This window comes from uncultured Alteromonas sp. (assembly GCF_963976965.1).
GTDB classification, from domain to species: domain Bacteria; phylum Pseudomonadota; class Gammaproteobacteria; order Enterobacterales; family Alteromonadaceae; genus Alteromonas; species Alteromonas naphthalenivorans.
This window is the reverse complement of sequence record NZ_CAXBMP010000001.1, coordinates 346,029-397,740: the sequence shown is the minus strand read 5'-3', so window position 1 is coordinate 397,740 and position 51,712 is coordinate 346,029. Positions and strand designations below refer to the sequence as shown.

General features: G+C 43.1%; 40 protein-coding genes and 1 pseudogene (1 of these 41 running past the window's edge). 11 read left to right on the top strand and 30 right to left on the bottom strand.

What is annotated here, in order from left to right; all coding sequences use genetic code 11:
* The 3 genes from AAC006_RS01720 to AAC006_RS01710 all read left to right on the top strand — a co-directional run.
* Positions 1-708: IS66 family transposase (locus AAC006_RS01720; protein WP_339890580.1), on the top strand; the 708-nt coding region annotated here is incomplete at its 5' end.
* Between the two features lie 242 nt (positions 709-950).
* The gene (locus tag AAC006_RS01715; protein ID WP_071978925.1) at positions 951-1,628 is read left to right on the top strand and encodes a heavy metal response regulator transcription factor; all 678 of its coding nucleotides are present in this window, start codon (positions 951-953) and stop codon (positions 1,626-1,628) included.
* Entirely contained in the window at positions 1,618-3,030 is a 1,413-nt protein-coding gene (locus tag AAC006_RS01710) for a heavy metal sensor histidine kinase (protein WP_126872260.1), read from the top strand. Before AAC006_RS01715 ends, AAC006_RS01710 begins: the two co-directional genes overlap by 11 nt.
* Positions 3,031-3,073: 43 nt before the next feature.
* On the opposite strand, the gene AAC006_RS01705 is transcribed toward AAC006_RS01710, so the two are convergent.
* On the bottom strand, positions 3,074-5,467 hold the full coding sequence (locus AAC006_RS01705) for a TonB-dependent receptor (RefSeq protein WP_260563458.1): 2,394 nt from the start codon (positions 5,465-5,467) through the stop codon (positions 3,074-3,076).
* A 26-nt stretch (positions 5,468-5,493) separates the two neighbouring features.
* Complete coding sequence (locus tag AAC006_RS01700; RefSeq protein WP_232363357.1) at positions 5,494-5,667, bottom strand: hypothetical protein; 174 nt, start codon at positions 5,665-5,667, stop codon at positions 5,494-5,496.
* A gap of 211 nt (positions 5,668-5,878) precedes the next feature.
* On the opposite strand from AAC006_RS01700, the gene AAC006_RS01695 reads away from it, so the two are divergent.
* On the top strand, positions 5,879-6,007 hold the full coding sequence (locus AAC006_RS01695; RefSeq protein ID WP_260563439.1) for a hypothetical protein: 129 nt from the start codon (positions 5,879-5,881) through the stop codon (positions 6,005-6,007).
* Between the two features lie 112 nt (positions 6,008-6,119).
* Here AAC006_RS01695 and AAC006_RS01690 read toward each other — a convergent pair whose 3' ends face one another.
* Positions 6,120-7,163, bottom strand: coding sequence for a DNA-binding protein (locus AAC006_RS01690; RefSeq protein WP_126872261.1), 1,044 nt, complete (start codon positions 7,161-7,163; stop codon positions 6,120-6,122).
* Between the two features lie 188 nt (positions 7,164-7,351).
* Here AAC006_RS01690 and AAC006_RS01685 point away from each other — a divergent pair, with 188 nt between their 5' ends.
* Positions 7,352-8,287 (top strand): site-specific integrase, encoded by a 936-nt coding sequence (locus AAC006_RS01685; protein WP_126872262.1) that lies wholly within the window; start codon positions 7,352-7,354, stop codon positions 8,285-8,287.
* 10 nt (positions 8,288-8,297) lie between these two features.
* Here the strand turns inward: AAC006_RS01685 and AAC006_RS01680 are convergent, their stop codons facing one another.
* The gene (locus tag AAC006_RS01680; RefSeq protein ID WP_049588578.1) at positions 8,298-8,525 is read right to left on the bottom strand and encodes a helix-turn-helix transcriptional regulator; all 228 of its coding nucleotides are present in this window, start codon (positions 8,523-8,525) and stop codon (positions 8,298-8,300) included.
* A gap of 104 nt (positions 8,526-8,629) precedes the next feature.
* Here AAC006_RS01680 and AAC006_RS01675 point away from each other — a divergent pair, with 104 nt between their 5' ends.
* Positions 8,630-9,139, top strand: coding sequence for a hypothetical protein (locus tag AAC006_RS01675; RefSeq protein ID WP_049588577.1), 510 nt, complete (start codon positions 8,630-8,632; stop codon positions 9,137-9,139).
* The gene (locus tag AAC006_RS01670; RefSeq protein WP_049588576.1) at positions 9,136-10,524 is read left to right on the top strand and encodes a DEAD/DEAH box helicase family protein; all 1,389 of its coding nucleotides are present in this window, start codon (positions 9,136-9,138) and stop codon (positions 10,522-10,524) included. The genes AAC006_RS01675 and AAC006_RS01670 overlap by 4 nt, the downstream gene beginning before the upstream one ends.
* Before the next feature lie 83 nt (positions 10,525-10,607).
* Here the strand turns inward: AAC006_RS01670 and AAC006_RS01665 are convergent, their stop codons facing one another.
* Complete coding sequence (locus AAC006_RS01665; RefSeq protein ID WP_260563440.1) at positions 10,608-11,021, bottom strand: hypothetical protein; 414 nt, start codon at positions 11,019-11,021, stop codon at positions 10,608-10,610.
* Between the two features lie 635 nt (positions 11,022-11,656).
* Here AAC006_RS01665 and AAC006_RS01660 point away from each other — a divergent pair.
* The gene (locus AAC006_RS01660) at positions 11,657-14,656 is read left to right on the top strand and encodes a Tn3 family transposase (RefSeq protein WP_339890583.1); all 3,000 of its coding nucleotides are present in this window, start codon (positions 11,657-11,659) and stop codon (positions 14,654-14,656) included.
* A 311-nt stretch (positions 14,657-14,967) separates the two neighbouring features.
* Here AAC006_RS01660 and AAC006_RS01655 read toward each other — a convergent pair whose 3' ends face one another.
* Together AAC006_RS01655 and AAC006_RS01650 are read right to left on the bottom strand one after the other, a co-directional pair.
* Entirely contained in the window at positions 14,968-15,396 is a 429-nt protein-coding gene (locus tag AAC006_RS01655) for a hypothetical protein (protein WP_013784100.1), read from the bottom strand.
* Positions 15,393-16,427, bottom strand: a pseudogene (locus AAC006_RS01650) (phage/plasmid replication protein, II/X family). The gene AAC006_RS01655 and the pseudogene AAC006_RS01650 overlap by 4 nt, the downstream one beginning before the upstream one ends.
* A 411-nt stretch (positions 16,428-16,838) precedes the next feature.
* Here AAC006_RS01650 and AAC006_RS01645 point away from each other — a divergent pair.
* Complete coding sequence (locus AAC006_RS01645; protein ID WP_013784097.1) at positions 16,839-17,012, top strand: hypothetical protein; 174 nt, start codon at positions 16,839-16,841, stop codon at positions 17,010-17,012.
* A gap of 629 nt (positions 17,013-17,641) precedes the next feature.
* On the opposite strand, the gene AAC006_RS01640 is transcribed toward AAC006_RS01645, so the two are convergent.
* The 7 genes from AAC006_RS01640 to AAC006_RS01610 form a co-directional block, all read right to left on the bottom strand.
* Positions 17,642-17,980, bottom strand: coding sequence for a helix-turn-helix domain-containing protein (locus tag AAC006_RS01640; protein WP_013784096.1), 339 nt, complete (start codon positions 17,978-17,980; stop codon positions 17,642-17,644).
* 326 nt (positions 17,981-18,306) lie between these two features.
* Positions 18,307-19,221 (bottom strand): hypothetical protein, encoded by a 915-nt coding sequence (locus AAC006_RS01635; RefSeq protein WP_013784095.1) that lies wholly within the window; start codon positions 19,219-19,221, stop codon positions 18,307-18,309.
* Positions 19,222-19,393: 172 nt separating this feature from the next.
* Complete coding sequence (locus tag AAC006_RS01630) at positions 19,394-19,744, bottom strand: hypothetical protein (protein WP_013784094.1); 351 nt, start codon at positions 19,742-19,744, stop codon at positions 19,394-19,396.
* Positions 19,745-19,851: 107 nt separating this feature from the next.
* Positions 19,852-21,177 (bottom strand): DUF2254 domain-containing protein, encoded by a 1,326-nt coding sequence (locus AAC006_RS01625; protein WP_013784093.1) that lies wholly within the window; start codon positions 21,175-21,177, stop codon positions 19,852-19,854.
* 43 nt (positions 21,178-21,220) lie between these two features.
* Positions 21,221-21,358: a DUF2256 domain-containing protein gene (locus AAC006_RS01620; RefSeq protein ID WP_013784092.1), complete on the bottom strand. Its 138-nt coding sequence runs from the start codon at positions 21,356-21,358 to the stop codon at positions 21,221-21,223.
* Positions 21,345-22,883 (bottom strand): cryptochrome/photolyase family protein, encoded by a 1,539-nt coding sequence (locus AAC006_RS01615; protein ID WP_013784091.1) that lies wholly within the window; start codon positions 22,881-22,883, stop codon positions 21,345-21,347. Before AAC006_RS01615 ends, AAC006_RS01620 begins: the two co-directional genes overlap by 14 nt.
* Positions 22,884-22,890: 7 nt before the next feature.
* Positions 22,891-24,336, bottom strand: coding sequence for a deoxyribodipyrimidine photo-lyase (locus tag AAC006_RS01610; protein WP_339890572.1), 1,446 nt, complete (start codon positions 24,334-24,336; stop codon positions 22,891-22,893).
* A gap of 111 nt (positions 24,337-24,447) precedes the next feature.
* Here AAC006_RS01610 and AAC006_RS01605 point away from each other — a divergent pair, with 111 nt between their 5' ends.
* On the top strand, positions 24,448-25,761 hold the full coding sequence (locus tag AAC006_RS01605) for a DASH family cryptochrome (RefSeq protein WP_126872266.1): 1,314 nt from the start codon (positions 24,448-24,450) through the stop codon (positions 25,759-25,761).
* Between the two features lie 124 nt (positions 25,762-25,885).
* Here the strand turns inward: AAC006_RS01605 and AAC006_RS01600 are convergent, their stop codons facing one another.
* On the bottom strand, positions 25,886-26,161 hold the full coding sequence (locus AAC006_RS01600; RefSeq protein WP_013784088.1) for a hypothetical protein: 276 nt from the start codon (positions 26,159-26,161) through the stop codon (positions 25,886-25,888).
* A gap of 131 nt (positions 26,162-26,292) precedes the next feature.
* Between AAC006_RS01600 and fabA the strand changes: the two genes are divergently transcribed.
* On the top strand, positions 26,293-26,811 hold the full coding sequence (gene fabA / locus AAC006_RS01595) for a bifunctional 3-hydroxydecanoyl-ACP dehydratase/trans-2-decenoyl-ACP isomerase (RefSeq protein WP_057791803.1): 519 nt from the start codon (positions 26,293-26,295) through the stop codon (positions 26,809-26,811).
* Positions 26,812-26,890: 79 nt separating this feature from the next.
* Here the strand turns inward: fabA and rmf are convergent, their stop codons facing one another.
* The 15 genes from rmf to AAC006_RS01520 all read right to left on the bottom strand — a co-directional run.
* A complete protein-coding gene (rmf, locus tag AAC006_RS01590; protein ID WP_013784086.1) occupies positions 26,891-27,067 on the bottom strand; it encodes a ribosome modulation factor in 177 nt (58 codons plus the stop codon).
* Between the two features lie 303 nt (positions 27,068-27,370).
* Complete coding sequence (locus AAC006_RS01585) at positions 27,371-29,137, bottom strand: DUF3466 family protein (protein WP_126872267.1); 1,767 nt, start codon at positions 29,135-29,137, stop codon at positions 27,371-27,373.
* Between the two features lie 12 nt (positions 29,138-29,149).
* On the bottom strand, positions 29,150-31,090 hold the full coding sequence (locus AAC006_RS01580; RefSeq protein WP_126872268.1) for an ABC transporter ATP-binding protein: 1,941 nt from the start codon (positions 31,088-31,090) through the stop codon (positions 29,150-29,152).
* Positions 31,087-31,320, bottom strand: coding sequence for a glutaredoxin family protein (locus AAC006_RS01575; protein ID WP_013784083.1), 234 nt, complete (start codon positions 31,318-31,320; stop codon positions 31,087-31,089). The genes AAC006_RS01580 and AAC006_RS01575 overlap by 4 nt, the downstream gene beginning before the upstream one ends.
* A complete protein-coding gene (gene rlmKL / locus AAC006_RS01570) occupies positions 31,317-33,458 on the bottom strand; it encodes a bifunctional 23S rRNA (guanine(2069)-N(7))-methyltransferase RlmK/23S rRNA (guanine(2445)-N(2))-methyltransferase RlmL (protein WP_126872269.1) in 2,142 nt (713 codons plus the stop codon). Before rlmKL ends, AAC006_RS01575 begins: the two co-directional genes overlap by 4 nt.
* Before the next feature lie 75 nt (positions 33,459-33,533).
* Positions 33,534-34,541, bottom strand: coding sequence for a quinone-dependent dihydroorotate dehydrogenase (gene pyrD / locus AAC006_RS01565; protein ID WP_041452863.1), 1,008 nt, complete (start codon positions 34,539-34,541; stop codon positions 33,534-33,536).
* Positions 34,542-34,618: 77 nt separating this feature from the next.
* Positions 34,619-39,457, bottom strand: coding sequence for an NAD-glutamate dehydrogenase (locus tag AAC006_RS01560; protein ID WP_339890566.1), 4,839 nt, complete (start codon positions 39,455-39,457; stop codon positions 34,619-34,621).
* A gap of 172 nt (positions 39,458-39,629) precedes the next feature.
* A complete protein-coding gene (locus tag AAC006_RS01555; RefSeq protein ID WP_129738441.1) occupies positions 39,630-41,948 on the bottom strand; it encodes an MMPL family transporter in 2,319 nt (772 codons plus the stop codon).
* Between the two features lie 15 nt (positions 41,949-41,963).
* Positions 41,964-43,010 (bottom strand): YCF48-related protein, encoded by a 1,047-nt coding sequence (locus AAC006_RS01550; protein WP_339349197.1) that lies wholly within the window; start codon positions 43,008-43,010, stop codon positions 41,964-41,966.
* A 78-nt stretch (positions 43,011-43,088) separates the two neighbouring features.
* A complete protein-coding gene (locus AAC006_RS01545; protein ID WP_126872272.1) occupies positions 43,089-44,456 on the bottom strand; it encodes a DUF1329 domain-containing protein in 1,368 nt (455 codons plus the stop codon).
* A gap of 12 nt (positions 44,457-44,468) precedes the next feature.
* On the bottom strand, positions 44,469-46,532 hold the full coding sequence (locus AAC006_RS01540; RefSeq protein ID WP_013784076.1) for a DUF1302 domain-containing protein: 2,064 nt from the start codon (positions 46,530-46,532) through the stop codon (positions 44,469-44,471).
* A 256-nt stretch (positions 46,533-46,788) separates the two neighbouring features.
* Positions 46,789-47,031 (bottom strand): DUF2835 family protein, encoded by a 243-nt coding sequence (locus AAC006_RS01535; RefSeq protein ID WP_013784075.1) that lies wholly within the window; start codon positions 47,029-47,031, stop codon positions 46,789-46,791.
* Positions 47,009-49,669, bottom strand: coding sequence for an aminopeptidase N (pepN, locus tag AAC006_RS01530; RefSeq protein ID WP_126872273.1), 2,661 nt, complete (start codon positions 49,667-49,669; stop codon positions 47,009-47,011). Before pepN ends, AAC006_RS01535 begins: the two co-directional genes overlap by 23 nt.
* Positions 49,670-49,702: 33 nt before the next feature.
* Positions 49,703-51,184: a Na+/H+ antiporter NhaC gene (nhaC, locus tag AAC006_RS01525; RefSeq protein WP_126872274.1), complete on the bottom strand. Its 1,482-nt coding sequence runs from the start codon at positions 51,182-51,184 to the stop codon at positions 49,703-49,705.
* Between the two features lie 23 nt (positions 51,185-51,207).
* A protein-coding gene (locus AAC006_RS01520; RefSeq protein ID WP_126872275.1) for a sodium-dependent transporter crosses the window boundary here: on the bottom strand, positions 51,208-51,712 show its 3' portion. 830 nt of this gene lie beyond the right edge of the window; the window shows 505 of its 1,335 coding nt (coding positions 831-1,335); the start codon falls outside the window, past its right edge; the stop codon is at positions 51,208-51,210.

Here is a 51,712-nt window from a genome sequence, read left to right as displayed (position 1 = left end):
GAAAACCGCTGGATGTGGCAGGTATGCACAGCAGAATTATCATGCTTTATGACGCACTTCTCACGTGGCGCCTGGGCGGCAAAGAAACTACTCGGCGATAATCCGGAAAACATTGTTGTTACTGACCAGTATGCCGGTTATCACTACATCGATTCAGACCACCGTCAATTGTGCTGGGCGCATATCTTAAGAAACATGAATGCGCTGGCGGAAAGCTGGGGAACGAACAAGACTTATGGAACGACGTTAGTCAGGCTCATTCGCATACTGTTCCAGCTGCAACACCGGTATGAGAGTAACGAACTAAGTGAAAAGCGATACCGGGACCGAATGGAAAAACTGCGTATCGCCTGGCGAGAACAACTTGAACTGGCATCAAGGCGTTGTGTTACTCCCCGCTATCAGAACCGGTGTAAGCTGCTGCTAAAACACGATGATATGTGCTGGGTGTTCCTCAGTCACGATGGCGTCCTCCTCATTAACAATGAAGCAGAGCGTTCATTGCGAAGCTATGTGCTGTGGCGAAAAGGCAGCTATGGCGTGTGTTCTCACCGAGGGGAACTGTTCAGACAACGTATACTCACCATTGTAGAAACCTGCCGGAAACAAAAGCTGAATCCACTTAATTGGCTCCGCGCCATTCTCGAAGCGACGTTAAACAAAACGTCCTATCCTCTACTCGGCGACTTCAAAGCAGCCTGTCAATAGGGCCCTGCTGAACGGTTACAACAATTAGACCGATTATAATGGATTAAAAGCAAGGATTTCGTTGCATAATCAGCTACCTAAGGACTAACATATTTAGTGCACTCAACATTAAAGTATCTGGACGTCGGCGAAATTACGAAGCGATCTATATAGTATGATAGTATGAGTTTCGTTTCACGGTTTCGTTACGTACATTAATATTGTAAGCGGGCTTATCATAAGTAAAACGGGCGGAACATCGCATGAAAATATTAGTCGTTGAAGACGAAACAAAAACTGGAGACTACATCAAACAAGGCCTTGCCGAATCGGGCTTTGTTGTTGAGTTAGTTCGGACCGGCCTCGATGGCCATCACAAAGCCATGCTCGGTGAATATGAGTTGATCATCTTAGACGTCATGCTGCCTGATATCGATGGTTGGAAAATATTGTCATCGTTACGAGAGTCTAACAATCATACACCGGTTCTTTTTCTTACTGCTCGTGATCATGTGAATGACCGTGTTAAAGGTTTAGAGCTCGGCGCAGATGATTACTTAGTGAAGCCGTTTGCATTTGCTGAGCTGCTAGCGCGTGTGCGCACGTTGATCCGCCGCGGCACGTCCGTGCCCAATAATATTTTACACATAGCCGATTTGGAGCTCGACATTCCTTCGCGTATTGCCACGCGAAGTGGGCGCACAATAAACCTGACAACTAAAGAGTTCACCTTATTAGAATTAATGGTGAGACGCCAAGGCGAGGTATTGCCGCGTTCTCTTATTGCTTCGCAAGTATGGGATATGAATTTTGATAGCGATACCAATGTGATTGATGTCGCCATTCGCCGTCTTCGAGCAAAAATCGATGATGACTTTTCACCAAAGCTCATTCAGACTGTGCGAGGGATGGGATATAAAATGTGCAGTAATGAATCTTAAGGATCTATCAAAGCGACCAAGCTCTCTCGCCTTTCGGGTCACTATACTTGTTGGGCTCACTATCTTTGTGTGCCTAACGTTTATAAGTCTTATTGTGCAGCAATCGATTGCTCAGCATTTTGAAGAGCAGGATGCAGATGAGCTGAATGAGGTGTTTCTAGCCGTGAAACGCAAGCTTAATACAGCGTATAGTGAAGGGGTTGCACCGTCTAGCATATTATTCCAAGCTGTCTCTGGGCATCACGGTGTCTATTATTTAGTTAAAAATAAAGACAACGAAGTTATTTTTAGCAGTGAGAGTGCGGTGCTAGAAAAATACCCTGGGGATACGTATGAAATAGAACAAATAACGCCATCCATGTTAAGCCTCTTTTTCGACGGCGAACATATGTTACGGGCAACGGAAATAACCGTGCGTATTGAAGACGGCAACATCCAAACACATTATCAAGTCATCGTTGCCTCGAACATGGAATTTCATATGAACTATATGGAAGACTTCGAGACAACATTGTGGGGGATCATTGTATTGTCTGGGGCTATTACGATCTTAGCCGCGCGGTTTGCTGTTTATCGTGGTCACTCCCCCTTACGACGTCTCAGTCGCAAAATCGGTTCCATCACCGCGGATAAATTGGATATCAGGTTGGAACCCACCGAAGTCCCAGTGGAGCTTGCTAATCTGGTGGAGTCCTTTAATGCGATGATTGAGAGACTTGAAAGCGGGTTTGAGCAGCTGTCCCATTTTTCCGCTGACATAGCTCATGAACTAAGAACGCCTATCACCAACCTGACTACACAGACCCAAGTCATACTCAATCAACCACGCTCGACGAATGAATACACTGACATCTTATATTCTAACTTAGAAGAGTACGAGCGAATGTCGAAAATGGTCAGTGACATGTTGTTACTAGCACAAACGGAGCATGGCTTGATCAAACCCAACGCTGAGCGGATAGACTGTCAGAAAGAAATCGGTGAATTAATCGAATACTTTGAGCTCTTGGCCGAAGAGAAGCACATCAGCATTCAACTTATTGGTCACAAAATAACGTTAATGTGCGACAAATCGATGTTTCGACAAGCACTGAGCAACTTGTTATCTAATGCCATTCGGTACACTCCCGATAATGCAGAAGTAACCGTATCTACTCAAATACAGGATAACGAAGCATTGATATCGATTTCAAACCCAGGTAATAAGATCCCTGACATTCAACTTTCTCGCCTTTTCGATCGTTTCTACCGCGCGGATCCATCTCGAAAACGTGACGGGCAAGGCGCTGGATTAGGATTAACCATTGCGAGATCTGTTCTTGAAGTTAACGGTGCACATATACAAGTGGGATCAGATGAGCAGGCAACCACGTTCACGGTCATCTTTCCATTGCGCAGCTGACGCCTCGAACACACGCAAGTGTTAGTTCGAGACGCCAGTTGGACTAAAAGGTATACACGCCTTTTAAATAATAGAAACCGCCGTTAATGCCAATGGGTGACGTCGTTGGGTACTTTGAACCCGCCACTTCGGTATCATAAAGCACATTTTCATCAGGGAGGTTGTCAAACGCATTTCGAGCGCCTAGTGTCATAATAAATGATTCATTAATATGATAACCAACTTCAAAATCGACCGTGTATTCCGCACCCACTTCCTCTATGGGTAAACCGGCATCGATGTGATCTTCAAAAATGTCACTAAAATAATTAAGGCGCGTTAATATCCGCCAATCGCCATTCGTATGATTGCCAGTCAGGCTGAAGCGGTATTCAGGCAAATTATCCTCAATCATTCGAATGCGAGTGGGTGAAATGTTTTGGACTTGCTCACCATTCACATCGAACGTTTTAACATCATCAACTTCTGTATCGGTCCAGTTCCCCGCAAACGAGAAAACCGTATCTCCTCCCAACATTTCCATTGAATAATTAGCGACGACATCAATACCTTGTGTTGACGTTGTAAAGTCATTTGTGAAGAAACTCACTTCACTAAAACTCGATGCGTCAGTGACGCCTTGGGCGAGAAGCGCATTGATATCCGCTTGCGTGAGGGTGATCCCCGACGTTGTGCTGATCCTATCTTCAACTTCAATATTGAAGTAATCGATGGTAACAAATAACCCATTTTCAAATTCTCCTACCCATCCTACACTGTAGCTCGTAGATTCCTCAGGTTGGAGGGGCGTTGCCCCCTTTTGAATGGAAATCGGATCCGACGGCGGCAGCGTGGCTCTATCAACCAATCCCGTTGCACTGAACGCGGTAGTGACGTTTCGTACATTCGATTGTCCTATGGTCGGCGCTTTGAATCCAGTTGCGATGGCGCCGCGTATTGCGACGGTTTCATTCAGTTGATAGCGCGCAGACAACTTGCCTTTGGTTGTGTCACCAAAATCACTAAAGTCCTCGTACCGAATAGCTGCCCCCACCATAAAATCGTCGCTAAAGAAATACTCCGAATCAATATACAGCGCTGCGCTGTTACGACTATTCTTGCCTTGGAACCGAGCGGCTAACCCAGGAAAGCCGTTTGAACCGATACCAAATCCCTGTGCGGCTAAAGGGCCTACTTCGTAGGACTTTGGATCCCCAGCGATGGCTTCAAACGCTTCATATCGATACTCAATGCCCCCGGCTAAGAACAACGGTTCATTCCCGCCAATATCAATATACTTATTGATGTCGATATTGAAGCTCGCTTCTGTTTGAATGTAGCGCCCGGGATTAAACGATGTTGGTGTATCCGGTCCTAATGACGGATTTATGGTGTTGCTAATGGCATAATCGATTTCATTAGTACCATAAGCACCACTGACATCGTAATTTAGCTCGTTATCCAATTCTCCACGAGTACCAACAACCAATGAAGCATCAGTAACGATCCCCCCAAATTTTGGGGTAAATCCACCAGGAAAGAGTTCGTTGAATGCAAAACAATCAGGATTGTTTGCAACTTGGTTGATATAAACAGGGTTTTCTAGCACGTTTGAGCCGACGGCTATATCGGTCGGACAGTTGCCCGATAGATCTGGCGTCAAGTCGGCTACCAGTAATAATTGCTCACCACTGTCATTGGTTCCGCCATCATTGACACCACCGCGGTTGTGTGGGTTTCGAAAGTAAAACCCGCCCTCCACTTCTCGTCTCGCATAGTTACCAAATAAATACGCTTCACTGTTTTGATCAAGCTCCAAACCTGCATTGGCAAAAAACTTAAGATCCCCTTTTATTTCAGGACTCCCCCATACTTGCGCCGGATCTTCAACGAACGTGTTGCCATTGTTTATCAGCGCCGCCGCATCATCGCGTTGTACGCTTCGTGACGTGGGATCGGCCGTTCGATATTCTAGAGAGAGATTGACAAACCCTTGATCAGTCAATGGCAACCCAACATTGCCCGCGACCATCGTCGTTGCGCCGTCCCCTTCATAATATTGACCTTTATTAAATTCCACTAGGCCTCCTTCAGCGTCATCTTTAAGCGCAAAGTTGATCACGCCGGCAATTGCGTCAGAGCCATATTGTGCTGCCGCACCGTCCCGTAATACTTCAACTTGTTTAAGTGCAACAGACGGTATGACGGATATATCAGGCCCTTGCGCACCGTCGGATATTTGACCACCTAAAAACGTAATAACCGCTGAGCGATGACGCCGTTTTCCATTCACCAGTATCAAGGTGTGATCCGGCGCGAGCCCTCTTAAATTCGCGGGACGTACTAGGGTTGAAGCATCATTAATTGGTTGGTCGTTAACATTAAAGGATGGCACGGCGGCTTGCATCATTGTCGTGATGTCGGTGGACCCGGTACTTTTAAATTCTTCTGCGCTGATAATGTCAACAGGTACCGCTGAATCCCCTATCGAGCGTGGCGCTGAACGCGTACCGACGACTGCATTTTTTCTACATCCGCCTCAGTGGTGCCGGCCTGCTCTTGTGCAACCAGCGTGGGTGAAATAGCCACTGCGATAGAAGCAGACAAAAGAGTCTTTGCAAACCCCAACCTTGTCGCCTTTGATTTAGTGTTAGTCATGTGTTTCCCTGATTTTATGTCTATGTCGTGTTGTTTGAAAAATCTCTTGAGAACCCAAACCGGTTGTTACAGATGTAGGAGGGCTAAGAGACTACCGTGCTGCGCAAAATACGCGCAGACACTGGCCAATACTGACAAAATCCGCCATGACCTACATGGCGGTGGAATTACATGATAATTACAATTTTGAAAGGTACTAAGAGTGTAAGAAATGCCTGATCTTCAGCCGGCAAATCATGACAATGCCATGGGACGCACAGGCTATGCTGCGCAGCGCCCCAGCACCGATAGCGTCATGAACAACGGTAGGGATTGGATCTTGAGCACAGCAATGTCATAAGAAAAGCAGACGGTCGATGTGCTCACCTGGTGAGACATTGTTCATTTGATAAGGTGGTATGTTTATCGTTCGCTACATAACATCTTGTGTCGTTTACGCATCAACAGCATTATCATTGCGGCGTATCATCGTTTACGCTTAACTTCTTCGTTTTTTTCACCGTTTTGTTTGTTTGGTGCATGTATTCTGCGATCAGATGCGCTTGTGTGTTTACCGTCGCGTCAGCTGCCACTAATTGCTGGCGAGTTTCATTAAGTGCAATCGTTTGTGTATTCAGAGCGTCAGTCGAAGAGGACAGATCATCGCGAAGCAGATCGGATGCGTGCTCTAACCTCTCGACGGTTTGTTCAAGACGCTGATTGTTACTGCGGGATTGCGCGAGTGCCTCTTCCAAAAAGCGGTTCTGCTCTGCCAATGCTTTGTGATCGTTAAGCGCCTGAGACAATGTAACCTCCAATCGCGCCAGTGTAAGTTTTTGCTCTTGGTTGGTGCCGGTTAAGCCGGCCAGCTCTTGCGTCAACGCGTGTTGTTGATGATTGAGTTGTGCGATCGTACTTTCAAAATGATGGGTTTCGCGCTCACGCTGAGACGCGACAGACGCACGATAATGCTCAAGCGCCGCACGCGCATCCACGTGCTTGTCCTCTAATGATTGATTATGCGTTGTCAGTAACTGGATTTCCTGTGTCATTGATGCGAGCCGTTGTTCGTAACGATCACACTCGCGAAGTGCTGTATCGCGCGCCGCTGTGATGTCAGTCACATATTGAGTCAATTCAGCGATGTCATTGTTAGCTCGCGCAATCTGAGCCTGCAACGTATCGTTTTGCTCCGATAGTGCGACTGCGCAAGCCGCCTGCTCGTCAAGTGACTTTTTAAACCTACTTTCACGTTCAACCAACGTGGCATGCGTCTCCTTTTTTAATCGCGCCGCAACGTGGCTTACAAGCTGCTGTAATTCTTCAGACAGTAAGACTTCTACCGGCGCATTTGCGCCCCCTTCGGTTAAGCGTTTCAAATGCTTATGAATAGTGCTCTTTGAGCCCGTATGCCCGAGCTCTGCGCGCACAGCGTCGATCGACACACTGTCACCGCGCGCAATGATGGCCTCTGTGGCTTGTTTAACGTTTGTCAGCGTCACGCCGGTTCGCGCCATGATAATGTACTGTATTACGTAATATGTATATACAGTATAATGTTGGAAGCATTCGAAATCAAAATAGGGAAATCAAAACAAGCGATAATCGTGGGTTATTTCACCTGTATACGCTGAAGCCCTTGATTAACCATTACATTGATACATACTATCCTTATCGCTAAAAATTGAGGTGTCAAAATCGCCCTATGTCTACCCTCCCGCGAAACGTACAAACACATTCGGTAGATGACTATATTCAGGCCGCCACACGTGATAATACGAGACGCACTTACCAAGGTGCGGTCGAGCATTTTGAAGTGGATTGGGGCGGTATGCTGCCCACTACAAGCGAGGCGCTATGTCGATATTTGGCACACTATGCGAATACCCTTGCCTACAACACACTCAAAACCCGATTGGCTGCCCTGTCCCAGTGGCATCAAAGCCAAGGATTTGTTGATCCCACCAAAGTCATCCAAGTGAAAAAGGTGCTTAAAGGTATACGGGCGTTGCACCCTGCCCCGGTGAAGAAAGCCACGCCCTTGGCGATGTCCATGCTTGAACAGTTAGACAGCCATCTCAATGCCGAATGTCGCAGTGACTCACGAGGTGTCTCATTGCGGGCCGCGCGCGACCGGGCTTTAATTTGGGTCGGATTTTGGCGAGGGTTTCGAAGTGATGAACTCACGCGTCTACTACTCCAGGGTATCGAGGAATCACCTAATCATGGTCTATCGCTTTACCTGTCACAGTCAAAAGGCGACCGGCAATACGCAGGTAAACGTCACCGACTACCGGCATTAAATACGCTATGCCCATGTGCTGCGTTAGATGCCTGGCGAGAGATGTTGGGCGACCACGAGGGACCTGTATTTAGAAAAATCGATCGCTGGGGTGTCATTGCTGAACATGCCTTAAACCCGCGGAGTATCAGTCGTATACTCAGACAACGATTTGAGAAAGCCGGTATCAATAACGCGCAGACATTTAGCAGCCACTCTCTTCGCCGCGGTTTCGCTTATTGGGCGGCAGAGCAGCGTTGGAGCTTAAGCGATCTGATGACACACGTAGGATGGAAAGACACACGTACCGCCATGGCATATTTAGAGACACTGCACCCTACATTCCAACAACCAACATAACGGATCCAGTTTATTCATCAATACTATCTTGGCTGGGCAACAACGCGTCCGGCGTGACACCGATAACATCGGCTAACTGATACAGTAATTCGATCGTGATATTGGCTTCACCACGCTCAATTCGGCCCACATAACTTCTGTCTACTTTCGCCTGTAGCGCTAACGCTTCTTGCGACAATCCTGCAGATTTGCGCGATGTTCGAATGACGCGCCCTAACGCGACGGATAACTGTGACATAAACTGACCTGCTTAAAAGTCAGTAATATCTCTACTTGCGGCTTAATAAACCACGGACTATAATCCGCATTTTTAAAATTCCCTTTGCAGTAAAAAGGTATATTATGCGGCAATTTACGCCACACCCTGGCCTTATTCAGGCCATTGTCTCTCTCGATAGCCCGCGTTTTCGCGTCACCGACATCCGTGATTGTTACATGACATTATATCCAGGCAAACAAAACAAAAATGACGTGAGACGTTGGATACACAGTTTTATGCGGACGTTTATAAAGCATGGTTTATTAGTTGATGTCACAGAAAATGAGGACAAAGCGGCGCACTACCGCCAAACGAATAAATTACATTCGATAGTCGATTCATCGGCAAGTCACAACATCAACAATCAAGACACGTTGGAAAAAAATCTTACTGAAATACAAAAACGGCTCCATGCACGACAACATGATATTTTGATCAGCTTAGGGGCAACCGAGGAACTGGAAAGTTTAAAATCCGAATTCCCAGACATGGCCCTGCGCATTGATAAAAAATTAAATGAATTTAAAGATCAAAATGTACGAACGCTTGGAAAAATAAAAGCACTCGAATTATTACTCTCTGCTACTTCATGAAACTTAGACATTGGCAAGCCCAATGCCTTGACGCTGCCATGAAACACTATCACAGTGGTCATCGGCAATTTGGTTGTTTAGCTACGCCAGGTGCTGGTAAGTCCGTATTTGCCGCAGTGACGGTTAAAGCCATGCTCAACGCAGGTTTAGTGGATTTTGTATTGTGCATTGCACCCTCTGTTACGGTAAGAAATGGACTTAAGTCAACGTTTGAAAAGGTGTTGGAGCAACCTATGGACGGATTCTTGGGCTCCATTGGATTAACACTGACCTACCAAGGCTTGTCATCAATGGCACCCGGGATGATTGGCAGGCTGTTGCAACAACGCCTGATCATCGTACTCGATGAAATTCATCATTGTGGTGGTCATGATAGACACAATGCAACCTATTGGGGCGCATCACTGATGGCGTTGATGCAACACAATACACCGCCATATACATTATCCTTATCCGGCACGCCATGGCGAACGGATGAAAACTATGTCACCTCATTGCTTTACGATCAAAACCTACGTCCCAATATGCAGTTTAGTTATGGGCTAAATGATGCGGTTAAAGAAGGTGTGTGCCGCACACCTTCAGTGCATTTGATCGACAGTTCGAAATGGCGAGTGATTGAGCCAGACCACACCACGCGCACGCATAACAGTCTGAAGCAACTCCTTAAAGATGAAAACCTGGCCTATCAACACGTCCTAGAGGAATCATTGTTTCTCTCGAACATCCTGCACTACGCGAATGAGAGATTAGTCACACTGAGACAAGATTGCAGTGATGTAGGCGGGTTGATTGTGGCTTCAAGTATAAAACATGCCACACAAATACAACGAATGTTAAGAAACATTACGCAGCAAGAGCCATGGCTCGTTACGAGTGACACAGATAAAAGCCATGCAGTCATTCAACAATTTAGAAACTCAGCTGCGCCTTGGTTAATTTCAGTTGGTATGGTCAGTGAGGGAACCGATATTCCAAGACTACAAGTATGCTGTCATCTTAGTCGGATCTGCACTGAACTGCACTTTAGACAGGTGCTTGGCCGGATCTTAAGGAAGCGCCCAAAAGATACTCATCCACAAGCAACCTTGATTGTGCCTGCGCACCCAGAGTTAAGTGAGTTTGCCGCGTTCCTCAAAGCAGAAATTCCCGAACATGTTTCGGTGGTCTGGCGGAAGAAAAAAGGCGACAGTTTAATAACTTCAGTAAGCCCATCCGACGACACACTAAAGCCTGATCCTGAAACACGTCTAACAAGTCAAGTCACAGAAGGCTCAAACCTTACAGAGTCGCAGAGTACAACAAATACCGGAGCGACCTCTAAAGCGTTGATCGCGCTAACATCATACGGAAAATTTGAAAAAGAGGTACTCCGTTTCACATAAATCGGAAAAAATAAAAAACAGTCCAAACGAAACAACGGAAATTAGCTTGATTGGATTAAACAACGCGTACCTTATTGCTTGATTTATTCTCGCTCAAAAGGTAATTCGCAATCTCCACAAATGACATTAAGTGTGGCTTTGCCGTAGATCTTTGTATCACATCCAGGACACACATGTTTACTGCGCGTTTGACGTTTAGCGACTTCTGGAAGGTAAAATGTGTCTGGCATAGCGTTGAAATCGTCATTCGTAGACGGTAATGCTCCAGATGCTGCCTCATCATCCAATGACACAACGTTGGCATTTAATACATCACTTGCATGAGCACAGTGTTCAACTAATGCATCCTGCGCCAACGTGGGTGTGTCGACAATCACAGGCTCATGAAGCTTGGGCAGCGCCAATCTATCTACCCAGTTTAGTCTGAAATCTATATCTTGCGTCAAGGCATTCGCCGCCTTCATAAAAAGACCTTGTTTCATGATAAAGTCACTCATATGACGTCCTACGATCGCACCTCCGGGCTCGCCTGTATCCGAGGGCATCAAACCGACATCCATCATCTTTTGTGCCCATTGTCTATTGTGGTAATGGCCCTCGCTAGGCTGTCCAAAATGAAACTGCCATGCATGGACCATTTCATGCACGAGCGTTTGAAAGATTTCAATCATTCTTGATGAGGCAAAATAGGCGGGATTGATGCTGATTTCACTACACAGTTTACCTTGTGCGTTACCCCATCTCTTAGCCGCGAAGAACCCCATGACATTCTTTTTTCGTTGTAAGGTGAAAATCACGGGAGGCAACGCATTATCAAATAAGCATGCATTAAAATGGTCGTATGCGGTCACGAGCGGTGCGTAAAGTTCATCTGTAGGCGACATGACGTAATTAATATGATTCTGACAATCGTTTAACTGTACATTACATTAATGATGACAGTTTTGTTAGAAGATACGGTTATTAAAAAGAGAAAATTGATTCCAAAATACTTTATTTTGTACAGTGTACACTGCACAAATTTATCGATAATGTTATTAAAAAGTCGATATTAATATCGAAAAGGAATGAACATGGCACAAATGAAGGTGCTCTCTGCTGCAAGAAAACAAGCCTTTAATAGCGTACCAAAATTGACCAAAGAAGCAACGCTTGGCTATTTTACTCTGGATTTAGAAACAAAAAAATCTTACGTAAAATGCAATCGGATGTGGCGAAAGTGGGCTTTCTCGTTTCAAAGGCTTATTTTCAAGCAAAAGGACGGTTTTTTGAATCGAGTCGTTTCTTTGCTGCTGATATTAAAAGAGCTTCGCGTGTACTGGCGCTCAATCACGCTGTCGATATGGACAAATACACCCCAGAAATGGCAACTCGTCATAGGAAACAAATCCTCGCTCAGTATAACTGGCAGGCCTACAGCAATGAGACCGCAGCACTGTTAGCCTTACACACAGACAGTTTGGTCTCTATTCGCATGAATAAAGAAGACATCTTATTTGCATTGGTGTCATTTTGTTGGATGCGACGTGTGGAGATCCCTTCATACAACCAGTTCGTGGACATTATCTCTATCGGATTTCAATCTTATGAAACACGTATGCTTGAGCGAGTCGAGACATCATTATCCGCAAAAAAGAAAAACGCATTAATTCAATTTTTTCCACAACATTCACATCTACACACCATAGGCGAGTTGAAAAGGATTGACCAAGGGCTTGGGCAACGAAGCCTCAATCAGAACGCTTCTATTTTAAAACTGTTTAGTGAGCAATTTAGTGAGTTAGCCAGAGTGTATAAAAAGGTTAACTTGACAGATGAAGCCATCACACATTTTTCTGATGCTATATATTTGGGAAATAATGACGAAATCAGGCGCCTGAAAAATGACAATAAACAATCGCTTTATTATCTTTCTTTTATTTATGATCAGGTTCACAAGCGTAATGACTTTGCCGCTGATGCTCTTCTCAAAGTCGTTAAACAATTTACGAATCGCGCAAAAGGTGATGAACGTAGCAAACGTGATGAACAACGGTTAAGCACATTAGAAGCAAATAGAACCGTGCTCAACAGTGCGAAAGACGCCAAACGCGTCTTAGAGCTGGTGTTTTCAATTACCAAAGATCCAAATCTATCATTTGAAGAGCGTAACGAACGTTCCCAACAGTTGATAAGCGCTTTTTTTAGTGCGCAAAATCCGGAATTTGATAAGCATATTGAGCGTGTAGGAAACAGCATAATCAAACAAGCAACACACGCTGATTACTACAGCTCGCTTTTTGAAAACAGTCTTAAACTTCAACGTTTACTTGGTTCACTTATTAAAGCGATGAGTTTTTACAAACAGAGTAAAAATCAAGCGCTGCTAGATGCAATTGACTTTTACCTTTCGCAGCCCAAAGCGATTGACGAAGATTCTCCTACTGCGTTTCTAACGAAAACCGAAGCTAATCTTCTGTTTGAGGAAGACGATATAAACCCGCTTAATAAGTATCGTGTATTTCTTTTCAATGCAGTAGCAAAAGGACTCAAAGACAAATCACTCACCCTAGAATATTCGTACCGCTACAAGCAAACGCCCAGCTACATGATTGGAGTCGAAGAGTGGCGTAATCATAAGAAGCGATTATTGGCGGCTGCTTCCCTGGATAAATTTTTTGATGGTCGTTCGGTACTCGATGGTATAGGTATGAGTGTGACCCAGCGATTTGAAGACGTGACTCGTCGTATTGCTCAAGATGAAAACCCCCATTTCTCTGTCAAAGACGACGGAACCTGGCGTATTCGATACCCTGATCCAGAATTCTCCATTGCTAAATACATCCCAACCTTACTAGGGTCATCGCGTTCAGTCACACTTCAAGATGTCATGTTCGAAATTGACCGACATACAAATTTTTCAAGCTGCTTTCGCAATCGGCTTCCTCGCGGCGGTAATACAGAGATTGATATTCGTTTACTTTTTGCCACGGTGTTAAGTTTGGGAACGAACCTTGGGCACACTGAGCTGGCCAGAGCCAGTAAGCTATTTTCTGAAAAAGCATTGAAAGATACTGAAAATTCTTGGGTATCGATTGCCAATTTACAACGAGCGAATGACTGTCTGGTTAAGACTATTCAATCTCTCTCGCTGCCGACAATCTATAACGAAAATAATGGCAGGCTGCACACAAGTAGCGACGGTAAGAAGGTTGTCGTAAACGTCAATTCGTTGTTGGCAAATTACTCATACAAATACTACGGAAAAGAACAAGGCATAAGCGTAAATAGCTTCTTGGACGAAAAACAGTCTTTCTTTCATGTTAACGTTTTGACATCATCAGATCGTGAAGCGCCTTATGTGCTAGAAGGATTGGTATCTTCTAAACACACACTGATGCAAGACGACATTGAGGAACATATTCACAGCACAGACACCCATGGGTATACAGAGGCGGTATTTGCCGGTCTTTATCTCATGGATGTTTCATTTGCCCCTCGCATTAAAAACGTTCATCACCAAACGCTTTATGCTTATCATTCCAAATCAACACAGAAGTATTCTGATTCACCACTTGCCCCTAAGTCCCAAATCAATAAAAAACTTATATTGGATAATTGGGACGACATTTTAAGATTGATGGCATCGATGAAATTAAAACGCTGTAGTTCATCTCAGATGCTCAAAATGCTATCCAGCAGTGAGCGTGATAATACTTTGTATAAGGCATTTAAAGAATTCGGTAGGTTGCTAAAAACCCACTTTATTCTCAATTATGTAGACGACGAAGAACTAAGACAAAATATTCAAAAGCAGCTCAATAGAGTTGAGCTGGGGCAAAAACTTGCTGATAAAGTACTTTTTGGCAGAAATGGCAAGCTTCAGGTTGGTTTGCACGATGAAGTTCAGTTGGTGATGGCTAGCAATACTTTACTTCGCAATATGATAATCCTATGGAACTACCTTTTCCTCTCTGACTACTGCTTAACACTCGATTCTGAAGAACAACGCGCAAAAGTAATAGAGTCAATTTCAACTGGCTCAGTCATTGCTTGGGCCCATATTAACTTTATGGGTATTTACGAATTTAACCCAGTAGGTAAAAGCAGGTTTAATGCGACTTTGAACAAGATGCGCAATGTTTCTATCTAGATAATTTATTATTATCAATGGGTTAGCTCTTTATGTCGTAATCTAGTGACCTATACGGTAGTTCAGCCTAGATATCAATACCCTATTTAACATAATATACATTATGCGCAATTAAGTATATGAGGGTTTAGGGTAGTTGATGCCAGCCTTCTCGGTAGCTTTGTCGTGCGTGATGACTTACACACTTTTTTGCGTTTGCAGCTATTGCGTGGTTATGAGGTGTGTTTTTATAACGTGCGTGAGATTAAAATCTGAGGCCGCTTTGCGCGCATACGGTCACCGTATGCGCGTAGCGCAGCCTTAGTTTTCTATTAATTTGCAGGTCTATTAATTAGATTCAGTGTCCGGTCAACTTGATGACGGTAAAAAGATATATCGTCAACTCGCTCGTAATCTAGAATAAAGTCTGGCAACAACTGATGGTAAATTGCTGGCACAATTAAAGATGTATCAACCTTCGTTTGATAGATTTGGAAGTTCAGATTATCAGGACTAATATGCTCTATAATATCGTCAGTTAATTCTTGTATTACTTCACCACCATAGCTTTCACCTTTAACACTATAAGCATCCAGTAATTTACTTCCTAGGTATTCAATACCGAACCAGTTTTCTGATTCTTCCTGTAAATAATCTAAGCTAAATACACAGTAATTGTTTTGCCATTTACACAGGCAAACAATGGATTCTTTATTGAAATCGGCATGCCTGGCATAGTCCATTGCTTTGTTTAAATTCATTGTGCTTTTCTCGATTGGTGAATCAGATTCTTTGAATACGCCCAGTCCGGAACCTCAGCTGGTTTGGCTTCTAATATTCTAAACAACGGAACTACATTTGATTTCGCAGGTTCGCATGGCCTTAAATCGATATTGATCCCATATTCCATTAACGATTTTCGTTGCCGGTAATATGTGGCTTTCGACATCATACTTCTTAGGTCATGGCCCTCAGTCCATAATGTTTAAGTTGCTATTAATTTATTAGGCAGCTTTGCCGTGATTTCATCAGTTAATCTTATTTGGTCAGTCATTTCTATTTTACCTAAGTACAGGTTGAACAACTGGCGAACTCGATTGGGTGTTAAGTCTTTCGCTTGCGTAATATCGAGCTTTTCTAGTTCTTTGCGGTGTAAACGCAGCTCGATACGCAACTTGTTTTCTGCCCAATTTTCGATGCCGATATTAGTTAATTGCTCAGGTAACTGTCCGGTTTTAGTTCTGATTTCTTCGGCTTTGCAATACAGTTTAATTGCCCAGCGCTCAGAGGTTTTTCCGAAGTAAAGCGTTCCTCCCTTGGTGGTTGGTCTGCCGTGACGTGTCTTAGCTTTAAACTCCATGGCGCGGATAAATGCTAGAACATCACTGCGTGATGGTAAGTTGAACGAGTAATTTATGTCGGTCATTCCAAGGTTATAATTACCGCTACGGATAGCAACTCGCTCTGGTAATGTTGGTTGAAGCTTGAACTGGTCTGCAATAATGTTGAACGTGTCATAAACAAGCGTAAGCAGATCGTCAGAGCCAAATACATTGTGATTGTGACCTTGAAGGAATTTAGAAGGGTTGCCGCTTACCCATAAATGGGTTGCGTTGCCCTGCCCGTCTGCGCCTTCACTCTTAATAGATATTCGCTTGTCATAACTGCCAACAGCATGATTTCTTTTTGGGCTGCGCCATTCAATTTCACCATGTTCGTCCATGCTAAAAACTTCTCCAGCATTTAATGGAGCGTGAACAATTGGCAAAGAGGCACGAACCCAATCAATCATTGGATATTTACCTGTACGGTTCTCATTTTGAGACAAAAGTCGGGTATTACTAGACTTCCCAGCTCGCTGTAATTTTTCACTCTGCAAAACCTGTCAATACACTTATATGTGAAATACAAATACACATGTAAAGCAAGTCAAGCTTTATGGTTTAAAAGCGTGGTGTATGATTCTACGTACACGTGAAATAAGAGTGTTAAAGTATTTTTATAGGCGAAAATGTTAGGGCGTTAAGGTTACAAAGGGCTAATCCAATCACAGTTTGCAAGCGCATCAGCGATGCAATTAACGCAGGTTTCAAGAGTTGTGAACGGCGATACAGATCCAAAGGCGTCTACGCTTAATAAGATCATCACTTGCTTAGGCTGCACAGCTAATGATATTTTCAATAAACACAGCGAGTGACAGAAAATGAATTTAGAAGAATTAATTTATGCGAAGGATATACTCACAGGCATGGACATTAAAACCGTTGCAGTTTTATCGCGCTTGCTTGATAACCACGCGTTGTTTATTCAGCAGGTACAAGACACTTACAAGAATGACCCACATCCACAGGCTGCAGCAATGAAAAAGCGGGCTTGAATTTAGAGAAATACGGCATTAAAGAATAGGCCATCGTTTCCCCTGCTCTCGCGTTGTATTCGTCCGGTTTAGCAGGGTGGCCATGACTCTTTATTGAACGGAGTCAGGCCGTTGGGTGAAGAAGATTCTGCATTTATACCTAGAAGAACGCTTCCGTTCACTTCATGCCGGCTGGGCATAAAAAAGCCCTCAAATGAGGGCTTTTTTGCTTATTTACTAGTTTTAAAATAAATCTCAATCGTCTTACAAACCCTATTCACAAAGAAGTAGGCTATTAATAAATAAACAACTGTAGGATCGACTGTTATCATGTTTTCTATAAACTTTAATGCTTCGTTTCGCATAACGATTTTGCCGTTGTCTGTTTGCGCGCGAGGCTTGGGCAATACAGCCCTTTTATTATATTTTCTTCTACAACGACTAGCGCTCGTTGGTATATCGTCCACGTTTCACAACATTGAAAATATTCTTTAATTATACCTAATTGGAAGTACAATTTGTGAACTATTTTTGAGCGCGTTATAACTATGAATAAACCAGTCACTTTGACCACTGACCAACAGCTAAGTTTGGTACGCATGCCGTAATTGCTTATACAGCTTGCCGCCACGCAACTTGTCTTGCTGTACTTAGCCGTAAACCCACTCATGACTGACTGGGTGGCCAAGAATTTTTCCTACACCTGCAATCTGCTCGGGACTCCATTTCTGACTCAACCCAAACTTAACAAGATTCATCGTCAGGACGGGTATTCCATATTTCGCTGCCTGACATCGTCGTTTCATCGTCTTAGCCTGCGCAACTTCAGGCAAGTAGTGATTCTTCCGAATTCTGTTACGCCGTACTTCACGACCAATCCTGCTGTGGCTCACTTTAAGCCGCTTATTAATATCCCGGTAGCTGAAACCCTCGTGTAAGTAGGCCTCGATCTGGTATCGTTGGCCTTCGATCAACTGCTTGTAACTCATGATAATACTCATGATTGTTTGGCGACTACAGAGTACCACCAACAGGCAGTTGATCTCTTGTCACCGTTTAACCATGAGTGATGCACTTATTATCTGAATTCGGGGCCTTGGGTATCTCCAGAATTTACGTAGCGACACCTTAAATTTGGAATATTTTTTATATTAAGTACTATTGCATCATGATTATTCGGTATGCATTTTATTACTGCTCAATTAAATTCTTACAATACGGCCCCTATTCTCATACTAATTTCGGTCTTAAGTTATTTATTTTATATTCCTAAAGGATAAATTTTAAGCACCTGCTCCGATTCACTAAATAAATTTCATGCCGTGTTTTTTTTACTTCTCTTCCGAATTAAGTTATTAGCCTCTTCATAAAAGTAGCATGGTATATCCTTGTGGCTATTTGATAAATTTGCGTAATTAAACTCAGGGGGAGCTTCACTAGGATCTATTTCCTTAAAATCACTTATAATTTTGTTTTGCTGTTTTGTATCTGAAAAACTTAAAATATGTACGCTGATATCAGCAAGTTTTTGTAACGCTAATAGCGCCCCCTTTAAATCACCGTCGCCATATAAATTTGCACTATTACGTTCAAACTCTAACTCAAGGTTAGTTGTAGGTTTTATCAGACGACAGCAAAGTTCTTTTTCGGTGTTATGGAGAACCTGTGCGATTTGTATGAATACTTCGACTATTTGACCTTTGTCGGTCGAAGACAACTGAGTAATTAAACTATAGATTAACCCAAAATTTGCATCTAAAACATCTTCAAATGAGTTGTCTACCGTAAACGTTGGAATTCCAGACTCACTCTTTGGAAAAACTTTGTGGTGTAACTCTCTAGATCTTATTATGACATCGTCATTTATGATATTTTCTATATGCTTTTCAAATAGCTCAATATGACGATGATAGTTTGTAAAGTCGTTTTGGGCAGAGAGCAAATTTATACTTTTTTTAGTTTGTTCTGAACGGTGATTTGTTGCATATAGAGCAAGAAGAGGGATAAGTGTTGCTAGGATAGCCAAGGGAAATTTAAACATTAAAAATAAATTGTTGAATCCATTATATGTAAAGTCTAAGTATAAATCGTATTGGAATGAACTAACTATGCTTATGGTAAGCAATAAAACGATAAATAGAAAAATCACACACACACATGTTTTCTTAACTATAGCTAATTGAAAGAAACTTTGGTTTGCGGGAAATGCATCCAATAACTTGTCAAACAAAATAAAAACCTCCAATAATGAAACCAAATATTTAAACAATTTTTAAAATTATACTGAAAAATATCTCTGGTAAACAAGCTATTTGCAATCTTTCTCAATAAACAATGGGCTATTGGCGTCAATAGCATTGATGAAATCTGTAATAATTTTGCTATTAATTACAATATTTGGGTTAGTTTTTCAAAGCCGCATTTTCTATTTCTAATATAATTATGCGTTCTAACATTCTTAACAACTGCTTGCGGTTTTCTCTTTGTATTTTAGTCAGGTTTTTATTTAATAAAGTCACATCTTCTTCTGATAAAGATACTTCAACACTTTCGGTAATATTCGCGTTGTGTACAAATTGTTTGTAATGACTAACGCTGTTTTCTATTGCAGTATCTATTAAATGTTGCGAACAGCCAACTAGCTTGCCAGTAATATACGTTGCAATAACTTTTCTTACTTCTGCTAAACATGTAGGAAACGCTATAACATTTTCTACATGTTGTTTTATGTCATCACTTTCAATTGTGCTCACTAAACGCTACCTTCAATCTACATATAATCCGCGTATTGAAATCTATTATTTGGTTTTAATAGAACATTGCTGAATTCCTAAATTCAGTAAATAAAAGAATCTATGGCTTAGCTTCTTTTATTGTTTAAGCTATTCACTACTGCACTTAACATTTCTTTATCGCCGTCATGAATTAACGCTTTCATACTGCGTTCATAAGCTTCTTTAGCATGTTTAGTTGCAGCTTTACAAATATCATCATTGCTTGTTTTTGCAATGGCATCTAACGTCTTTTGTATTCTTATAGAGACTTCAATCATGGATGCACCATCTCGTGCTAAACCTGTGAATGCGTCATCAAACATATCGGCCGTACTCATGTCAGGTACGGTTACTTTATCGTATTTAATATCACCAATGTCATCGCATTTTTCTTTGTGCGCCCACTGAATAAACAGCCGAGCATAACTGCCAAGAATACTGATGGCGGTACCTGGGTCGTTTACTGAAGGTGAAAGCGCGCGGGATGCTATTTCTGATAGCACGACCAATCCATATCTAGGATCGGCTTCAAATGACCGTTCGCTGCCAATTTGAAATGCTGAAAGCAGTGCTGATTTATCGCTGGCTTTACTGCTGCTGTCATCCTCGGAGTTTTTCGGTTTAAAGCTCTCGATGTAGCACAGCGGTTTATCCGGTGTGCAAAATTGTCCGGGTAGCATGGCGATATGAACTTGAGTGTCTCGTTCTTCAGCCCACGCTTGTACTTTTGCCATATCAACCATTTGTACATAGCCAATACTATCAGTTGTTAGTGTTTGGTATTTTGAGGGATCACCGCCCTGCTCTTTCACACTGTTCGGCTGCGGCTTACCGCCGAGCCTGGGCGTCGATAATCGATGGTTAATAGCACGCATGGCGGCATCTTCAACTTTTTGTACCGTAGAGCCCACACGGCCGAGTCTCGCGACACTGTCTACCCACCGGATAAACGTAAGAATGACAATCACAAAGACGAGACAGGTAAGACAAAAAAGAAGAAATATTCCAGCGTCTTCGAAGAAATTGTTAATTGATGCGGTTATGGCGACGACGCTAAAGATAAACGCGCCTACAAAAGTAGACAGCGCATTTTGTGAGGCATCATCTGAGATGATTAAACTTACCGAACGTGGCGTCGATGACCTGCTAGCAGATGCATAGGCACTTACCATAGTGCCTGCCGAGAAAGTCGCTATGACCAGCATGCTCGATGCCATAATGGATAGCAGTGTTTCTACTGAGGATTGATCGACTTTAGGTAGATGTTCAGCGAGTGCGGTGCCGTCTGCCAGTTTTGAGGCGAACACCGCAGCGATAGACAATACGCATAGTGATAAAGGCTTTACCCACAGTTTTTCCTTGAAGCTAAAAAGTAAAAAACGAAATCTATCTACTGAAATAGGCGCATCCATTAATTCGTGTCCTTTCTTTTATTATAATTATAGTAAGAAGTTTCTATTTCATACGTTTGTTTCCGGCACAACGTTTAGAACAATACACTACGTTATCCCAATTCTTCTCCCATTTCTTACGCCAAGTGAATAGTCTGTTGCACACGGGGCACATTTTGCTTGGTAAATCAGACTTCTTCATTTTCAGATAATTTAGTTAAAAAAATTGTCACGCTGTCTTTCATTGCGTTTATATTTTCATCTTTCATGCGGCCATGAGTTTTATACATCATTGCCATTCTTGGATTACCGCTTAGCTTTTCTTTATGCTTATCGATAAAATGCCAGTATAAGTAATTGAACGGGCAAGCCTTAGGACCTGTTTTTTTACTAACTTGATAACCGCAGTTTTTGCAGTAGTTCGACATTTTATTAATATAGCTACCACTGGCGACATAAGGTTTGCTCGCGAGTTGACCGCCATCACTGTATAAGGCCATGCCTGCTACATTTGGTAGTTCTACCCATTCATACGCATCTGCATAAACCAGCAAGTACCATTGTTGAACTTCTTCGGGTGACAACCCCGTTAAAAGACAGAAATTCCCCAGCACCATTAATCGCTGTATATGATGAGCATACGCGTTTGCTTGTGTTTCCTTTATGCATTGGCGCATGCAGTTCATGTTGGTTTGGCCATTCCAAAAGAAATCGGGGAGTGAGCGATTATGGTTGAAATAATTATCGCTCTTAAGGCTTGGCATAAAGTGCCAATAAAACCCTCTAACAAATTCCCGCCACCCCAGTATTTGGCGAATAAAACCTTCAACCGAGTTAAGCGGCGCAGTGCCCGCGTAATAAGCCGATTCCGCAGCATCAATGGCTTCTTTCGGGCTAAGCAAACCACAATTTAAATAAAACGCGATATGGGAGTGATATAACCAAGGTTTGCCTTCAACCATGGCATCTTGGTATTGGCCAAAATGGGGTAACCGTTCTTCTATGAAGTCGCTAAGCACCGTTAGCGCATCGTCGCGGGTAACGGCAAAGTGAAATGGGCTAATGTCACCAAAATGATCGCTAAACTCCTTTTCAACTAAATCAATAACGTCTTGGGTAATAGCGTCTATCTTGAATTGCGTGTGGGTCGGCACATTAGTACCCGCCGGCATAGGCTCTCGGTTTTGCGCGTCGTAATTCCACTTCCCACCAATAGGGCTTTTATCTTCCATCAAGATGCCATGTTTTCTTCGCATCTCTCGGTAGAAAAATTCCATACGCAATTGTTTTCTATCATGTGCCCAATCACTAAATTCTTTGGGGCTGGCGAGAAAACGAGCGTCGTTGATTATGCTGACAGGCACACCTAAGGATTGCTCCCATTGCTGCATGCTTTTCAGTAAACGATATTCGCCAGGTGATGTCACTTTGACATTATCAAAGTCGCCGCTCGCTAGCGTATATTTAACTTGTTCGAGCAAACTGCCTTGGTTTGACTCATCGTTATATTCAATATAGTTGACGTTAAAATTATCTTCTTTCAACGCTTTTGCGAAATGTCGCATGGCACTAAAGAGGAAAACAATTTTCTTTTTGTGATGCTTTACGTAAGTAGCTTCCTCACGTACTTCTGCCATAAGCACGGTATCTTGCACTTTTTTTGCGTTTTCTAAAACAGGCAGGTTGCGAGTAAGCTGATCACCTAAAATAAGTATTAAAGACGCCATGGGTACCCTACTCTTTTAAAGCCTGAAAGGCATCTAAAGCACGCTGTCTCGATGCTTTTAAATCTACGATAGGTTTAGGATAAGTATCCCCTAAATGTACTCCTGCATCTTTAGCAATGACCGGCGGCGCATCCCAAGGCTTATGTATGTATTTATCAGGAAGGTCGGCAAGTTCAGGGCAGTACTTCCTGACGTACTTTCCTTGTTTATCAAATTTTTCTCCCTGTAATAACGGGTTAAAAATTCTGAAATACGGTGCTGCGTCAGCGCCTGTGCCTGCTACCCACTGCCAACCAGCGGTATTGCTGGCTAAATCAGCGTCTACTAGGCAGTCCCAGAACCAACGTTCGCCCTCTTGCCAACTAATAAGAAGATTTTTAACCAAGAAAGAACCTACAATCATACGAACACGGTTGTGCATATACCCGGTTTGCCACAGTTCTCGCATACCTGCATCGACAATAGGGATACCGGTTTGCCCTTTTTGCCAGGCTTTAAGAGATTTTGCATCAGTGCGCCAATTGAACTTATCAAATTTATCATTAAAGTTTTTGGTCGGTATGGTTGGAAAATGGTAAAGCAAGTAATAGCTAAACTCGCGCCAGCCCAACTCACTTAGATAAGTATCTATGCTTTTATCTTCACTGGTTTCAAACCTGTCTTTAATAGCATACCAGACTTGATTAGGCGACACTTCGCCAAAATGCAGATGAGGTGATAGATGAGAGGTTCCATTCATTGACGGAATATCACGGGCATCTTTATATTTGCGGGCAGAGTGCTCGATGAAATCTTGTAAATTGTCAGCTGCACCGTCTTCACCTGGTTTCCAGTGATTTTTAAAATCACTGTCCCAATCTAGCGAAGGAAGTAAGTTGAGATCCTCTATATTACAAGACCCGTTAGCCTTAGTATTTTTACTATCATCAACATCGGCGTATGTAATTCGTGCTGGCGGTGCTTGAGGATAGCGTGGAGGCTCAACGTTCAAACAACCTTTTCTATAATATGGGGTGAAAACTCGGTAAGGCGTCCCGTCTTTTTTATGCACCTTCATCGGCTCCCACAGCAAACTACCGTTACTGCTGTGCGCCTCAAAGTCATTGTCTAAAAGCTGCTTTTTAATCGCTTTATCTCGATTAATTTGCCAAGGCTCATAGCAGCGATTCCAATAGATTCCCTTCGCTTCATAGGCTTCCATTAATGCAGGGATAAGCGTTTTAGGATCGCCTTTAAATACTTTTAGGTGATTATTCAATTTCTCGTTCAATGAATTCAACGAGTGATGTAACCACCAGTTACTGGCGCCTCCTAATGCTTTTGCATCGTTCGCATTATCATCGTAAATGTAAATCGGGATTATTTTTCCTTCATCACAGGCTGCATTTAACGCGGGGTTATCTTTTACTCTAAGGTCCTGTCTGAACCACATTATTGACACTGGCACTGTCACGGTTAGCCCTTTAATTGAACATTATATAAACACTTACGCATACATATGATACGATAATCGCAGAAAGCAGGATCCATCTACCCCAAAAAAATGTATAAGGGAGGGAACCCTATGTTACTGGATAATCATGTGATACGTGATTCAGCAAGACCTACAAGAGGCTTGTTTTGGTTTCGCCACGACTTACGTTTTCACGACCAAGTGGTGCTATCATCGCTTTGTCAGCAAGTAGACGAATTAACGCTTCTCTTTATAATAGACGACAGCTGGTTTGTACCAAACTCTTACGGTATTCAACCCGTTGGTGAGCATCGTTTTAACTTTCTTATAGATACAATAGAAGCATTAAACGAAAAAGCGAGCGCTTTGGGTCACTCTATTTTGACCTTAAAGGGCCAAACTCCTGAACTACTCGTGTCTTTGCTCTCATCTAATGCTTATACGCACATTGGTGTTACTGAACACGGAGGCTATAACGAGCGCAGAGAAGTAGAAGCGGTTTCTCGTTTTTTTCCTAATATCGAAATAGTGACAGGCGAATCTAGCTCGCTTTTCAATCAAAATGACCTTCCTTTTAATCTTGAAGTCATGCCGGATGTCTTTACCCCTTTTAAGCGTAAAATTGAATCTGCAATAAAACCCTGTGAACCTGTTGCAACGTTAACCGCATTGCCTACCCCTTTCACGCCAGATATTGACGCTGAATGCCAATATACGCTTAACCGTCGACCTCCACGTAATCAAACAGAAGGCTCATTCGTTGGAGGCGAAGACGCTGCACTCTCTCACTTAAACAGTTATTTATTCGAATGGAAAGTGGCAGCGAGCTATAAAGAAACGCGAAACGCATTAGATAATTGGCGCGACAGTACAAAACTGTCGCCGTGGTTAGCCACGGGTGCGCTATCGGCGCGGTATGTAATTCAAGAAGTTAAACAGTACGAACAAAATGTCGTTAAAAATGATTCAACCTATTGGATTTATTTTGAATTGCTTTGGCGTGAGTATTTTTATTGGCTTCAACAGAAGTTTGGACCAAAGTGGTTCCAGTTTGATGGCATAAAATCAAAAACGCCTAATACCAGCCACAACCATGAAGTATTTGTTGGTTGGTGTAACGGACAAACGGGATACCCTATTGTTGATGCGTGTATGCGTCAACTGGCGTCTACGGGTTATATGTCTAACCGAGGTCGACAATTGGTGGCAAGTTGCTTTGTGAATGAACTCAGGCAAGATTGGCGCTATGGTGCGGCTTGGTTCGAGAGTCAATTGTTAGATTATGATGTGGCTAGCAATTGGGGAAACTGGTTGTACCTGGCTGGCGTAGGTACAGACCCCCGAGAGAACCGGCAATTTAACTTGCAGAAACAAACCGAAATTTACGACCCGAAAGGTGACTTCTGTGCGAAATGGCTAGATTAACACCTTTATTTGTTACGTAAACATACCCACTAGCTAGCTTCTTTTTCAAGTTATGCGTAGCCTGCGGGAAGCAAATTCAGCCATTTTGGTTACGTGTAACCCAGTCAAGAGCAGTAAAAACGGGTTATCGGTTGTTTTTACGTAACCACTCATTAAGCAATTTAATTTGGCCACATTTGTAAGCGGCATACATCAAACGTACTGAGTTAGACACGGCTTCACTATCACTCCACCCTGTTTTCTCTCTAATTTCGTCGTAGCAAAGCTTAGCTTCTGGAGAAACATAGCCTCTCACAAGCTTTTTCCCTGCATCTCGTTGACGTTCTCGAAAGCGGCGTTGCTTATCAGCATTTGCTTTTGCTTTTTCTTTTATTGTGCTGTTTTTCGTATTTTCTGTCATAGTAATCACTAGCTCGTTGGTAATTCGAGTTTAACACGCGTTTTTATTTAGAAAAATGACTGTTCGGAGTTGTTTAGCTTACAAGTGTTCGCTAAATTAGCACCGCGAATTTAAAAAACAACGAGTTGGGAATGTCAGACAGAAAAAATAGTTTTAACAAAGAAGATTTATTAGCATGCAGCCGCGGCGAAATGTTCGGCCCAGGTAACAGCCAACTACCCGCCCCTAACATGCTAATGATGGATCGTGTCGTTTCTATTACTGAAGATGGCGGTGAACATGGTAAAGGCGAAATAATTGCTGAGTTAGACATTACGCCAGATCTTTGGTTTTTCGATTGTCACTTCCCAGGTGACCCTGTAATGCCTGGTTGCTTGGGTTTAGATGCTATGTGGCAGCTGGTCGGATTTTTCTTAGGCTGGTGCGATGGGCCAGGTAAAGGGCGTGCTCTTGGCGTGGGCGAAGTGAAATTCACAGGCCAAATACTGCCTACTGCCAAAAAAGTTACTTACAAAATCACCATGAAGCGTGTTATCAAACGTAAACTTTTCATGGGAATGGCGGATGGTTCTGTTGAAGTAGATGGTAGAGAAATCTACGTTGCGAAAGATCTTAAAGTAGGTTTGTTCCAAGACACATCTAACTTCTAGCTAATAACAGCGTCAAAACGATAAAAGCCCCATTACTGGGGCTTTTTCATTGCTTAATCACTTTCTAAGAGAGAAGACGTTATTTGACACTAAGACCTACGTGCCTGTCTTCTACCGCCTCGCGCCAGCCTCCTAACCATTCCGACCGAGCGTCATTCTGTTGAAAAGGACAGATATCCTTTGAACGACCGCTAATACCAGCTTGATACCCTTTTGAATGGGCGCGTGTCAGTTTATCTCTTTTTTGTCTTTTCATTGATTAGCCTCTTTAACTTTGTAGGATGTGCTACAAATTCTCTCTCGGGCCCAATACATCGTTTTTCAATTGATAGTGGCGGAAAAGTCATTGTGCACACTACTGTGATAGTGCAATGTGCAAAATGGTTCAACATAATTATTGTAAAGAGTGCATTGACATTTGGTAATGTTATGAAACATAGATGAATTTTATATTACACTTTTTGGGCATATATATTTCAATTTTTAAATCTTTTAGCAATAAAAAAGGCCGCTATTAACGAGCGGCCTTTGAAAAATAACTAAAAGTAGAGCGAATTGATTATTTCTTCAATTTGCGACGGAAAATGGCCAGTAAACTTAGCGCCATTAAGCCAAATAAGCCCGTAGAAGCGCCACTACGCTCGAAGCTATCATCAACTTCTTCGCCGTCGTCATCAATACTACAATCGTCAATCGTGCCACCAGTCGGTGATAATTTCACAGCAACAATAGCATCAATTTCTACGGTTTCACCTTCTGTGTTAATTATATCAACACCTGTACTATATTTACTGGTTGAACGAATACGCGCATTAGCGATAATCTCATCATTATCGTTAATATCGATAGCTTCTAGCAATGTGTATTCACTGTCACACGGCGTTAAATCGTTTAAATCTAGAAATTCTTCGGTTTCAATATCGAACATGAACGCGTGCGTTTCACGAACCGTATCGGATGTCGCATCGTAGTCTGATTTACCTACAATAATATTATTATTATTGATGGCATTTGCTTGTACGCCGGCAGTCGCAAAGAAACCATCTGGGTACAATTGCTCAGTGGTATCTAAGTTGTATGCGAACAAACGAGAACGCGCGATATCACTCGACTCACGTAACACTGCACCTGCTACCCAGTTGTTATCGTTAATCGCCATCGCTTGGCTAAGTAAATTTTCTTCTCGAGGAAGCAACTCTTCGGTTTCACCATCTCTAAATACGGTAGCGACACGTTCACTTTCGTTTAAGCCAGAAGAGTTCGGGCGTGTAATAGTAACCGCATCACCCGTTAACGCTTCACCTACCGCAATACCTTGCTCATTAATATCATAGGCGTAAGAGAAATAGTGACTAGTATCGTCTTCTTCAGGGGTAAATAATAACGGGAACGTGTCGGTACTGATGACTTCACCATTAACATCAAGTTGCCAAACAGTGGCGTTCACTTCTGAAGACAGCATAAAGCTCGACATAAAGCTGGTAGAGTTTGTCACAAAATAACTGGATATACGCGGAACGTTGAATTCGCCATTGTAAATGCTATAGAAGCAACGCCCTTCTGGCAAATCGCCACGGGTTTCATCTTCTTCACACGTTTCTATTGCATCGTCGACGGTATCCAGGAAGCTCACTGAGCTGAAACCTGCTACTTGGAGGTTTTGATTTACTGCGCGAGCAGAGGCAAATCCACCAAGAGTATCGTCTACCGGTGGAATGATTTTAGTTCCATTAGTTGTCTGAACAAAAGCTTGTTGAGCCAGTTCTGAGTAGGTGTAGTTTATCGTGTCGCCATCTTCGTTTTCATACTCATCGAGGACTACTATACCCGGAGAGTCACCAACGATAAAATTACCGCTTACACTATCGCGACCGCCAGCCTCTACAGACTGTGTGTAATCGTCGAACTTGTCGGTAACTTCGTCTAAGCCTGGCACCAAACTAATGTCAGTGGTATCAGTTAAGTAGGTTCTATAGCTCGCTAACTTTTGGCCCGTAGAAGCGGTTTGATTAGATAAAAGGTAGTTAACAACTAAAGTGTAGTCGGCGTCAGTGAAGACACCCTGCAAAGCATCATCTTCATTTTCAAGAGCCCCTGAAAACGAGGTAAAGAAACTAGTGTCTTCTTCTAACTGTTCTACATCAACAGGTGGGTTAAATTCCAACTGCACCATTGATAACATTTTACCGGTATTATCAATTGAACGGGCGAAGGTATTTTGACCAACATCCTGCAAAGGAAGTGGTGTCACGGTGTAGGTTTCGGCCATTGCCGAAACACTACCTGTTGCCAACAGAACGGCGACGGCAAGCTGAGTTCGTTTCATCTAAAATCCTATTTACTGCTGATTATCTTCCAGCATACTTTCTAATTCATCCCAGCGCGCATATTTCTGGGATAAGGCTTGTTCTTTCTCTGCTAACAGAGCTAAGGTTTTTGCAGTTTCATCGTTCCCTTTTTTAAAGAATTCAGGGTCGTTAACTAACAACTGCATTTCCGCTAATTCATTTTCATACTGCTCAATATCTGCAGGCAGCGATTCAAGTTCTCGTTGATCTTTATATGATAACTTTTTCGTCTTACGGGGAGAAGACTTAGCACTAGGACTATTCGAACTTAAATTAGTTTCATTCTTTACTTTGGCTTTTTCGTCTTTAATGACTTGTTGACGTTTAGCATTCTGATCTTTATACCAGCTCTCTACATCTGTGAAGCCACCAATGAACTCCCGTAAAAAGCCTTCGCCTTCAAATACGACACAACTGTTAGCAACATTGTCGACGAATTCCCTATCATGACTTACCAGCAAAACAGTGCCAGCATACTCATTTAAAAGGGTTTCTAACATCTCAAGCGTTTCAACATCAAGATCGTTAGTAGGCTCATCGAGCACTAGTAAGTTACTAGGCTTGAGCATAAGTTTGGCCAACATTAGCCTGTTTTTCTCACCGCCAGACAGTGACTTCACAGGCGCATTTACTCGCTCAGGTGAGAACAAATAATCTTGCAGATAACTAATAACATGCCTTGGATGCCCGTTAACCATAAGGTCACGTTTACCATCACCTACCGCGTCAATCACGGTTTGTTCCAAATCTAACCCATGGCGGTGTTGGTCAAAATAGGCGACTTCAAGATTAGTGCCTTGCTTACAATTGCCGTTATCGGGTGTTATTTCACCTAATAACAACTTAATCAGCGTACTTTTACCGCTACCGTTGGGTCCAACAAGTGCAAGTTTATCGCCACGTAGTACATTAAGGTTTAGTCCCTTCACAATTTGATTACCGCCAATGGCGTAATCTAAGTCGGTCACTTCAAACACCATTTTGCCCGAGCGCGTGCCCTGGTGCTGACTTACCACCGCGTTACCTTGCACTGCACGTCTGGCTTTACGTTCGTCACGCAGCTTTTTCAATGCACGTACACGGCCTTCGTTGCGGGTACGACGGGCTTTTATGCCTTGGCGTATCCACACCTCTTCTTGCGCCAGTTTCTTATCAAACTCGGCGTTATGCGCAGCTTCTACTTCAAGATCTTGCTGTTTTTTCTCTAAGTAGGTTTCGTAGTTGCCTGGGTAACTGGTTAATCCACCACGGTCTAAATCAACAATACGGGTTGCCATATTTCGGATAAATGCCCTATCGTGACTTACAAATACAATGGCGCCGTTGTAATTAGATAAACTACTTTCCAACCAGCGAATCATTTCGATATCTAAGTGGTTGGTGGGTTCGTCAAGCAACAGCAAATCAGGTGAACGAACCAATGCGCGTGCAAGTGCCGCTTTACGTCGCCAGCCACCTGATAAAGTAGACAATGAAATATCAGGCTCTAATTTAAGCATGGTGAGCGTTTGTTCTATTTGTTGCTCAAATTGCCATGCATCACGGGCTTCCAAGGTTTCCTGCAAAGTTTGCAAACGATTTAAGTTAGCTTCACTAGGGTCATCAGCCACTAACTTAGTCTGATGATGATAAGCCTTAATGGTGTCGCCTACATCTGCTAAGCCTTCAGCAACGTAATCAAAAAGCGTAACGTCGGTGGTTTGAGGCGGATCTTGCTCTAATCGAGCAATTATCGTGTCGCTTTCTATGATGCGCTGTCCGTCATCGGCTATCACATCACCTGAAATCACCTTCATTAAGGTGGATTTACCACTGCCATTTCGGCCTACTAAACACACACGCTCTTTGGGTTGAACAATCAGTTCAACACCATCTAATAAAGGGGGGTTACCGTAGATGACAGTGATGTTCTTTAACTGCAAAATACTCACTGTAAGAATGTCTCCAATGCGTTGGTATCAAATGGCCAGCCTATTTCTGCGCCATTGTCTTCCCGTTTTAATACAGGAATACGAGCACCGTATAAATGATACAAGTCGGTGCTATTACGAATATTTACTTTCTCGACGTTTAACGAAGAAAACTGCTGCGTATTAGCCAACTCAATGTCGGCTAAATCACACAAGCTACACTGAGGCCCCGTGTAAAACACTATTTTCATAAAGCTTCTCTTGATAACGCTTCTTTTGGTAACGCTTCCTTTGATAACGAAAGGATCCAGCACTTATGGATGTTTGCACGGCGGGAAAAGTCTTCTGGAATGGTTTCTTGGGTAATATTTTCAATACTAAAACCAAGCTCCTGCAACGCCTCTTCATCTAACTTGAAGCCACGTTTGTTGTTAGAGAAAATTAACGTGCCGCCTTCATTTAGACAGCTTCTAGCATTTGTTAGCATAGTAACGTGGTCACGCTGTACATCCCACGTGCTTTGCATACGTTTAGAATTCGAGAACGAAGGTGGGTCGATAAAGATTAAGTCGTATTTACCCTTATGATCGCCTAACCATGACGTGCAATCAGCTTGAACAAAAGCATGTGGCCCATTTAACTTGTTAAGCGCTACATTCTTTTTCGCCCAGTCTAAATAGGTGTTAGACATATCAACGGTTGTCACTGATTTCGCGCCACCTTTAGCTGCAAACACAGATACACTGCCGGTATAAGCAAACAGGTTAAGCACGTCTTTACCCTTTGAAAGCTGCATAACTTTTTGACGGGTGTTTCTATGATCTAGAAATAGCCCCGTATCTAAGTAGTCAGTCAAGTTCACCAATAGGCGCGCACCGTTTTCGTAAACTTCCATCATGGTGCCAGACTGGTTAATTTTTTCGTACTGCTTAGTTCCCTTTTGCTGGCTGCGTACTTTAAGTACAATTTGCTTAGGCGAAACACCGGTCACGCCAGGCAAATAAAGCAACACTTCTTGCAAGCGTTTACGAGCTTTGTCTTCCGACACTGTTTTAGGCGGCGCGTATTCTTGTACTACCAACCAATCGCCATACCTATCAATTGCCACGTTGTAATCGGGCAAGTCGGCATCGTAAATACGGTAACAGTTGGTATCAACTTTGTTGATCCAACCTTTCATTTTCTTAAGGTTTTTCTTTAAGCGATTAGCAAATTCATGATTCGACGCATCTTCAGAAAATTGAACCGTGTTTTCTTCGCTTAACACATAGTTCACTAAACGGCACTCTAGCTTACCGTTATTCATCCCGTAGTCTTTGGTTGCTCGTAATTTTAAAACACGCAATAAGTCACGGTTGCTACTAAGCAGTGAAACGTGCCAGCCTTTCCATGCTTCTTTAAAGCGCTTACCCCATTCGCTGAAAAGCGGAATAAGAGCCGTTAGTTCACCTAAACGTTCACCGTAAGGTGGGTTAGACACCATATAACCTGGGGTCGCAACCGGCGGTGACGACTTAGTGGCATCTTGATTACTGAATTTAATATCGTTAAAAACGCCTGCATAATCGGCGTTATCTTTGGCAATGGCAATCATTCTGCGGTTGTAATCGGCAGCGAAGATTTCGCTCTTACTTTCTGTTTGGTTCGCAATGGCATCATTTACCAACGAATCCCAGTATGCGGCATCGTGGCTTAGCCATTTGCTAAAGCCCCAATACTCACGCTTTATGCCAGGAGCAATATTACGTGCCATGAAGGCCGCTTCTATGGCAATAGTACCCGAACCGCACATCATGTCAGCAAGGGGCTTGTCCATGTTTTCGGTCCAACCACTGCGCATTAGCATGGCACAGGCAATATGTTCTTTAAGTGGAGCATCACCGGTTTCTTGACGATATGAACGTTGGTGCAAACTTGCACCGGCCATATCAAGGCCAATAATCACATTGTCTCGTTGAAGTCTGGCATAAACAGGAAAATCTGGCATTTTGCGTTCAACCGAAGGTCGAGCTTGGCCTTCTTCTACGAATTGGTCAACAATGGCATCTTTAATTCTAACTGCGCCGAATTGCGTGTTCTTAATTTCGTAGTTGGTCCCAATAAATTGCACTGACAACGTGTGGCGAGATTCCATATGCATCTGCCAATCAATATCCATGGCTGTCTTATACAACTCTTCAGCATTACCTGCCTTTCCTGTGCCTAAGATCCAAATAACGCGGTTAGCTAAACGGGACCAAAGACAAAGTTTATAAGCGTCTTCTTTGCTTCCTTCAAACTGCAACATGCCCGGAGACTGTTTAATTTCTGCACCTGGGCATAAATTGAGTATTTCTTGCTTAAGGAGTTCGTCAAGACCGCGGCTGGTTGTTGCCAGAATAGTATTCATTCAATTACCTGATAGAGCGTGTGTTTATTGACACACGCTTGAGTGTATAAAACTGTAATGTGTCGCTTTCGCTAATTATAGCGCTTTTACAATGCGTTTAACGAGGTCGGGCCCCTGATAGATGAACGCAGAGTATACCTGAACTAACGATGCTCCTGCATCTAAACGTGCTTTTGCGGTCTCAGGAGAATCGATACCGCCCACACCTATGATAGGGATTGCTCTATCAAGGGCACTTGATAGCTTTTTTGTTACGTTTAAGCTCATGTCGGTTAAGACAGAACCGCTCAGCCCACCCATTTCATCAGCATGCTTCAACCCTTGAACAGCTTCACGGGACAGTGTGGTATTGGTAGCGATAACGCCATCCATTTTGCTAGACAGTAACGATTGAGCAATACTTTGTATTTCGCCATCTGATAAATCCGGTGCAATTTTTATAAATAGCGGTACGTATTTACCGTGAGTTTGAGTTAGGGTTTCTTGCGCAGCTTTAAGGCCTACCAGTAACGCATCTAGCGCTTCGCCATACTGGAGGTTTCTAAGCCCAGGGGTATTGGGTGAAGAAATGTTGATAGTCACATAACTGGCGTAGGGGTAAACCTTGTTCAAACAAATAAGGTAATCATCAAGTGCTTTCGCATCATCAGTATCTTTATTTTTACCAATGTTGATACCAATGGGGCCTTTAAACTGGGCTTTTTTCACTTGAGACACTAAGTGATCAACGCCTTTGTTGTTAAAACCCATACGGTTAATGATGGCCTGTTTTTCAGGAATGCGGAATAATCGAGGTTTAGGGTTACCCGCTTGCGGGCGTGGTGTAACCGTCCCAATTTCTACGAAACCAAACCCCATTTCAGCAAATGCATCTATGCAATCACCGTTTTTGTCTAGGCCTGCCGCCAAACCCACAGGATTATCAAAGGTTATACCTGCAATCGTCACTGGCTTTTTGATTGTCGTGGTGCTGTAAGCCCACTTCAACGGCGTGTGTTGCGTTTTATTTAACCAGTTGATAGTAAAGTCATGGCTTTTTTCAGGTTCGCATTGAAGCAACAGTTTTTGCACTAATGATTGCATAGGTGTTTTTTTTCGCTTGTATTTGGTATAAAAAAGCCCTGTTTCACAGGGCTTCGTCATTTTTGATAGCGTGTATTCTAATGGCTAGACTTCACGCTTAAAAGCATCAATTCACGTAATGCGACAGAAAATTTCGCAAATTCGTGGGTCGTGCTGGTCTTAAACTCTGACATCATATGATACCAGCGCTTCAACAGCACTTGATTGCTCTGCATCCAATCTTCCAATATTTTGTCTGCATCGCTAGCCTCTGGGTTTATTTGAAGAAGATTAGCGGTAATTGAACGCTGCTGCCAATCCAATTCTTCACGGTAAGACGCGCGGGCTAGTGCTTGCCAATGGTTGCTGACTGCTTGATTGTTAATTTGATCTAAGAACCAATGCAATTCAAGTTTAGACCCTAGCTGGAAGTATAAGCGCGCAACAACATCAACGTTACGTTTTTCAGCTGCAACCACGTGTGCTAAATCGAAACTTGAGAACATATTAGAGAAGCTGGCCACTTGGTACGCAATATCCTTCGGTACATCTTGCGACACATAGGTACTTGTTTTCTCTTCTAGCAGTGAGTACTCGGCTTCTACTAAATAATTCTGTAGATTCTTAGATAAGTTATTGAAGGTTTCACGATAGCTCGCAATGGCCTCTTCAATAGACAAGGCTTTATTGCCATGCCTAATGTACCAGCGTGCGGCGCGGCGCATAATGCGGCGAGCTTCATCTAGCATCTTAAGCTGTAGCTTAGCAGAAATAACGTTATCTAGGTCTTCAATACGGCTCCATAGCGTTTCCATATCAAAAATACCGTGCACGATAGCGTAAGCATTAGCAACGTCATCAACGCTCGCGCCGGTTTCTTCCTGAATACGGAACATAAAATTAAGGCCCATATCGTTAACCATATTGTTGGTTAATTTAGTGGCAATAATCTCGCTTCTAAGTGGATGCTGCTGCATATGTGTACTGAATTTTTCACGTAATACTTCAGGAAAAGCTTGAAGCAGCAATTTACCGTGATAAGGGTTATCAGTGATTTCAGGAATATTCAGTGCATCTTTTAACACCATTTTTCCATAGGCGATTAAGACACTAAGTTCAGGTCGAGTAAGACCACGATCTGATGCCACTCTATCCGAAATTTCATCATCACTAGGAATGAACTCAAGCTCTCTGTTAAGTTGCCCTTCACGCTCTAAGCCGTGAATAAAGCGAAGCTGTTCTTTCAATAGGCTGACGCCTGACATCTCAGTAATCGAGATAGATTGAGTTTGGCGGTAACAATCTTTAATCACAATACGGGATACGTCGTCGGTCATATCGTGCAGTAAGTTGTTGCGCTGTTTAACCGTAAGTTCACCGTCGTTAACCACACTGTTAAGCAAGATTTTGATATTAACTTCGTTATCGGAGCAATCTACACCCCCTACGTTATCAATAAAGTCAGTGTTTACGCGGCCACCGGACGCTGCATACTCAATTCTACCTAACTGTGTTAAGCCTAAGTTACCGCCCTCGCCTACAATCTTGGCTTGTACGTCTTTGCCGTTTAAACGTAAATCGTCATTGGCTCTGTCGCCCACTTCGGCATGAGACTCTTTTGAGCTTTTAACGTAAGTCCCGATGCCACCATTCCAAAGCAAATCCACGGGCATTTTTAAAATGTTATGGATAAGTTCGTTTGGTGTCATCGACATTTGTCGGGTACCTAACCACTTTTTCATTTCTGGGGTTAGCTTTATCGATTTCGCGGAACGGCTGAAGATACCGCCACCTTTTGAAATCAATGTGGAATCGTAATCTTCCCAACTTAACCGTGGGTTTTCGAACAACCTAGCACGTTCTTTATAACTTGCAGCTGCATCTGGGTCGGGATCGAAGAAAATGTGTAAATGGTTAAACGCCGATATTAACTTGGTGTGCTTAGATAAAAGCATGCCGTTACCAAATACATCTCCCGCCATATCACCCACACCCACCGCAGTGAACTCTGTGGTTTGGCAATCGATACCAATTTCACGGAAGTGACGCTTAACAGACTCCCATCCACCACGTGCAGTGATACCCATTTTCTTATGGTCATAACCGACACTGCCACCTGAAGCAAAAGCATCACCTAACCAAAAGCCAAATTCATCAGCAATACCATTAGCGATATCAGAGAAAGTCGCGGTGCCTTTATCGGCCGCCACAACCAGATACGGGTCATCTTCATCTAGTCGCACCACATCTTTAGGCGGTACTATTTCACCGTTAACAATATTGTCAGTGATATCAAGCAAACTAGTAATAAAGGTGCGATAACACGCTTGGCCTTCTGCTTGTATAGCTTCTCTGCCTTCGCCAACAGGTAGTTTCTTACAAACAAAACCCCCTTTAGCACCTACGGGCACGATAACCGTATTTTTTACTTGCTGGGCTTTTACTAAGCCTAAGATTTCTGTACGGAAATCTTCTTGGCGATCAGACCAACGAAGGCCACCACGGGCTACTTTTCCACCGCGTAAATGCACACCCTCTAAACGTGGGCTATATACAAATATTTCAAATTTAGGCAGCGGCAATGGCATATCAGGGATCATTTCAGGCAGCATCTTAAATGACACATAAGATTTTTCATTGCCTGCTTCATCGGGCTGATAGAAGTTGGTGCGAAGGGTCGCCGACATCATATCTAAATAACGACGAATAATTCTGTCGTCATCTAAGTTACTCACGCTGTCTAACTGGGTTTTAATATTATCAAGTAACGCTTCTTCTTTCTTCGCACTACGCTTTTTCTTCGGATTAATGCGCTGATCGAAAAACTCCACTAACAAGCGGGCAATATCAGGGTAATTCGCCAAGGTGTTCGCAATGTAATCACGACTGAATGAGCTGCCGGTTTGACGCATGTATTTTGCGTACGCACGTAAAATAGTGACTTTACGACCCGTTAAATTAGCACCCAAAATCAAACGGTTGAATGCATCATCTTCTAAATCGTTATTCCATACTTTCGCAAAGGCATCTTGGAATAATGTCTGTGCGCGCTCCATATCAAAGTGTTGACCACTTTTATGTAACATGGTGAAATCCATCACCCAGTTTCTTAAACCATCTGGACAAGTGATTTTATATGGGCTTTCATCAATGACGCGTAAACCAAAGTTTTCAAGCATCGGCAGTACGTCGGAAAGATGGATAGGTTCAGCACGGTGGAACAACTTAAGTTTCACTATCTGGCTGTCAGACTGCTCTTCTTGAGGACGATAAAACAGCATGTCGAGAGTATGATCATCATCTAACTGTTCAATTTTACCAATATCAACAAGAGCATCACCCGGTAAGTTCTGTTCCATATAGCTACGTGAAAACGCATTACCATATTTGCGCTCAAGGGCTTTACCTTGCGCTTCACCGTGTGCCGCTGAAATAGAGGAAGCTAATCGATCGCTCCACGTTTTAGTTAGCTCAATAATATTACGTTCTATTTCCTTCACATCAAATTCCGCGTTGTTGTCGTTGACCCTGGCAATGTAATGCGTGCGCGCATACACAGATTCTGAAAAGAAAGTGGTAAATTCAACTTCTTCTTTTGCGCCTAACGACGCTTTTAATAACGCCTGAGTGTCAATTCTTAATTGTGTGTTGTAGCGTTCACGTGGCACAAACACCATACAAGAGAAGAAACGGCCAAACACATCTTTGCGAATGAATAAGCGTGAAATGCCCCGCTCCTGCATTTGGAAAATACCCATTACAATGTGAGCTAACTCTTCCGCGGGTGTTTGCAATAGTTCATCACGTGGATAAGTTTCAACAATATTCACAAAGGCTTTGAACGCATGCGTCCCTGGTTCATACCCAGATAAATCGCAAATACGCTGAATTTTCTCTCTCAGCATAGGAAGCTGCGTCACACTTTGGTTATAGAAAGACGCAGAATAGAGGCCAAGGAAACGGTGTTCACCCACAACTTGCCCGTCTTTGTTAAACGCTTTTACGCCGACATAATCCATAAACGCGGGACGATGTACACGTGAACGAGAGTTGGTTTTGGTCAAAATCAACGGACTTTGGCTTAGTGCTTCTGCTCTTGCACTGGCTGGCAGTTTCGACAAAAGACGTTCTCTGTCGTTAATTGAGTTTTTCAATAACCCTAAACTTGTATCGTTAGAGGGTATCCAGCGATGGTCGCCTTCTATAGCCTTCACTTCGTAATAACGATAGCCCATCATGGTAAAGTTGTGATCGCTTAACCATTGCAAATAAGCTTTAGTTTGTTTCTTTTCATCAGCAGACCCAGGCCAGTTTAGTTTCGTACTGTCTTTAACCACGGTTTCTAACTTAGTGGTCATTTCTTGCCAGTCTTTAACCGCCAACGACACTTCGTCTACCACTGAATGTAATTCTTTCGTTAATTCATCAATGTCTTTTTTCGCACTTTGATGGTCAACCTCAATAAATATTACGGTTTCTTTTCTGGTATTTTCCACTGCCTTGCCAGGCTCAGCAAATTCCACCACTTGGTTTTTATCATTTCGTTTTATTCTAATTGGGCTATGCAAAAACAAATGTGCGGTTATATTTAACCGGTTGAGTGACATACGAACCGAATCGACAAGAAACGGCATGTCTCTAACAATTATTTCAACAATGGTATGGCTTGAGTGCCAGCCATGTTTTTCGATTTCTGGGTTGAAAACACGAATGTAGGGTGCTGAATTATCAAATTTAGCAAGCCCATTCCATAAGCTTAAAGTGGCGCCATATAAATCGCTGTCATTGCGATCTTCTAAGTCATCACTTGAGATATTTTTATACAACAGGCGTCCGAATTGCTGCACGAGTGACTTCTGCTGGGCATCCACCTTTTTTTCAATGAGTGCAAATACATTATCTAGCAGTACTGAGTGTCGCTGTGAGGTGACTGTCATTAGTTAACCTTATAAATGTCGTAAGTGCTAAGTTGCGCGGCTATTTTCGCTAAAACTGAGAGGTATTGAAAGCCCCTTTTTAACCTAATATTAACAGCATAGATAACTATGCAAAAAACGCATACAAAAAAGGGCCTTACGGCCCTTTTTTATGATTAGCTATGCAAAAATATTATGCACCGGGGTCGTTTCGATTCCACCACAAGAATCTCGCTAGCGCTGGAAGTACGATAATTGCTCCTAACATATTCACCACGAACATAAAGGTCAACAAAATACCCATATCCATTTGGAATTTAAGTGAAGAGAATACCCAAGTACTCACACCTATTGCCAGTGTAATACCGGTGAATAACACCGCACTACCACGCTCTTTAAGTGCAGCCAAATAAGCTTCTTGCACTGTGGCACCTTGTTTAAGCATAAGGCTCTTGGTCGACAAGATATAAATACCATAATCAACACCGATACCTACGCCTAGTGCAATAACCGGCAAGGTTGATACCGTAAGGCCTATTTGCAAATACGTCATTAGCGCTTGTGCTAATACTGAGACAACATACAGCGGAATAACCACTACTAATGTTGCACGTATAGAGCGGAAGCTAATTAAGCATAGGGCAATAACGGCACCAAAGACATAAACCATCATTGGATCTTGTGCAGCCTCTACTGCTTCGTTCGTCGCCGCCATCACCCCTACTGGGCCTGACGCTAGACTAAACGACATATCATCAGTCTCATATTCACTACGGAAGTCTTTTACTGCATCTACCACACGAGAAATGGTTTCTGCCTTGTGATCTTCCATAAACAGAATAATCGGCATGACAGAACAATCACCATTCAATAGGCCCGATGAGGTAGGCACACGGGAAATAGCTTGCACCAAGGTTTGTTGATTGCGAGGTAATACCTGCCATTTAACATTCCCTTCGTTGTAACCCGCGTTCACTATCTTAGCCACTGAAGCTAATGATACAGCAGATTGTACACCTGGAACGTTCTCCATTTTCCACTGGAAATCATCCATCGCTTTCATTACGCCGTGAGACGTACAAGCTTCAGGCGTGGTTTCTACCAGAATAGAGATGTAATCCACTGTGACTTCATACTTGTCAGTGATCAAGAAGGTATCTTGGTTATAACGTGAAGACTCATGAAGCGCTGGTGCGCCGGCATGCAAATCACCTATCTTCATGTTTTGTGCTTGGTAATGCCCAAAACCGAACAATATGGCGGTAACGATAAGAATAATGGCTGCTGGTTTTTTCCGTGAACACGCAGAAATAATAGCCCAAAAGCGAGAGTTACTATTTTCTTTGCCTGCAAACTTATCAACGTACTTCTTATCAAGTTTTAAGAAGCTCATGAGCACCGGTAACAGCATTAGGTTGGTTAAAATAATAACGGCAACACCCATACTTGCTGTAATAGCCAGCTCACGGATGATACCTATATCAATAACCAATAAGGTCATGAACCCGACGGTGTCAGAAAGTAATGCTATACCACCTGGTACCAACAAGCTTCTAAACGCTGCCATAGACGCACGTTTTGCCCCTATACCTGTTACCGCACGCTTTTCTACCGCGTTAATCATTTGCACGCCATGACTTACACCAATAGCGAAAACTAAGAACGGCACCAGAATAGACATAGGATCCATACCGAAGCCTAACGACGTTAGTAGACCTAGCTGCCAGATAACGGCAATCACTGAACACAGTAGTGGCAATATAGTGAGCATGATACTGCGAGAGAAGAAGTACACCATGACGGCCGTTATCGCGATAGCAATAGCGAAAAACAATAGTACATCTTTAGCGCCATCGGCCACATCACCAATCATCTTGGCAAACCCGATAATATGAATAGAAATATTTTCGTTTTCATATTGGCCGCGAAGTTGCTCTTCAAGCTCAGCCGCTAACGCAAGTGTATTTAAGGGTTCACCCGTTTGTGGGTCGATATCCAATAACTGCGCTGTCACCATGGCACAGCTATAGTCGCTAGCTACCTGACGGCCAACAATATTGGCTTTTTCAATATTGGCAGCCACTAGTTCTAACGCCGCAGGATTAGCTGAATTGAAGTCAGCTGGAATAACTGGCCCGCCAGCAAATCCGCCTTCTACAATTTCAGTAAAACGAGTAGAAGGAGAAAACAATGAAATAACGAGAGAACGATTCACACCATTTATAAAAAATAGCTGGTCGTGCACATTCTTTAACGTATCGAAAAAGTTCTGATTGAATATATCGTCGTTCTTATCACAAACGGAAACTAAGATATTGTTCGCACCGCCGAAGTCTTGGCGATGTTCAATATAGGTTTTCATGTATTCATGATTGAGTGGAATATTTTTTTCAAAACCAGCGTCAAGTCGCATCTGCGATGCTTGAAAGCCTAAAAAAACCGTCGCGATAGCAAAAAGGGCTACCACTAATTTACGGTTAGAGAAAACAAGATGTTCAATGAAATGGGTCATAAAAGCGAAACCACCCTACTTTGTATTTAGCGTTTTTATACCATTCGCGGTAACAGCTATGGTGTGGCCATTAAAGCTAACGGCATTTAACATGGCAGCTTTATCTTCAACCTGCGTCACTGTAATACCTTTTGCAGGCTTACAGTTTGCAGGATTAGCGTATGGGTCGTGATCACTGACAGGTAGCGGACGAGTGGCAGATACCATTATACCGTTGTTACCCATAGCAACAACCGTGTCGTTATCGGACAGTAAAATTGAGTTTAATGTACTGGTTGAACAAGAATTTACGTATTCCCATTCACCTTGTTCACGCATGACAAAAATATTGCCGCGAAGACCTACAGCCAGTAGCGTTGATTCATCAAGGGCTCTAATATCAAAAAATGAGCCTGTGTAGTCAACGTCAAAGCGTTCCCAATTTTTCCCCTTATCGTCGCTGCTAGCTAATAAACCCGCTTCTCCAGCAAGGTATAGCTTTTCGCCATCGCGTGTTACACGATTCAAATGAGGTAAAATAGATTCTAATTCTTGCTGATAGAAGGCTTCGTCTTCTTCTCTAACGCTTTCCAAATATTCACGATCGTATGGGTCTAGTAAACTAGCATGACGCTCAGTTTCCCAGCTTTTCCCGCCGTCTGTAGTACGGTAAAAAAGCCCGTACGCGCCAGCAGCAATGCCATGACTTTCATCGAAAAATAGTACATCTAAAAATGGACGTTGAAGCTCGGGCTGAACATTCTGAATTTCCCAGCTTTGGCCCTTGTCTGAAGAATGAATAATAGTGGCATCATGGCCTACCGCCCAAATATGATTGCCCACCACGGTTGTCGCAGTGAGTGTAGCTTGGGTAGGCACAGCAACTTGATTAAAAGCCGTTCCATCTTCTGAAATAAGAATATGACCGCGTTCTCCGACAACAACGACAAATTTATCAGCGTCAATATCTAGCAAAACTGACTGTTCAACTAAGGGTGCAATATAGGCATCTTCTGCTGAAGCAGTTACGGAGTAATTTGCTGCGAGTGCTGCAGTTATGCACGCTGCAATGGTTTTTTTCATGATTAGCCATTCTCCCTAAAATTTAATTGTCTGAAAACAAAAACGGTTGGCATTGCCAACCGTCTTAACACAAAACGCTTAGCGTTTACCTTCTCGTCGTAACGCCTGAGGCGTAAACTCTACGTCTCTTGGACGAATCGAGAAGTCATACATTTGTTCTTCGTTATCTAGACCAATGGCCAAGTAACGGCGAGAGTTTAAGTCGTAATAGGCATCTAGGGTTGACCACTGTGTAGGTACTTCATAGTAGTTCACTCCATAAGCTACACCAACACGGTACAACTCGCCACGATTATCATACATATCAGCAACTTGAATTTGCCAGCTATCTTCATCAATGAAGAATACGCGTTTTTGATAAATGTGACGGAAGCCCTCTTTCAACGTAGCTTCAACCACCCAAACACGGTGTTTTTCCCAGCGCGTTAAATCAGGGTTAACGTGGTTAGCATGAAGAATTTCATCGTAACTTACATTATCTGAATGCAGAGCATAGTTATTATAGGCTACGAACATCTCTTTCTTGCCAACGAGTTTCCAGTTATAGCGGTTAGGAGAACCATTAAACATATCGAAATCGTCAGTGGTACGTAAACCATCTGCCGCTGTTCCTGGCGTATCATAAGCAATGTTAGGGGCTAAGCGTACACGGCGCTGACCAGTATTATAAGTCCAGGCTTTACGTGGCTCTTTAACTTGGTCTACGGTTTCGTGTACTAGCAAAGCAGTACCTGCCAAACGTGCTGGCTTAGTCACTTTTTGCTTGAACATGAACAAGATATTGTCTTCAGTTAGCTTTTCAGGTGTAGCCCCTTCTTCAGCATACTTAATCATTAACTGTTCATCAAAACCGATGACGTTGTAATCACCTGAAGTGGTTACCGCAGCTTGTCCACCATTACGTTCAACTGCCGCACCGCGATAGCGCAAAATGTGGTTCCAAATCGCTTCCATACCGGTTTTAGGCATGGGGAAAGGAATACCTAACACAGCGCCTTTTATGCCGTTTCCGTCATCAAGTAATTCTGCGCTAGTCGCATTAACCTTAGTCGCATCATAAATAGCTTGCGGGTTAGATGCTGAACGGCGGGTTTGATACACCGGCATGCGGTAAGTATCAGGGTACGCTTCGAACAACTTTTTCTGACCTTCAGAAAGGAAATCAGCATATTCTTTATAATTCGATGCTGTTATCTCAAACAACACTTTATCGCCTGGATACGGGTTCGGATGGTGATCGCCTACCGAATAGCCTTCAGGTGCTGATGTAATACCACCCGTCCATGCGGGAATGCTTCCGTCAGCATTCGCTGCTTGTATAGCGCCCATAGGCGTTAGTTCACCGCCTAACTTCTTGGCATCTTCTTCAGAAACCTTAGCGTGAACACTTGCACCTGTTAGCGCTATTGAAAGCGCTGCGGCAATAATTCCTATTTTTCTAATCATATACATCACTCTTTAGATTGAATACTTGATGTTAAACGAAATAAAATCTCTGTCTGACAATGCATTAGTGGTACCAATACCACCCCAGAATGCACTATATGAAGCTGTTGCTGACCACTTGCTTAAGTAGTCGAACGTTAGCGCCAGTGCCGCAGATTTAACATCTTCAGTGAAAACATAAAGAGGGTCTGGTGTTGTACCCTCTACATCGTGAGAGAACGTAGCACGGGCTCGAAGGTTAACGCCCGCCATAATATCGTTCCAATCAGCAACGGCCAGTAGTCGATAACCCCATGCGTCATCAGTGGCAAACGGGTTAGTTTCTGGACCGTCGGAAAGACCAACGTGAAGCCCTTCACGGCTATTTCCATCGGCTGTCGGTTCAAGTGAAGGTGTACGCGCTGTACCCGGAGCATTCAAACGAATCACGTCTGGGTCTGGCATATCAACAATGTTCACATAACCTAGCTCACCTAAAAGCACGAAGTTATCTGCGCCAAACTTAGGGCCATACACATGTGAAGCGGTTAATTGCATCTGCCAAGTGTCTGAGAACAAGAAGCCTTCAGTTGTTTCACCTGGTCCTACCGCTCGGCCAATATTGTTTAATTGCGATATACCTTCTAAATCTGGGCGAAGGCCTGCATTAGCCAATTGTTCAGGCATACCCATATAGAGTAGCTCAACATCGTCAATTTGCAGCGGTTCATCAACACGGTAAGCAAATTCACCGGCTAGCGCGGTAGTGCCAACGTTGGTGTTAAAACTCACCCCGTATAACTTAATGTCTTCTGGATAATAAAACTCAGATTGGGTGAATGCACCCAGCTCAGTAAGGTTATCGCGCGTCACTTCGTTAGTTGCAATGAAGGCTAAGTCTGACGCAATACCTTCGGCGGTAAAGTCAGACGTTACACCAGAGATAAGTGGACGTTGGCTATGGTAGTTAATGTGGTAGAAACTGATTTCAGATTCGTTCAATGCCTCAGCAAACCACGTAACACGTAAACCGTATTGACCTTGGTCGTCGGCATCTTTATGCGCCTCATCTGAATAGCCACGAATAGCCACTTTAGTAGGGTATGCTAAGTAGGCAGAGGCAATATCAGCAGAATTACCGCCAGCACGTAACAAATCACCGTAGCCATTAAGTGCAGTTAACAAGTGATCTAAATCGATATCAGGGTTACCACTGAAACCTAGCTGGATGTTTTGACGTTGACCGCCCTCACCTGCAAAGTCATTACCCGCGAAGTAACTACCAGATACAGGCAACCAACTGCGTTCCCATTCATATTGATAGTAACCAGATACACTTAATGTATCGCTTAGTCCCAATGAGGCGTAAACCATGCCCACTGGAATAAATACTTCTTTAAGTTCCGCACCTGGTGCACGAGCACGAGTAACGTCTACTGGGTTTGTTGTGTTGATACCATGTTGAATAAAGGTACTTTCACCCCAGCTGATAACTTGGCGTCCGACTCGAAGTGTTAGAGGTTTGTCACCAATCCACCAATCTCCATAGAAGAAGGCATCATAAAGACGCACATCATTACACAATAAATCTTCTGCTTCTGGATCTTGGCAGTGATCATATTGAACACCGGTAATGGCATTTGAATTAGGACGGTCACCATCCATTTGTTCAAAGTCGTAAAACCAGAAACCACGTGCGAAGAAACCAAAATCGCCAAAGTTAATATCTAGCTCATGGTTTCCTGAAATTTGTGTTGCAAATGCATCACCTGGGTCGTGAGATAGATTTCCTAAGTCGCCATTGGTCGAATAACCGCCGTCAGCTAACGCCCAAACGTCGCTACTAGGATAAAGTGGATTGAATGCAGCATGGTAACCTGACCAATCAAACTGTGCGTGATTACTGTTTCCGATAAGACTGTAATCTCTAGATTCAGTACGAATACTCGTGGCAGCAGTGATTGTAGAATCAAGAGAAATGCTAACGTCTCCTACTTGCCAATTAGCGGCATTAGCAGGAAGTGCGGCAGCACCCAATAGGGTTAGCACACCTACAGCAACAGGTGACATCTTAAAAGCGCGAGGCCTATTTATCATATTTTTATACTCCCTAGTCGACGCACAAGGCTGCGTGACATCGTGATCAACCATAACGATTAACAAAATGATTACATCATTTTGCCACTTTCGCAAGAAGTAATCGTACCAGTTAACAAAATTTACAACATTAATCGTATCAAATAGTTATTGCTTTGTGGGGACTATAAAAGCAACTTATCCGAAAGGTGTAAGTAATTGGCGGGATCGTAAGAATTTACGCGCAAAAAACGACCACAGGTAAAGATTGGAAGTGCTAGCGTAACCTTTCGAAGGCTTTAATTTTGTTGTTGGCGTCTACAACCATGCGAAAACGACCGACAACACCTTGGGAGGTAATGAACTGTTTTATTCTGGTAGAGGGGACTTGTACGCTAGTGCCATTTTCGGCCACCATAACAACGGTAGGCACAGCACCAGAGTACAGTGCCTCACATTGAATGTAAGGCACGTTGACTGAAAAGTAATAAACGGTATCAGTGGCTTGAATGGTTGTCATACGCCAAACTTTTGCTCACTTTCTCAAACACATCTTTGCTTAAGCCTTTGTGGTTTAACAATCGACCTAGCTGTGCTTTCATCAACACTTGATGGGGTTCTGCAAAACCTTGCCATTGTATCAGGGGGGTTACTATCCGTGCTGCCACTTGCGGGTTAATAGCATCTAGCTTGATAAGATAGTCGGTGACAAACTTATACCCTTCCCCATCTAAACTATGGAAACGTTCGCTGTTATAGAATGCGAAACTGCCTATTAGTGAACGTACGCGATTAGGATTACCCATACTAAATTGAGGGTGCTCGCTTAACATGGTAATGGTAGCCAATATGTCTTCACGTGGCTGGGTTGCATGCAAGGCAAACCACTTATCTAGCACTAAGGGGTTATGACGCCATTTTTCTTCAAACTTAGCCATCAAGCTTTCAAACGCTTCAGATGATAGTGACTGGGCGGCTTTTAGAGCACCTAGGGTGTCAGTCATGTTGTCCGTGTTATCGAACTGCGATATCACCAAGTCCTTGTGCTGTGGTAAGCGTGCTAAATGAGACAGCAGTACATTTTTACAGCGACGAGCATTAACGGCATCTTGCTTATAGCTATAGGCCTGTGTGGCGATACCGTTAAACGCGCTAAGGAGCACGTCTTCTAACTGGGTAGAAAACTGACGGCAAAACGCATTTCGTGCCTCTATGAGTGGCTGCACATTAATATCGCTTCGAGACTGACACAAGGTTTCAAATGAAGGTATCACTAAGCATTCACTTAAAAGCTCAATGTTACTTATTTCACTGTCTATTGCAGAGCGAATACCCGCCCAAATGCCACTGTCTATCGTAGCAGTAGCGTTTTCATATAACTCACTAATACAGCGGTTATACAAAGATTGCATGGCATCCCAACGATTAAACGCATCTTGGGAATGGGTAAATATAGTGAGTAATGAAGCGGTGTCGAGCTCATTGTGTACTTTTACAGGAGCAGAAAAGTTACCAAGAAGTACCGGAGTCAACTTCTTCGTATCACACGTGATGGTAATCGTGATTTCAGGCGCATCTAGTATCAAAAGATCGTTCTGAATAATACCACTGTCATCACGGTACCGATTACCGTCTTCATCGATAACTTCAAAACCTACAGGAATATACAGAGGAAGCTTTTCGTTTTGATCTGCTGTACTAGGCGTATTTTGCGTTACGGTGAAAGTATGTACATATCCCGTATCGTGTTTGATTACATTGTGAGCAAGGGATACTTGCGGTGTACCAGATTGACTATACCAGCGAGAAAACTGAGTAAGATCTAACTCGGTAGCCGATTGCATGGCTGAAACAAAATCATCACACGTCACTGCTTGGCCGTCATGACGACGGAAGTATTCGTCCATTCCTTTTCTAAAACCTTGGGGCCCTAAAAGGGTATGGAACATGCGAATAACTTCTGCGCCTTTATCGTACACGGTCACCGTATAAAAGTTATTCATCTCAATAACTTCTTCAGGGCGAATAGGATGGCTCATCGCGCTGGCGTCTTCTGCAAATTGATGCTCGCGCATCACACGCACGTGTTTAATACGGTTGCTTAACGGCGATGTCATGTCAGCACTGAATTGCTGATCGCGAAATACGGTTAGCCCTTCTTTTAAACTAAGCTGGAACCAGTCTCTACACGTTACCCGGTTACCAGTCCAGTTATGGAAATACTCGTGAGCGATAACAGCTTCTACATTAAAAAAATCATCGTCAGTGGCTGAGTCTTGGTCGGCCAATACAAATTTACTGTTAAATACGTTCAGGCCTTTGTTTTCCATTGCGCCCATATTAAAGAAATCAACGGCCACAATCATGTAGATGTCGAGGTCGTATTCGAGCCCGAACACGTCTTCATCCCATTTCATGGCTCGCTTCAATGAATCTAACGCGAAGGTACCTTGAGATTTCTTACCTTTATCAACATAAAGCTCTAGCGCCACCTCTTTACCGCTTGTGGTGGTATAGGTATCGGTCAATAAATCAAAATCGCCTGCTACTAACGCGAATAAATAACAAGGTTTCGGATGAGGGTCGTGCCACGTAACGAAATGCGTACCATCAGGATTTTCGCCACGTGCTACAGGGTTACCGTTAGATAACAACATGGGAAACGATTTATCCCCTATTACCTTCACCGTATACACTGACAAGACATCAGGTCTGTCTAGAAAATAAGTTATACGCCTGAAACCTTCTGCTTCACACTGCGTGCAGTATGCACCGCCGGAAAGGTACAAACCTTCGAGTGCTTTGTTGTTTTCTGGGTCGACATGATTTTCAATTTCTAACTCAAAATCATCCGCATCGACATCTAGCGAAAGCGTTTCGTCATTTTGTGTAAAGTTGGTGAAAGGTTTACCGTTAATATGTATAGAAACTAACGATAATTTCTGGCCGTCTAAAACAAGTGGCTGTCTTTTGTGGCCGCTATTTGCATCAGCGCTTTCCACTGAGTTTTTACCCGTATCGGTAACAAGCGTACGCTTAACGCTAAGTTTACTTTTGACCACGGTTTTTGTTGGGTGTAAGGAAATAGTCAGGTCGACTAACGGGATAGAAAAAGCGGGCGGAAGATAATCCGCCCGACGTTTAGCTGTAACTGACATAGAGTCTCCTAAAACAGAAAGTCTACGCAACTATTATTGGTTAGCTTCGCCAGGTTGCTTTGCATAATCTGGAGGTGTTAGGCGAAGAATTTTAATTCCTAAGTAGGCGTAGATAATAGCAAGAATTGGGTTTATTACGTTAAAGAACGCATAGAAAACATAGTCGAATGGGTTAACCAACAGCACACTGTGCATGTAGGCACCACAGGTGTTCCAAGGAATAAGTGGCGACGTTAAGGTTCCACCATCTTCCAGACTTCGAGATAGATTTAACTGGTGTAAACCGCGTTTTTCGTACTCTTCTTTGTACATGCGCCCAGGCATCACGATAGAGATATACTGATCGGCCGTTACCAAGTTAGTCGCAAAACAGGTAAGAATAGTTCTGCTTACCATATCACCGGCCGACTTAGCCCCTAATAAAATAGCGGACACTGCACGTTTCAATAACCCTACTCTTTCAAGTACGGCACCAAACGACATGGCGCAAATAATTAACCAAATCGTATTGAGCATAGACGACATACCGCCTCGTGAAAGCAAGCTATTCAAGTTTTCATCAGGGGTTGAAAAGCTCACGCCATCAAACAAGGCCGTCCAAACAACTTTTAACGCTCCGATACTAGCGCTATCGTTAGGGCTAGCCATGCTAGCAACTACATCGCTTTGAAACAACACAGCCCATACTGCACCTAATAATGCGCCAATAGACACAGCAGGAAACGCAGGCACTTTTTTAACCGCAAGGGTTAGTAATACAACAAGGGGAACCAGTAAATACCAGCTTAAATCGAAAGACTCATTCAATAACAACTGCATTTGTTCGATGCGATCTGCTTTGGCATCACCGGTTTCACTAAAGCCCAATACCACAAATAAGATAAGCGCCAGAATAAAGCTAGGTATGGTAGTCCAAAGCATGTAACGAATGTGTTCAAACAAATCTGTACCTGCCACGGCAGGCGCTAAATTGGTTGTTTCAGAAAGCGGAGAAATTTTATCGCCGAAGTAAGCGCCAGATACCACGGCACCGGCAGTAATGGCCGCAGACATATCCATACCTGCAGCAACGCCCATAAGCGCTACCCCCACGGTGGCCGCGGTAGTCCAAGAACTACCAATACTCATGGCAACCACAGCGCAAATTAAGCATGCAGCGGCATAAAAGAATGAAGGGTTTAATAATTCTAAACCGAAATAAATAAGTGTGGGTACGGTACCAGCCAACATCCAAGTACCAATAAGCGAACCTACTGCCAATAAAATTAAACACGCACCGAGCGACATTGAGATACCATCGACGATACCTTTTTCAATGGTCTTCCAGCTGTAACCGTTTTTCATGCCAATAATGGCAGCAAGCCCCATGGCCAATAATAAGGCAATTTGGTTAGGGCCATATGATGAATTATCGGCAAATAAATAAACCGCACTGCCCATCATTAGCACTAAGGCTACAATGGGGATCATCGCGTCAAATAATGAAGGTTCTTTTAATTCTTTAGTCGTTGTCATTTTTATTATTCTTAAGCCTTAAATCAAAAAACTGAGCGGTAAAACATTAGCGCAATAATAACCGGGCAAACGAAGCGTACATACCAAGGCCAAATCTTCCAAAACAAACTCTGCTCTGCGTTTGCGTCGCCTTCTTTAAGTTCAGCAAGTATGGCATCTCTGCGCCACACCCATCCGGCAAATATACATAACACTAAACCAAGTAGTGGCTGGCTGTACTCAGTGGTGAGGGCAATAACGAACCCGAACAGTGCATTAAAATTAAGAATAATGATGCAGCTAAGTACAAAAATAATGGCTGCCATTAACACTACCGCTTTTTTACGCACTAAGCCCCTGCTTTCCACCATGTACGCCACAGGTACTTCAAGCATTGATATTGAAGAGGTAACGGCGGCTATCGCCATTAACGCAAAGAAAGTAAATGCAACAAATACACCTACACCGCCAATTGTATCAAATAAGGCAGGCAACACTTTGAATATAAGCGAGTCACCTTGAATTAGCGCACCCTCTGGCGTAAAGATT

Bases quoted from the DNA above. Each gene is read 5' to 3' on its own strand.
- AAC006_RS01715 (WP_071978925.1), top strand. From the start codon at position 951: ATGAAAATATTAGTCGTTGAAGACGAAACAAAAACTGGAGACTACATC.
- AAC006_RS01710 (WP_126872260.1), top strand. From the start codon at position 1,618: ATGAATCTTAAGGATCTATCAAAGCGACCAAGCTCTCTCGCCTTTCGG.
- AAC006_RS01700 (WP_232363357.1), bottom strand. From the start codon at position 5,667: ATGACTAACACTAAATCAAAGGCGACAAGGTTGGGGTTTGCAAAGACT.
- AAC006_RS01695 (WP_260563439.1), top strand. From the start codon at position 5,879: ATGCCTGATCTTCAGCCGGCAAATCATGACAATGCCATGGGACGCACA.
- AAC006_RS01690 (WP_126872261.1), bottom strand. From the start codon at position 7,163: ATGGCGCGAACCGGCGTGACGCTGACAAACGTTAAACAAGCCACAGAG.
- AAC006_RS01685 (WP_126872262.1), top strand. From the start codon at position 7,352: ATGTCTACCCTCCCGCGAAACGTACAAACACATTCGGTAGATGACTAT.
- AAC006_RS01680 (WP_049588578.1), bottom strand. From the start codon at position 8,525: ATGTCACAGTTATCCGTCGCGTTAGGGCGCGTCATTCGAACATCGCGC.
- AAC006_RS01675 (WP_049588577.1), top strand. From the start codon at position 8,630: ATGCGGCAATTTACGCCACACCCTGGCCTTATTCAGGCCATTGTCTCT.
- AAC006_RS01670 (WP_049588576.1), top strand. From the start codon at position 9,136: ATGAAACTTAGACATTGGCAAGCCCAATGCCTTGACGCTGCCATGAAA.
- AAC006_RS01665 (WP_260563440.1), bottom strand. From the start codon at position 11,021: ATGAGTGACTTTATCATGAAACAAGGTCTTTTTATGAAGGCGGCGAAT.
- AAC006_RS01655 (WP_013784100.1), bottom strand. From the start codon at position 15,396: ATGAATTTAAACAAAGCAATGGACTATGCCAGGCATGCCGATTTCAAT.
- AAC006_RS01645 (WP_013784097.1), top strand. From the start codon at position 16,839: ATGAATTTAGAAGAATTAATTTATGCGAAGGATATACTCACAGGCATG.
- AAC006_RS01640 (WP_013784096.1), bottom strand. From the start codon at position 17,980: ATGAGTTACAAGCAGTTGATCGAAGGCCAACGATACCAGATCGAGGCC.
- AAC006_RS01625 (WP_013784093.1), bottom strand. From the start codon at position 21,177: ATGGATGCGCCTATTTCAGTAGATAGATTTCGTTTTTTACTTTTTAGC.
- AAC006_RS01620 (WP_013784092.1), bottom strand. From the start codon at position 21,358: ATGAAGAAGTCTGATTTACCAAGCAAAATGTGCCCCGTGTGCAACAGA.
- AAC006_RS01615 (WP_013784091.1), bottom strand. From the start codon at position 22,883: ATGGCGTCTTTAATACTTATTTTAGGTGATCAGCTTACTCGCAACCTG.
- AAC006_RS01605 (WP_126872266.1), top strand. From the start codon at position 24,448: ATGTTACTGGATAATCATGTGATACGTGATTCAGCAAGACCTACAAGA.
- AAC006_RS01600 (WP_013784088.1), bottom strand. From the start codon at position 26,161: ATGACAGAAAATACGAAAAACAGCACAATAAAAGAAAAAGCAAAAGCA.
- fabA (WP_057791803.1), top strand. From the start codon at position 26,293: ATGTCAGACAGAAAAAATAGTTTTAACAAAGAAGATTTATTAGCATGC.
- rmf (WP_013784086.1), bottom strand. From the start codon at position 27,067: ATGAAAAGACAAAAAAGAGATAAACTGACACGCGCCCATTCAAAAGGG.
- AAC006_RS01585 (WP_126872267.1), bottom strand. From the start codon at position 29,137: ATGAAACGAACTCAGCTTGCCGTCGCCGTTCTGTTGGCAACAGGTAGT.
- AAC006_RS01575 (WP_013784083.1), bottom strand. From the start codon at position 31,320: ATGAAAATAGTGTTTTACACGGGGCCTCAGTGTAGCTTGTGTGATTTA.
- rlmKL (WP_126872269.1), bottom strand. From the start codon at position 33,458: ATGAATACTATTCTGGCAACAACCAGCCGCGGTCTTGACGAACTCCTT.
- pyrD (WP_041452863.1), bottom strand. From the start codon at position 34,541: ATGCAATCATTAGTGCAAAAACTGTTGCTTCAATGCGAACCTGAAAAA.
- AAC006_RS01560 (WP_339890566.1), bottom strand. From the start codon at position 39,457: ATGACAGTCACCTCACAGCGACACTCAGTACTGCTAGATAATGTATTT.
- AAC006_RS01555 (WP_129738441.1), bottom strand. From the start codon at position 41,948: ATGACCCATTTCATTGAACATCTTGTTTTCTCTAACCGTAAATTAGTG.
- AAC006_RS01550 (WP_339349197.1), bottom strand. From the start codon at position 43,010: ATGAAAAAAACCATTGCAGCGTGCATAACTGCAGCACTCGCAGCAAAT.
- AAC006_RS01545 (WP_126872272.1), bottom strand. From the start codon at position 44,456: ATGATTAGAAAAATAGGAATTATTGCCGCAGCGCTTTCAATAGCGCTA.
- AAC006_RS01540 (WP_013784076.1), bottom strand. From the start codon at position 46,532: ATGATAAATAGGCCTCGCGCTTTTAAGATGTCACCTGTTGCTGTAGGT.
- AAC006_RS01535 (WP_013784075.1), bottom strand. From the start codon at position 47,031: ATGACAACCATTCAAGCCACTGATACCGTTTATTACTTTTCAGTCAAC.
- pepN (WP_126872273.1), bottom strand. From the start codon at position 49,669: ATGTCAGTTACAGCTAAACGTCGGGCGGATTATCTTCCGCCCGCTTTT.
- nhaC (WP_126872274.1), bottom strand. From the start codon at position 51,184: ATGACAACGACTAAAGAATTAAAAGAACCTTCATTATTTGACGCGATG.